The organism is Qipengyuania sp. L-5Y, assembly GCF_056859455.1.
In genome coordinates this window covers 225,401-278,761 of the sequence record NZ_JBSXOM010000028.1, presented here as the reverse complement: position 1 = coordinate 278,761, position 53,361 = coordinate 225,401, and the positions used below count along the sequence as shown (strand labels likewise).

The 53,361-nt window shown below is 63.9% G+C and carries 65 protein-coding genes and 1 pseudogene (2 of these 66 only partly in view); 33 read left to right on the top strand and 33 right to left on the bottom strand.

Features of this window, described 5'->3' with window-relative positions; all coding sequences use genetic code 11:
* The 6 genes from kynB to dksA all read right to left on the bottom strand — a co-directional run.
* Positions 1-576: the 5' portion of an arylformamidase gene (gene kynB, locus AC13F2_RS08885; RefSeq protein WP_103022801.1), read on the bottom strand. Its footprint begins 66 nt before the window's first position; the window shows 576 of its 642 coding nt (coding positions 1-576); it begins with the start codon at positions 574-576; its stop codon lies beyond the left edge, outside the window.
* Positions 573-1,364, bottom strand: coding sequence for a tryptophan 2,3-dioxygenase (locus tag AC13F2_RS08880; protein ID WP_103022800.1), 792 nt, complete (start codon positions 1,362-1,364; stop codon positions 573-575). Before AC13F2_RS08880 ends, kynB begins: the two co-directional genes overlap by 4 nt.
* Positions 1,365-1,400: 36 nt before the next feature.
* Positions 1,401-1,817 (bottom strand): DUF4112 domain-containing protein, encoded by a 417-nt coding sequence (locus AC13F2_RS08875; protein ID WP_196847401.1) that lies wholly within the window; start codon positions 1,815-1,817, stop codon positions 1,401-1,403.
* A gap of 6 nt (positions 1,818-1,823) precedes the next feature.
* Positions 1,824-3,284 (bottom strand): ABC transporter substrate-binding protein, encoded by a 1,461-nt coding sequence (locus AC13F2_RS08870; protein WP_482965145.1) that lies wholly within the window; start codon positions 3,282-3,284, stop codon positions 1,824-1,826.
* Positions 3,285-3,330: 46 nt separating this feature from the next.
* Positions 3,331-3,702, bottom strand: coding sequence for a PilZ domain-containing protein (locus tag AC13F2_RS08865; RefSeq protein ID WP_482965144.1), 372 nt, complete (start codon positions 3,700-3,702; stop codon positions 3,331-3,333).
* 107 nt (positions 3,703-3,809) lie between these two features.
* The gene (gene dksA / locus AC13F2_RS08860) at positions 3,810-4,265 is read right to left on the bottom strand and encodes an RNA polymerase-binding protein DksA (protein WP_103022796.1); all 456 of its coding nucleotides are present in this window, start codon (positions 4,263-4,265) and stop codon (positions 3,810-3,812) included.
* Between the two features lie 288 nt (positions 4,266-4,553).
* Here dksA and AC13F2_RS08855 point away from each other — a divergent pair, with 288 nt between their 5' ends.
* On the top strand, positions 4,554-4,883 hold the full coding sequence (locus AC13F2_RS08855; RefSeq protein ID WP_221597436.1) for an SEL1-like repeat protein: 330 nt from the start codon (positions 4,554-4,556) through the stop codon (positions 4,881-4,883).
* A 3-nt stretch (positions 4,884-4,886) separates the two neighbouring features.
* Here AC13F2_RS08855 and AC13F2_RS08850 read toward each other — a convergent pair whose 3' ends face one another.
* Genes AC13F2_RS08850 through AC13F2_RS08830 form a run of 5 tightly spaced genes read right to left on the bottom strand, consistent with a single transcriptional unit; the run spans position 4,887 to position 8,139 of the window.
* Positions 4,887-6,023, bottom strand: coding sequence for a GNAT family N-acetyltransferase (locus tag AC13F2_RS08850; protein WP_482965143.1), 1,137 nt, complete (start codon positions 6,021-6,023; stop codon positions 4,887-4,889).
* On the bottom strand, positions 6,020-6,790 hold the full coding sequence (locus AC13F2_RS08845; RefSeq protein ID WP_482965142.1) for a glycerophosphodiester phosphodiesterase family protein: 771 nt from the start codon (positions 6,788-6,790) through the stop codon (positions 6,020-6,022). Before AC13F2_RS08845 ends, AC13F2_RS08850 begins: the two co-directional genes overlap by 4 nt.
* Complete coding sequence (locus AC13F2_RS08840; RefSeq protein WP_103022793.1) at positions 6,765-7,220, bottom strand: RidA family protein; 456 nt, start codon at positions 7,218-7,220, stop codon at positions 6,765-6,767. Before AC13F2_RS08840 ends, AC13F2_RS08845 begins: the two co-directional genes overlap by 26 nt.
* On the bottom strand, positions 7,217-7,858 hold the full coding sequence (locus tag AC13F2_RS08835; protein WP_103022792.1) for an HAD family hydrolase: 642 nt from the start codon (positions 7,856-7,858) through the stop codon (positions 7,217-7,219). Before AC13F2_RS08835 ends, AC13F2_RS08840 begins: the two co-directional genes overlap by 4 nt.
* Positions 7,855-8,139 (bottom strand): DUF3572 family protein, encoded by a 285-nt coding sequence (locus AC13F2_RS08830; RefSeq protein WP_103023060.1) that lies wholly within the window; start codon positions 8,137-8,139, stop codon positions 7,855-7,857. Before AC13F2_RS08830 ends, AC13F2_RS08835 begins: the two co-directional genes overlap by 4 nt.
* A 56-nt stretch (positions 8,140-8,195) precedes the next feature.
* Here AC13F2_RS08830 and AC13F2_RS08825 point away from each other — a divergent pair, with 56 nt between their 5' ends.
* The 6 genes from AC13F2_RS08825 (at position 8,196) to AC13F2_RS08800 (ending at position 12,793) form a co-directional block, all read left to right on the top strand.
* Positions 8,196-8,564, top strand: a complete 369-nt coding sequence (locus tag AC13F2_RS08825) for a response regulator (RefSeq protein ID WP_103022791.1) — start codon at positions 8,196-8,198, stop codon at positions 8,562-8,564.
* Positions 8,565-8,661: 97 nt separating this feature from the next.
* Positions 8,662-8,904 (top strand): acyl carrier protein, encoded by a 243-nt coding sequence (locus AC13F2_RS08820; RefSeq protein WP_196847394.1) that lies wholly within the window; start codon positions 8,662-8,664, stop codon positions 8,902-8,904.
* Positions 8,904-10,154, top strand: coding sequence for a serine palmitoyltransferase (gene spt, locus AC13F2_RS08815; RefSeq protein ID WP_103022789.1), 1,251 nt, complete (start codon positions 8,904-8,906; stop codon positions 10,152-10,154). The genes AC13F2_RS08820 and spt overlap by 1 nt, the downstream gene beginning before the upstream one ends.
* A gap of 92 nt (positions 10,155-10,246) precedes the next feature.
* Positions 10,247-11,521 (top strand): metallophosphoesterase, encoded by a 1,275-nt coding sequence (locus AC13F2_RS08810; RefSeq protein ID WP_482965141.1) that lies wholly within the window; start codon positions 10,247-10,249, stop codon positions 11,519-11,521.
* A gap of 107 nt (positions 11,522-11,628) precedes the next feature.
* Entirely contained in the window at positions 11,629-12,291 is a 663-nt protein-coding gene (locus AC13F2_RS08805; RefSeq protein ID WP_482965140.1) for a hypothetical protein, read from the top strand.
* A 70-nt stretch (positions 12,292-12,361) separates the two neighbouring features.
* Positions 12,362-12,793, top strand: a complete 432-nt coding sequence (locus AC13F2_RS08800; RefSeq protein ID WP_482965139.1) for an OsmC family protein — start codon at positions 12,362-12,364, stop codon at positions 12,791-12,793.
* A gap of 21 nt (positions 12,794-12,814) precedes the next feature.
* On the opposite strand, the gene AC13F2_RS08795 is transcribed toward AC13F2_RS08800, so the two are convergent.
* Positions 12,815-13,669 carry a sterol desaturase family protein gene (locus AC13F2_RS08795; RefSeq protein WP_482965138.1) on the bottom strand — a complete coding sequence of 285 codons (855 nt, stop codon included), beginning with the start codon at positions 13,667-13,669 and terminating at the stop codon, positions 12,815-12,817.
* A 66-nt stretch (positions 13,670-13,735) separates the two neighbouring features.
* Here AC13F2_RS08795 and AC13F2_RS08790 point away from each other — a divergent pair.
* Both AC13F2_RS08790 and AC13F2_RS08785 read left to right on the top strand, forming a co-directional pair.
* Positions 13,736-13,990: pseudogene (locus AC13F2_RS08790) on the top strand (cyclic nucleotide-binding domain-containing protein); the annotation flags it as partial.
* A 4-nt stretch (positions 13,991-13,994) separates the two neighbouring features.
* A complete protein-coding gene (locus AC13F2_RS08785) occupies positions 13,995-14,420 on the top strand; it encodes a Crp/Fnr family transcriptional regulator (protein ID WP_482965137.1) in 426 nt (141 codons plus the stop codon).
* Here AC13F2_RS08785 and AC13F2_RS08780 read toward each other — a convergent pair.
* The 3 genes from AC13F2_RS08780 to AC13F2_RS08770 form a co-directional block, all read right to left on the bottom strand.
* On the bottom strand, positions 14,417-14,611 hold the full coding sequence (locus AC13F2_RS08780; protein ID WP_482965136.1) for a helix-turn-helix transcriptional regulator: 195 nt from the start codon (positions 14,609-14,611) through the stop codon (positions 14,417-14,419). The genes AC13F2_RS08785 and AC13F2_RS08780 overlap by 4 nt on opposite strands.
* 7 nt (positions 14,612-14,618) lie before the next feature.
* Positions 14,619-15,059: a hypothetical protein gene (locus tag AC13F2_RS08775; RefSeq protein ID WP_482965135.1), complete on the bottom strand. Its 441-nt coding sequence runs from the start codon at positions 15,057-15,059 to the stop codon at positions 14,619-14,621.
* A 73-nt stretch (positions 15,060-15,132) separates the two neighbouring features.
* The gene (locus AC13F2_RS08770) at positions 15,133-15,771 is read right to left on the bottom strand and encodes a YqaA family protein (protein WP_482965134.1); all 639 of its coding nucleotides are present in this window, start codon (positions 15,769-15,771) and stop codon (positions 15,133-15,135) included.
* 258 nt (positions 15,772-16,029) lie between these two features.
* Between AC13F2_RS08770 and AC13F2_RS08765 the strand changes: the two genes are divergently transcribed.
* Together AC13F2_RS08765 and AC13F2_RS08760 are read left to right on the top strand one after the other, a co-directional pair.
* Entirely contained in the window at positions 16,030-16,704 is a 675-nt protein-coding gene (locus AC13F2_RS08765; RefSeq protein WP_482965133.1) for a hypothetical protein, read from the top strand.
* Positions 16,697-18,049, top strand: a complete 1,353-nt coding sequence (locus AC13F2_RS08760) for a DNA-packaging protein (RefSeq protein ID WP_482965132.1) — start codon at positions 16,697-16,699, stop codon at positions 18,047-18,049. Before AC13F2_RS08765 ends, AC13F2_RS08760 begins: the two co-directional genes overlap by 8 nt.
* A gap of 127 nt (positions 18,050-18,176) precedes the next feature.
* On the opposite strand, the gene AC13F2_RS08755 is transcribed toward AC13F2_RS08760, so the two are convergent.
* Entirely contained in the window at positions 18,177-18,491 is a 315-nt protein-coding gene (locus tag AC13F2_RS08755; protein ID WP_482965131.1) for a GIY-YIG nuclease family protein, read from the bottom strand.
* A 128-nt stretch (positions 18,492-18,619) separates the two neighbouring features.
* Positions 18,620-18,937 carry a hypothetical protein gene (locus tag AC13F2_RS08750; RefSeq protein ID WP_397489633.1) on the bottom strand — a complete coding sequence of 106 codons (318 nt, stop codon included), beginning with the start codon at positions 18,935-18,937 and terminating at the stop codon, positions 18,620-18,622.
* Positions 18,938-19,055: 118 nt separating this feature from the next.
* Between AC13F2_RS08750 and AC13F2_RS08745 the strand changes: the two genes are divergently transcribed.
* The 17 genes from AC13F2_RS08745 to AC13F2_RS08665 all read left to right on the top strand — a co-directional run bounded on the left by AC13F2_RS08745 (position 19,056) and on the right by AC13F2_RS08665 (position 32,982).
* Positions 19,056-20,225 (top strand): phage portal protein, encoded by a 1,170-nt coding sequence (locus AC13F2_RS08745; RefSeq protein WP_482965130.1) that lies wholly within the window; start codon positions 19,056-19,058, stop codon positions 20,223-20,225.
* Positions 20,222-20,530, top strand: coding sequence for a DUF6127 family protein (locus tag AC13F2_RS08740; protein ID WP_103022777.1), 309 nt, complete (start codon positions 20,222-20,224; stop codon positions 20,528-20,530). Before AC13F2_RS08745 ends, AC13F2_RS08740 begins: the two co-directional genes overlap by 4 nt.
* Complete coding sequence (locus AC13F2_RS08735; protein WP_375245418.1) at positions 20,527-21,033, top strand: HK97 family phage prohead protease; 507 nt, start codon at positions 20,527-20,529, stop codon at positions 21,031-21,033. Before AC13F2_RS08740 ends, AC13F2_RS08735 begins: the two co-directional genes overlap by 4 nt.
* Positions 21,034-21,271: 238 nt before the next feature.
* The gene (locus AC13F2_RS08730) at positions 21,272-22,423 is read left to right on the top strand and encodes a phage major capsid protein (RefSeq protein WP_482965129.1); all 1,152 of its coding nucleotides are present in this window, start codon (positions 21,272-21,274) and stop codon (positions 22,421-22,423) included.
* Positions 22,424-22,492: 69 nt separating this feature from the next.
* Positions 22,493-22,780: a head-tail connector protein gene (locus AC13F2_RS08725; protein ID WP_482965128.1), complete on the top strand. Its 288-nt coding sequence runs from the start codon at positions 22,493-22,495 to the stop codon at positions 22,778-22,780.
* Positions 22,781-22,902: 122 nt separating this feature from the next.
* Complete coding sequence (gene gp17 / locus AC13F2_RS08720; RefSeq protein WP_482965127.1) at positions 22,903-23,295, top strand: tail completion protein gp17; 393 nt, start codon at positions 22,903-22,905, stop codon at positions 23,293-23,295.
* A 5-nt stretch (positions 23,296-23,300) separates the two neighbouring features.
* On the top strand, positions 23,301-23,708 hold the full coding sequence (locus AC13F2_RS08715; protein WP_272020064.1) for a phage major tail protein, TP901-1 family: 408 nt from the start codon (positions 23,301-23,303) through the stop codon (positions 23,706-23,708).
* Positions 23,705-24,010 carry a gene transfer agent family protein gene (locus AC13F2_RS08710; RefSeq protein ID WP_482965126.1) on the top strand — a complete coding sequence of 102 codons (306 nt, stop codon included), beginning with the start codon at positions 23,705-23,707 and terminating at the stop codon, positions 24,008-24,010. Before AC13F2_RS08715 ends, AC13F2_RS08710 begins: the two co-directional genes overlap by 4 nt.
* Before the next feature lie 43 nt (positions 24,011-24,053).
* Positions 24,054-24,248 (top strand): phage tail assembly chaperone, encoded by a 195-nt coding sequence (locus AC13F2_RS08705; RefSeq protein ID WP_482965125.1) that lies wholly within the window; start codon positions 24,054-24,056, stop codon positions 24,246-24,248.
* Positions 24,241-24,813 (top strand): tail tape measure protein, encoded by a 573-nt coding sequence (locus tag AC13F2_RS08700; RefSeq protein WP_482965124.1) that lies wholly within the window; start codon positions 24,241-24,243, stop codon positions 24,811-24,813. The genes AC13F2_RS08705 and AC13F2_RS08700 overlap by 8 nt, the downstream gene beginning before the upstream one ends.
* A gap of 89 nt (positions 24,814-24,902) precedes the next feature.
* Positions 24,903-27,218 carry a DUF2460 domain-containing protein gene (locus tag AC13F2_RS08695; RefSeq protein WP_482965123.1) on the top strand — a complete coding sequence of 772 codons (2,316 nt, stop codon included), beginning with the start codon at positions 24,903-24,905 and terminating at the stop codon, positions 27,216-27,218.
* Positions 27,215-28,030 (top strand): DUF2163 domain-containing protein, encoded by an 816-nt coding sequence (locus tag AC13F2_RS08690; protein ID WP_482965122.1) that lies wholly within the window; start codon positions 27,215-27,217, stop codon positions 28,028-28,030. Before AC13F2_RS08695 ends, AC13F2_RS08690 begins: the two co-directional genes overlap by 4 nt.
* On the top strand, positions 28,027-28,458 hold the full coding sequence (locus tag AC13F2_RS08685; RefSeq protein ID WP_482965121.1) for an NlpC/P60 family protein: 432 nt from the start codon (positions 28,027-28,029) through the stop codon (positions 28,456-28,458). The genes AC13F2_RS08690 and AC13F2_RS08685 overlap by 4 nt, the downstream gene beginning before the upstream one ends.
* The gene (locus AC13F2_RS08680) at positions 28,446-30,641 is read left to right on the top strand and encodes a phage tail protein (RefSeq protein ID WP_482965120.1); all 2,196 of its coding nucleotides are present in this window, start codon (positions 28,446-28,448) and stop codon (positions 30,639-30,641) included. Before AC13F2_RS08685 ends, AC13F2_RS08680 begins: the two co-directional genes overlap by 13 nt.
* Positions 30,638-31,096, top strand: a complete 459-nt coding sequence (locus AC13F2_RS08675; RefSeq protein WP_482965119.1) for a DUF2793 domain-containing protein — start codon at positions 30,638-30,640, stop codon at positions 31,094-31,096. The genes AC13F2_RS08680 and AC13F2_RS08675 overlap by 4 nt, the downstream gene beginning before the upstream one ends.
* Positions 31,097-31,288: 192 nt before the next feature.
* Positions 31,289-32,359 (top strand): OmpA family protein, encoded by a 1,071-nt coding sequence (locus AC13F2_RS08670; RefSeq protein ID WP_482965118.1) that lies wholly within the window; start codon positions 31,289-31,291, stop codon positions 32,357-32,359.
* 95 nt (positions 32,360-32,454) lie between these two features.
* Positions 32,455-32,982, top strand: coding sequence for a superoxide dismutase family protein (locus tag AC13F2_RS08665; protein WP_482965117.1), 528 nt, complete (start codon positions 32,455-32,457; stop codon positions 32,980-32,982).
* Here the strand turns inward: AC13F2_RS08665 and AC13F2_RS08660 are convergent.
* The 7 genes from AC13F2_RS08660 to AC13F2_RS08630 all read right to left on the bottom strand — a co-directional run bounded on the left by AC13F2_RS08660 (position 32,979) and on the right by AC13F2_RS08630 (position 39,834).
* Complete coding sequence (locus tag AC13F2_RS08660; protein ID WP_369828384.1) at positions 32,979-34,568, bottom strand: MFS transporter; 1,590 nt, start codon at positions 34,566-34,568, stop codon at positions 32,979-32,981. The two genes, AC13F2_RS08665 and AC13F2_RS08660, sit on opposite strands and share 4 nt — an antisense overlap.
* Before the next feature lie 4 nt (positions 34,569-34,572).
* On the bottom strand, positions 34,573-35,289 hold the full coding sequence (queC, locus tag AC13F2_RS08655) for a 7-cyano-7-deazaguanine synthase QueC (RefSeq protein ID WP_482965116.1): 717 nt from the start codon (positions 35,287-35,289) through the stop codon (positions 34,573-34,575).
* A 44-nt stretch (positions 35,290-35,333) separates the two neighbouring features.
* Positions 35,334-35,735, bottom strand: coding sequence for a hypothetical protein (locus AC13F2_RS08650; protein WP_196847373.1), 402 nt, complete (start codon positions 35,733-35,735; stop codon positions 35,334-35,336).
* Positions 35,736-35,827: 92 nt separating this feature from the next.
* Positions 35,828-36,733 (bottom strand): Hsp33 family molecular chaperone HslO, encoded by a 906-nt coding sequence (hslO, locus tag AC13F2_RS08645; RefSeq protein ID WP_196847372.1) that lies wholly within the window; start codon positions 36,731-36,733, stop codon positions 35,828-35,830.
* Between the two features lie 52 nt (positions 36,734-36,785).
* A complete protein-coding gene (argF, locus tag AC13F2_RS08640) occupies positions 36,786-37,715 on the bottom strand; it encodes an ornithine carbamoyltransferase (protein ID WP_482599885.1) in 930 nt (309 codons plus the stop codon).
* 7 nt (positions 37,716-37,722) lie between these two features.
* The gene (locus tag AC13F2_RS08635) at positions 37,723-38,910 is read right to left on the bottom strand and encodes an acetylornithine transaminase (protein ID WP_482965115.1); all 1,188 of its coding nucleotides are present in this window, start codon (positions 38,908-38,910) and stop codon (positions 37,723-37,725) included.
* 144 nt (positions 38,911-39,054) lie between these two features.
* A complete protein-coding gene (locus AC13F2_RS08630; protein WP_482965114.1) occupies positions 39,055-39,834 on the bottom strand; it encodes a cold-shock protein in 780 nt (259 codons plus the stop codon).
* A gap of 246 nt (positions 39,835-40,080) precedes the next feature.
* Here AC13F2_RS08630 and AC13F2_RS08625 point away from each other — a divergent pair, with 246 nt between their 5' ends.
* Both AC13F2_RS08625 and AC13F2_RS08620 read left to right on the top strand, forming a co-directional pair.
* A complete protein-coding gene (locus AC13F2_RS08625; protein ID WP_103023053.1) occupies positions 40,081-40,881 on the top strand; it encodes a TerC family protein in 801 nt (266 codons plus the stop codon).
* A gap of 10 nt (positions 40,882-40,891) precedes the next feature.
* Positions 40,892-41,332, top strand: a complete 441-nt coding sequence (locus AC13F2_RS08620; protein WP_482965113.1) for a protein tyrosine phosphatase family protein — start codon at positions 40,892-40,894, stop codon at positions 41,330-41,332.
* Here AC13F2_RS08620 and AC13F2_RS08615 read toward each other — a convergent pair whose 3' ends face one another.
* The gene (locus AC13F2_RS08615; protein WP_482965112.1) at positions 41,333-42,754 is read right to left on the bottom strand and encodes an amidohydrolase; all 1,422 of its coding nucleotides are present in this window, start codon (positions 42,752-42,754) and stop codon (positions 41,333-41,335) included.
* Positions 42,755-42,814: 60 nt separating this feature from the next.
* Here AC13F2_RS08615 and AC13F2_RS08610 point away from each other — a divergent pair, with 60 nt between their 5' ends.
* Genes AC13F2_RS08610 through AC13F2_RS08600 form a run of 3 tightly spaced genes read left to right on the top strand, consistent with a single transcriptional unit; the run spans position 42,815 to position 45,774 of the window.
* Positions 42,815-43,219 (top strand): hypothetical protein, encoded by a 405-nt coding sequence (locus AC13F2_RS08610; protein WP_482965111.1) that lies wholly within the window; start codon positions 42,815-42,817, stop codon positions 43,217-43,219.
* 5 nt (positions 43,220-43,224) lie between these two features.
* Positions 43,225-44,163: a sterol desaturase family protein gene (locus AC13F2_RS08605; protein WP_482965110.1), complete on the top strand. Its 939-nt coding sequence runs from the start codon at positions 43,225-43,227 to the stop codon at positions 44,161-44,163.
* A 24-nt stretch (positions 44,164-44,187) separates the two neighbouring features.
* The gene (locus AC13F2_RS08600; RefSeq protein WP_482965109.1) at positions 44,188-45,774 is read left to right on the top strand and encodes a GMC family oxidoreductase; all 1,587 of its coding nucleotides are present in this window, start codon (positions 44,188-44,190) and stop codon (positions 45,772-45,774) included.
* 161 nt (positions 45,775-45,935) lie between these two features.
* On the opposite strand, the gene AC13F2_RS08595 is transcribed toward AC13F2_RS08600, so the two are convergent.
* The 8 genes from AC13F2_RS08595 to pheT form a co-directional block, all read right to left on the bottom strand.
* Positions 45,936-47,258 (bottom strand): ammonium transporter, encoded by a 1,323-nt coding sequence (locus tag AC13F2_RS08595; RefSeq protein WP_234003087.1) that lies wholly within the window; start codon positions 47,256-47,258, stop codon positions 45,936-45,938.
* Positions 47,259-47,278: 20 nt separating this feature from the next.
* Positions 47,279-47,617: a P-II family nitrogen regulator gene (locus tag AC13F2_RS08590; protein WP_103022754.1), complete on the bottom strand. Its 339-nt coding sequence runs from the start codon at positions 47,615-47,617 to the stop codon at positions 47,279-47,281.
* Between the two features lie 145 nt (positions 47,618-47,762).
* Positions 47,763-48,464 (bottom strand): endonuclease/exonuclease/phosphatase family protein, encoded by a 702-nt coding sequence (locus AC13F2_RS08585; protein WP_482965108.1) that lies wholly within the window; start codon positions 48,462-48,464, stop codon positions 47,763-47,765.
* A 4-nt stretch (positions 48,465-48,468) separates the two neighbouring features.
* Entirely contained in the window at positions 48,469-49,341 is an 873-nt protein-coding gene (locus tag AC13F2_RS08580; RefSeq protein WP_482965107.1) for an alpha/beta fold hydrolase, read from the bottom strand.
* Positions 49,342-49,378: 37 nt separating this feature from the next.
* On the bottom strand, positions 49,379-50,902 hold the full coding sequence (locus AC13F2_RS08575) for a peptide chain release factor 3 (RefSeq protein ID WP_482965106.1): 1,524 nt from the start codon (positions 50,900-50,902) through the stop codon (positions 49,379-49,381).
* Positions 50,903-51,003: 101 nt separating this feature from the next.
* Complete coding sequence (locus AC13F2_RS08570) at positions 51,004-51,759, bottom strand: SDR family NAD(P)-dependent oxidoreductase (protein ID WP_482965105.1); 756 nt, start codon at positions 51,757-51,759, stop codon at positions 51,004-51,006.
* Positions 51,756-52,739, bottom strand: coding sequence for a hypothetical protein (locus AC13F2_RS08565; RefSeq protein ID WP_482600995.1), 984 nt, complete (start codon positions 52,737-52,739; stop codon positions 51,756-51,758). Before AC13F2_RS08565 ends, AC13F2_RS08570 begins: the two co-directional genes overlap by 4 nt.
* Positions 52,736-53,361, bottom strand: the 3' portion of a protein-coding gene (pheT, locus tag AC13F2_RS08560; RefSeq protein WP_482965104.1) for a phenylalanine--tRNA ligase subunit beta. Its footprint extends 1,765 nt past the window's final position; only the last 626 of its 2,391 coding nucleotides appear in the window; the start codon falls outside the window, past its right edge; its stop codon occupies positions 52,736-52,738. The genes AC13F2_RS08565 and pheT overlap by 4 nt, the downstream gene beginning before the upstream one ends.

Genomic DNA, 53,361 nt, shown 5'->3' with positions numbered 1-53,361 from the left:
AGCGACAAGTTCGTAGCGCCCTTCGTCCACATCATCGAGCACCAGCCCTTCGAGGATGCGCATGTCATGTTTCAGCACCGCGTGATGCGCATCCATCGTTTTGCTCTCCTGCGGATCGACGCTGGGCGCATCGGTACCGATCAGCTTGACCCCCTGCAGCGCCAGCCATTCGACCGTCTCGGCTGCGATCGGCAGCCAGTCGCTGCGCCATTCGTCGTGCGGGAAACTGTCCCAGGTGCGGAACAGCACGCGATCGGCGCTGTCGATATGCGGCAGGTCGGCGATGTCGATCGCGCCGTTCACGCCGCGCGCGTCGACCACCAGGCAGGTGCCGATATAGGGGTCGATTTCCATGCTGGCGGCATCCAGCGCGCCTTGCGCATAATGCAGCGGTGCATCGGCATGGGTGCCCGAATGCGTGCTCATCGTCATCCGGCCGACATTGACGGGCGAGCCTTCGTCCATCCGCCATGTCCGCTCGAACCCGAACCTTGTATCGCCCGGCCAGACGGGCAGGTCCGGGCGCAGGGTCTGCGAGATGTCCCAGATGCGGCGGGTGCTTTTCCAGCTGCTCATATCGCAGTCCGCACGCTCAGGAGTTCGGGGAAGAAGGCCGCTTTCAACACGTTGGCGAGATAGGGCACGCCGGGCGTTCCGCCGGTGCCCTTCTTGAAGCCGATGATCCGCTCCACCGTCTTGAGATGGCCGAAGCGCCAGCGCTGGAAATGATATTCCAGATCGACCAGCTTTTCAGCCAGTTCGTAGAGGTCCCAGTATTCCTTCGGGTCGCGGTAGATCTGCGCCCAGGCGGCCTCGACCGCGGGCGAATGTTCCCACGGGCTGCCGTGATCGCGCGCGAGGATTTCGTCGGGAATATCGAACCCGCGCCGCGCCAGCAGCGCGATGACTTCGGCGTAGATCGACTTGCGGTCGAGTTCCTCGCGCAGTTCGCGCGCTACCTCGGGCGTCGCCTCGTGCATGGTGACCATGTCGGGATTGCGGCCGCCGAGCAGGAATTCCATCATACGGTACTGCGCGCTCTGGAACCCGCTCGACCCGCCGAGATGCGGGCGGATGGTGGAATAATCGTGCGGGGTCATGGTGCTGAGCACGTCCCAGCTCTGGATCAGTTGCCCCTGGGCGCGCGCCACCCGGGCGAGCATCTTGAACGACGGACGCAGCCGGTCTTCCTGGATGCACATCCGCGCTTCGAACAGTTCGTGCAGGCACAGCTTGAGCCACAGCTCGCTCGCCTGGTGGACGATGATGAACAGCATCTCGTCATGCGCATCGGACGCAGGGTGCTGCGCCGACAGGATGCGGTCGAGATCGAGATAGCCGGAATAGGTGACGTCGGATGCCATGCGCGCAGCCCTAGCGCGCAATCGCCGCCAGCGAAACTACTGGTCGATCACCATGGTGTGCGGGTGATGCTTGTCGAGATGCTTGCGCACGATGCGCAGGTTCTTCGTGTTCGATCGATAGACCACGTCGAAGGCATCGCCGACGAGAGGTACCGCACCGATAGCGCCGTCGATCGCTATGTTGCCTGCCATGCGCCACAGTTTCCATTTCGGCAGACCGAGGTTCTTGGCTTCCCACACGATATAGGCGCCCATGGCAGCCGCCACGAGATCGCCGATGATCGGCACGAGACCGATGATCGCATCGAGCCCGATGGGAAACTTGGTCCCGGGAATGACCAGGCTGCGTTCGAGGAGATGCTCCATCGCCTCGATCCGTTTGCGGATCGACACGGGGTCGCTGCCGATCGGCAATTCAAACCCCATGGGGCGCGGCGGATCCTGATTGTCCATCAAACCCTAAATGGGAGCGCGGGACAGCGGGAACAAGGGATGCACGTTCCACGGGTTCTCGCTGAACCCCTCCAACCCGGCGCGAACCATCGACCAGCGGATCGGCGCGCCAATCGGAATGTAAAGATTGGCCGCGAGAAGCGTATTTTCCGCTTCCAGCAGATAGGATGCTTCTTCCGCAGGATCGCGCGCATCGAGCGCGAGGGAGACGAGATAATCCGCGTCTTCGCTGCATTGCGTTTTGTCGATCGTGCAATTGAACTGGTTGAGGAACCAGCGCGGAGAGGGATAGCGCGCCACCCTGTCGCGCAATGCCAGATCGGCATTGCCCACGGTCTCGCTGCGCGTAGTCGACACGCCGATAGCGGCGAAATCCTCTGCCAAACCATCGAACAGAAGGTCCGAGCCTGGCCCCGGTGGCAGATAGATGCGCACCCTCGGCTCCTGCCCGCTGGCAGCCCGCCATTGAGCTATCCGCTGACGGGCTTCGCTCCGGCGTTCTTCGATCGACTGGATGACCCAGCGTTCCACCGGCAGGCCGCCCGAGCTGGACAGTTCGACCGGAACGATCCGGGTCGAAGGGAACCAGCCGCCGATATTGAACGGCTGCATCAGTCCCTGCCGGTCCAGCGCCATCGCAAGCGCTTCGCGGTTGGCCGTGACACCGAGGAAACCGGCGGGCTTCAGAACATCGAGACCGAACAGGCCGATCGCCGCGTCGAGACGCACATTGCCGCGCGACAGCGGCCCCGTGCTGGCCAGCGGGAGATTAGCCAGCCGCCCACCGAGCACGGCATCGAAATCGCCCTGAGAGAATCCTTCGGTCGCCTGTTCGGCATCGACTGCACGAATGCGCACTTCGCCCACCGTATCTTCCCATCCCGGCTGTTCAGGCAAGCCGCGCAACTGCGGCGGCAGCGGTGCCAGCATCACTCCATCATCACCCACACCGCGCGCCATGAGGGCGGCGCTCTGATCGCCGATGTCGATCCCAAGTTCAGGCTGAGCCAGCAGACGCAGAAAGTCGGGCATCGGACTGGTTAGACGGATTTCGACGACCCGCCCGGTCATTGCGCGAATATCCCGCACCTTCGCCAGATCGAGGCCAAGGGATGTGCCGCGCAATTGGCGCAACCGTTGCTGAAGCGCGTTGCGCACTGCCTGCGCGGTCAGCGGTGTCCCATCGCGCAGGTCGAATTCGTTGATCCGGAAAATATAGCTGGCACCGTCATCGGTGACGATCCAGCGTTCGGCCACGCCGGGAACCACCTCGCCGCGGGGATCGATCCGGACCAGGCCCATCGAAATCGCGGCGCGAACATGTTGTCCGGCAGGGTCGAGCCTGACCCCGTCGGCATCCAGTTCGCCAGAGTCTGCAATAAAGGCGACTTCGACCACGCCATCGTCAGTTCCCGAGCCACACGCAGTCAACAGGACGAAGAAAAAAGCGAGAAAGGAAAGGCGCATGGCTGACGGTTAGCAGCGCATGTGCGCGGCGTCAGCAAGCCATTTGTCAGATACTTCGAACCGGGTGGTCGCTGCTGTAAAGGGGAGCCGAAGTCACCGAGCGGGCATAGCGCCGGGGGGCCGCGTCTGCGGCGGTCGGTCCGCGAACTTCCTTCGGATCGATTGTGCAGTCGAAAGCGATCCCTATCCGCGCGCCCTGCACCCAGGCAACGCTGCCCTTCACGCTCCCTACCGCGCGTAGCTCCACTGAAACGCGATCGCCGCGGGACATCTTCAGCCCGCCTGCATCCGCCATCATCCCGCCGGCGGAAAGGTTGCGCACCTTCACCCGCACGGCGTCCGGCTGGCCTTCCAGCGTCAATTCCGCAAATAGAAACAGGCTGTCGCGCGCAACATCGCGTGTATCGAGCGAGGACATGGCGTGCTTGGTACCCTTTGTGTTCGTCTTCGCGAGAGCGGACAGAAACCGGTCCGCCAGGCGAATGACGCTAAGGCCCAGACGTTAAGAATTTGGAAAGCGGGCGGTCAGTCGTCGCGCGAAATCTTCTCTTTTCGCTCGTGCGCTTCCTGCGCTTCCACTGTCATTGTGGCGACCGGGCGGGCGATGAGGCGTTTCAGCCCGATCGGATCCCCGGAAACTTCGCACCAGCCATATTCCCCCTGATCGATACGGCGCAGAGCGGCGTCGATCTTGGAGATCAGTTTACGCTGGCGATCGCGCGTGCGCAGTTCGATTCCCCAATCGGTTTCGGACGACGCGCGGTCGTTGAGATCGGGTTCGCGCATGGGCCCGTCCTGAAGAGACTGAAGCGTCTGGCCGGCAGCGTCGTGGATCGATTTCTTCCAGTCGAGCAGAAGCATGCGGAAGTATTCCTGCTGCCGCTCGTTCATATATTCTTCGCTGTCGTCGGGAACGTAATCAGCACCGACCGCAGCGCGTGCTCTGGCCAGTTTCTCATTGTCGCTTGCCATAGAGGCCATTGAGGACCCTCTCATCCTGCAAATTCGATCGTGCCGGTCACCACCGTCCCGCGGACCCGAATTTTTTCCGGCACCCCGATGACCCGATGGGCGCGCCTATAGGCAAGCCTCCCGAGGCGCACAAGCGGCAATCCGACGAGCCGTTGATTTGCCCGCAATGGTCCCGGAAGGCGCTGAAATCGTTTGGTCGGCGATAAATCGCGCTACGCGTTAACCCTTTCTTGACCATAATCTTGGCATTCCCGACTCGTCCGGCAGGGGGTGCCGGTCCTTTATGGGGGAATGACCATGCAGCTTTCAGGTATCGAAGGTGGCTACGGCAAGATCATCCAGAGCGAGCAGGCCGATGCACTCATCGCTTCCTGCCTCGGCAGGTACGAACAGGGCAGCCTCGACGCGTTATACGATCTGGGCGTAGCTTTTTCGACCGGCAGCCATGGAACGGTCTGCGACATGATCGAAGCGCATAAATGGTTCAATATCGCTGCCTCGAAGGGGCATGAAGAAGCCAGTTGGTGTCGGGCCGATGTGGCGGACGAAATGACTGCGCGGGAAATCGCCGAAGCGCAGCGACGGGCCCGTGAGTGGCTGGCCGAAGGACAGCGCCACGCCGCCTGACGATCACGCCTGCCTGAAGGGCGTCCGCGTAGCCAGGTAATTGCGATCTGACGCGACGCCGGCGCGCTCGCGTTCGAGAAAATCCTCGATAGCCTCGCGAAATCCGGGATCGGCGATCCAATGTGCGGAGACGGTTTCAACCGGTTCATATCCGCGGGCCAGCTTGTGCCCGCCCTGCGCACCGGCTTCGACCCGAGACAGGCCGAGTTCGATCGCCGCATCGATCGCCTGATAGTAACACAGCTCGAAATGCAGGAAGCGAATGTCGCGCGTGCAGCCCCAATAGCGGCCGTAGAGCGCGTCCCCGCCGATGAAATTCAATGCGCCCGCGACAGGCTCTTCATCCTGAAATGCCAGAACCAAGACTATCTTTTCGCCCATTCGCTGGCCGAACAGGTCGAACGCATCGCGCGTGAGATAGGGTGTTCCCCATTTGCGTGCGCCGGTATCCTGATAAAATTGCCAGAAAGCGTCCCAGTGTTCGGGTCGGATATTGTCGCCGCTTAACCGACGGATTTCGACTTCTGCCTGCGCCGCAGCGCGTTCCTTGCGCAAATCCTTGCGTTTGCGCGAGGCAAGGGTTTCGAGAAACTCGTCGAAACTGGCAAATCCGTGATTGTGCCAGTGGAACTGGATATCGGCGCGCAGCATCCATCCCGCAGCTTCGAACAAGGGCTGCTGCGCAGGTTCGATGAAAGTCGCATGCGCGCCGGAAAAACGGTTCTGGAGGCATAACTGCTCGGCAGCCGCCAGCAGTGGAGCCGCAAAGGCATCGTCCGACAGCAACAGCCGCGGACCGGTTGCAGGAGTGAACGGCGCTGCGATCTGAAGCTTCGGGTAGTAATTGCCGCCAGCCCGCTCGTACGCATCGGCCCAGTTATGGTCGAAAACATATTCGCCCTGGCTATGGCCCTTGAGATAGGCAGGCATGGCCGCGACCAGCGGGCCGTCATCTTCGCTGATCACGAGCGGCGCGGGCTGCCAGCCGGTCCCCGCTCCGACACTTCCCGAATCTTCGAGCGCGGTCAGGAATTCGTAGGATACGAAGGGGTTGTCCGTTCCTGCCAGCGCATTCCACTGGTCACGATCGAAGGCGCCGACCGACCCGCCGACCCGTGCGGCGAGGCCGCCATCGCTCATGGTACACCTGGCCCTTCGGCGATTGGAGCATCGGCGTGTATCTGCGCGCGTGCCAGCAGTTCTGTAGAGTCGACCGTCCAGGTGAGAATAGGCATTCCGGCTTTGCGAAGGCCGGAAATCATCGGATTTGGCAGGGCCTTAACGTGATAACCGACGAAATCGGGCCTCGCGAGCCACAGCGCGAAATGGCGCTGCCAGGCCCTTTGGGTCATCCCTTTCTCGTCCTCTCTGATGACAAGGCCGTGTAAGGTTTGCGGCGAATTCCTGCGAAACCACCGCGATACCCGCGGATCGAAGCTCATCACCGCATGAGCGCCGCGGTAGTCCTTCAGCGCATCGCGAACGGCAATGCAGCTCTCTTCGACATCGTAGCGGCGCCGCGACTTGATTTCGATCAGGAGCGGAACCTTGCCGTCCACCAGGGCAAGAAGGTCGGCCAGCTGTGCCAGCTTGTGTTCGCTGTCGAGAAAGGCGATCTGCGCCAGCTCGTCCGCCGAATAAGAAGCTGTGGGTCCGGTTACCCCGGTCAGCCTGTCCAGCTCCCAGTCGTGTACCAGCATAGCGGCATTGTCGCGGCTGCGCTGGATATCGCATTCGATACCCATGCCGCGCTCTACCGCGCCTGCGTATGCAGCGAGCGAGTTTTCCGGAACCCCATTCCCATGCAATCCGCGATGGGCATAGGTCCACTCGCTCAGCCAGCCGACCCGCCCGGGGACGGGTGGCGGGGCGAAGAAGCGATCAAGCCTTGAGAGCAACGATCGCATCGACCTCGACCGCTGCATCCAGCGGCAGGACAGGAACGCCGACCGCGCTGCGGGCATGCTTGCCAGCATCGCCAAAGACTTCGGCCATCAGGTCGCTACAACCGTTCACTACCTTTGGCTGGTCCGAGAAGGATGGCACACTCGCGACGAAGCCGCCAAGCTTGACCACGCGTTCGACACGTTCGAGCAGGCCTGCCGCCTTAAGCTGGGCAAGAATCATCATACCGCAGGCTCGTGCCGCTTCCTGCCCCTTCTCGAGGCTGACACCGTCGCCGAGCTTGCCGGTTACGAGATTGCCATCGACGAACGGAAGCTGCCCCGACACATACGCGGTATTCCCGCTGACGACGAGCGGCTGATAGCTGGCCACGGGTGCCGCCGCCGCGGGCAGTTCTATGCCAAGTTCGGCGAGTTTTGCTTCGATCGTCATGCAGTTTCCCTTTCGATTTCGTTCATCAGCCACGGTAGCGCGTCATCCCAGCTGTCGATCCGCGCATCGGCATGACCGGAGGTATGCGCGCAGTCGATATGAGGGGCGAGCAGCGGTTCGCCGCAAAGATGCAACGTGGCAATGGGTGTGCCCGACGCGGCCAGAGTTTCCCGGGCCGAGCGATGATGTTGCGCCAGATCGTCAATAAAGATCGCCTTCGACGGCTGATATTCCTTCAGGATCGCTTCCAACGCCGGGCCCTTGGGCCCCTGATTGGTGAACACGCGGGCGTCGAGGCCGTGTCCGAGCAATTGCTCGGTGCGCATGGCCTGTCGCTTGTCCACGAGATTGGTGAGGATCACGACGTCGGCGTGATCGCGCAATGATGCGATCCCCTCGAGAGCACCGGGGATGGGCGTCTGGCGGTGCATTTCGGTATCGAAAAAACCACCCAGCTTCTTCCAGATTTCTTCTGGGGCGAGGATCTCGCCACTGTCCTGCCAACGCAGGGCTTGAGAAAAATCATTCCCTTCCATGCGGAATTCGACGCCCTGCGTTTCGGCCAGCCAGTCGCGGAAGGGCGAGACCATGTAGAGCAGGACTTCATCGCAATCGGAGATGATGAGCGGACGATTCATGCAGACAACTTTCCGGCAGCCGCCACGAGCGCTTCGGGCGTGGTGTTGAGCGCATCGGCGGCGAGGACGAGATCGGGTTCGTGATTGGCGAGGAATTCGAGCACTGCTGCCTGAACGCCGCGATCGCCCAGCCCGTTCCGCAACCGATCCGGCGTAAGCCCGGTCAGCGACAGCAGCCGTTCGGCGCGCCGGTCATCTGCCAGAGCCCAGCCGAGCGCTTCGAGCGCGAGCACTTCGGGGGCCCGTTCCTCGCCTTTACCTGTCGATCCGTCGCGAATAATTGTCAGCGCTCCCGCTTTTGCATAAGGCCCTCGCGCATTCGCGAAGGAGCCGCCAAGTGGCAAAGAGAATCCTCGTTGTCGAGGACAACGATCTCAATCGTAAGCTGTTCTGTGACGTGCTGAAGGCAAACGGATACGAAGTCGTGCCCGTGGCCGACGGACAGAACGTGCTGGGCACGGCCAAGCGCTTCCAGCCGCATCTCGTGATCATGGACATCCAGTTGCCCAATGTCAGCGGCATCGACCTGATCGCCGAACTCAAGGGGGAAGGAGACCTGGCGAAGGTGCCGGTGCTGGCCGTTACCGCCTATGCCGGCAAGGGTGACGAAGAACGGATTCGCGATGCCGGCGCGGCCGATTATCTCGCCAAACCGGTGTCGATCGGCCCCTTCATGGCCGCCGTGCGCGCCCTGCTTCCCGAATAGCTGCGCTTGACAAGCGGCCCAACAAACCGCTTTGCCGGGCGTTTGACACAGGCCCGCATCATGCGAGCCACACCACGATACAGGACTGGACCCCGAAATGGACCGTAGCGCCGTCGACACCAAGATCCGCGAACTGGCCGAGCCCTTCAACAAGAAGGGTGTGACGATCACCGAAGACACCACCTTCGCCAACGACCTCGAATTCGATAGCCTTACGGTCATGGACTTCGTCGCCGAGATCGAAGACGAATTCGACATCATCATTTCGATGAACCAGCAGGCCGAAATCGAGAATTACGGTCAGTTGGTCGATGCCGTCACCAAGCTGCAGGCCGACTGATGAGCGAAGGCATCATCCAGTCGGACCAGCCGCAGGACATCGAAGGAGAAGGCAAGGATCTGTTCTCCAAATTCGATGACATCATCGCCCTGCGCGAAGGATTGCTGTCGAGCGGCCAGGAAGATCCGTTCAATCTGGTGATGGAGAAGGTCCTGTCGCCGACCCGTGCGATCTGCAACGGGCGCGACACGATCCTGCTCGGCACATACAATTACATGGGCATGACCTTCGATCCGGACGTGGTCGAGGCAGGCCGGCAGGCATTGTCCGATTTCGGAGCTGGGACCACCGGTAGCCGCGTGCTGAACGGCACATATCAGGGCCACAAGGAAGTCGAGCAGGCGCTCATGGACTTCTATGCCATGGACCATGCCATGGTCTTTTCGACCGGCTACCAGGCCAATCTCGGGATTATTTCGACCATTGCCGGCAAAGGCGATTACATCGTCCTCGACATCGACAGCCATGCCAGCATCTGGGACGGCTGCGCTCTGGGCAATGCCGAAGTCGTGCCGTTCAAGCACAATGATATCGAAGCGATGGAAAAGCGCCTGAAGCGCATTCCCGAAGGCGCCGGCAAGCTGGTGGTGCTGGAAGGCGTCTATTCGATGCTGGGCGATATCGCTCCGCTGAAGGAAATGGTCTCCGTCGCCAAGAAATACGGCGCCATGGTGCTGGTCGACGAAGCGCATTCGATGGGCTTTATCGGCGAGAACGGTCGCGGCGTGGTGGAACAGGCGGGCGTGATCGACGATGTCGATTTCATTATCGGCACCTTTTCCAAAAGCGTGGGTACGGTCGGCGGCTTCTGCGTCTCCAACCATCCCAAATTCGAAATCATGCGGCTGGTCTGCCGCCCCTATGTGTTCACTGCCAGCCTGCCGCCCAGCGTGGTGGCAACAGCCTGCACGTCCATTCGCAAGCTTATGCAGGGATCGAACAAGCGCGCGCATCTGTGGGAAAATTCCAAGATGCTGCACAAGGGGCTGAAGGACCTCGGCTTCCAGCTTGGCACCGAGGAACCGCAGAGCGCCATCATCGCCGTGATCATGCCCGATCTGGAAAAGGGCGCGGCCATGTGGGAAGCGCTGATCAAGGGCGGCCTCTATGTCAATCTGGCGCGCCCCCCGGCAACGCCTGCCAATATGACCCTGCTGCGCTGCTCGCTTTGCGCGGAGCATAGCGAGGAAGAGGTCGGCGAAATCCTGTCGATATTCGAAACCGCGGGCAAGGACGTCGGGATCATCTGATCGTGCGATAGCGTGTCGCACGGCTGTCTTGATGGCGTAACATGGGATCGCGAACGAACGGCGATCCCGTGACCGCCGCCAAGAGAGACTTCATGCGTTCTGCCCTCGCCGCCCTGACCTCCGCTCTGCTACTGTCTGCCTTAGCGCTCGTGCCTCAGGCCGCAGCCGCGCAAGGCGGTGGTCCGGCGAAGACTCACGAGATTTCCTTCGTGGCGCTTGGCGATACCGGGTACATTCCCGCTTACGATACGCCAGACGACGATGATCCGCGTTTCCGCACGCTGGGGGAGTATCTGGGCAATGAAGCGGCCGACTGGCTGGAGCACAATCGCGACCTGTCCGGTTTTCGCGCCACTCCCTGGCAATTCGAACCCGCCATCGGCGGCTTCGTCCCTGCCAGCGGGATGTACCCGGTCGCCATGGCTGCAGCGGAGGTGTGCAAGCGCGAAGATTGCGATTTCGGCGCGCTGATGGGCGATAATATCTATCCCGACGGGGCGACGCTGGGCGCGGACGGGATCTCGGACGAGCGCCGCTTCCGTGAGATGCTGGATCAGCCCTTCGGCACCTTCGGTGAGGGCAAGGCGGGCTTCACGCTTTACGCCATGATGGGCAATCACGATTGGCACATCTCGCGCGAGGCGACCGAGGCGCAGCTCGAATATCTGAAAGCCCACCCAGCGTTTACCATGCCCGACCTGTTTTACCGTGCGGTGCCGCAGGGTATGGAAGGAAAGCTCGAAATCTTCGTCGTCGATACCGAAATGCTGCTTGCCGGTACGCAGGTCCACAAGGACGATCTGGATGCCGAAGGTAACGAGATCCGGAACACGCCGCTGGAGGAATGGCCCGATTACGTCCGTGCGTCGAACGCGCGTGAGCGCGGCATGATCGAGTGGCTGACTGCAGCGCTGCAATCCTCCACTGCCAAGTGGAAGATCGTGATGGGCCACCACGCGCTGTGGTCTAGCGGAGGCAGCAAGTATGAAAAGGCCCGCGCACTGCGCAAGCTGATGCTCGATCCGATCTGCCGTTACGCCGACGCCTATATCGCCGGAGACGACCATCTGATCGAAGCCTATACCGACGATTGTTCGACTATATCGGGCGCGCCCGCCGAGCCTGTGCCGATGTTCGTTTCCGGCGCGGGATCGAAATACCGGCAGCAGCATGTCCCGTTTGCGGAAAAGCAGATCGCGGCCAATCCGCAGATGACCAATCTGTTCTCACGGGGCTCGACCTGGGGGTTCCTGCATGTCGGGATTGGCGCAGATACTCTCGACGCGACGCTCTATTCGACGCCGGCCGACCAGTCCGGTCGCCCGGTCGAAGAAGCGCGCTTCACCTTTCCCCACCGCAGTAAATAGCACCTTTGGACGGCTCGGTCGGCAGATGAACGGTGGCTGACCAATAATTCAGAGCGAGTTCAATGGCCTATCCCTAGACCTGCTTCCAACGAACAGGAGAACCCGGGATGGGACTTACGAAACGAACAGCATTTGCCCTTGCCGCCACAACCACTCTGCTGGGCGCGTGCAGCACCGGCTATGGCGGCGGATATGGCATGGCGAGCGCCGGATATTACGGCGACTCCTATTACGACGACGGATATTACGGCTGGTACGATAACTTCTATTATCCCGGCACCGGATATTACGTTTACGACCGCCAGCGCCGTGCGCACCGCTGGAACGACCGACAGCGTCAGTACTGGCAGGCCCGTCGCGCCGCGATCCGCGACCAGCGCAATATCCGCGCCAACTGGAACAGGTGGGAACGCCGGGCGGAACGTCGCCGCGATGCTCGTCAGCATCAGCGCGCTGAACGACGCCGCGATTATCGCCAGCGCCAGCGCGCCGAAAGGCGCCGCGAGGTGCGGCAGGAACGCCGAGCGGCTCAACGCCGCGAAGTACGCCGCGACCGCCGTGAAGACGCCCGCCGCGAAGCCCGCAGGGATCGTCGTCAGGATGCGCGCCGCGATGCCCGCAGGGACCGGCGCCAGGATGCCCGGCGTGACGTTCGCCGCGACCGGCGGCAGGATGCGCGGCGCGAAATTCGCCGCGACCGCCGACAGGATGCGCGTCGCGACCAGCGACGGGACAGGCGGGGCGAACGGCGCCGTACTCGGCCCAACTGATCGACGCCTTCGATGATCACAGGAACATTTGCTCCTTTCGGGACGTCTCAATCCCGAAAGGAGTTTTTTTATGGCAATCGTAAAATCAGGCAGCGCGCGTTACGAGGGATTGGGCAAGGACGGCAAAGGCCACGTCAGCACTCAGTCGGGCGCGCTCGACAATCAACCCTATGGCTTTCAGACCCGGTTCGAGGACAAGGCCGGGACCAATCCCGAAGAACTGATCGCCGCGGCGCATGCCAGCTGCTTCACCATGGCCCTGAGCTTCAAGCTGGCCGAAGCGGGACATACGGACGGATCCATTGAAACCCACGCCAAGGTATCGCTCGAGAAAGACGATGGCGGTTTCACCGTGACCAAGTCCGCCCTGTCGACCAAGGCCAAAGTGCCGGGCCTCGACAAGGCCAAGTTCGAGGAACTGGCCGCCGATGCCAAGGCGACCTGCCCGATCTCGAAAATGCTCGACACGGAAATCACGCTGGAAACCAGTTTCGAAGGCTGATCCCGCGCTTAGCAGGAATGCCTACACGGCGCTCCGGACCGTCGCTTCGGCGACCGGTTCGGGCGCCGTTTCTTCGCGCGGGATCCGCCCGAAGATCGGCCAGGCCAGCTGTTCGCCCAGCGACGTTGCCGGCAGATTCTCCACCCCGTAGCTGGTGGGGTACGTTCGCGTAATCCGGGCGGTGCCAAACAGGACATCCCAGAAGAACAGCAGATTGCCGTAATTGCCCTTGTAGTGGACGGCGGGATCGCTGGCGTGGCGGCCGTGATGGGCATGGTGCGTGGCGGGCGTGGAAATGGTCCGTTCGACCAGCCACATGACGGGCGACAGCCACGCGATGCGATAAAGCGGTCGGTCCCAGGCAAGATCCGAATGGGCCCCGGTGATCACCGCAAGCTTGACCACGATATAGCCCGCATAGACCCAGCCCAGACCGAGATAGATCAGGACACCAGACAGCCAGATGCCCGGCATCATCGCGTAGTAGAAGAGGTTATTCCTGTAGACGAGCCGCACGCTCATGTAGCGTGCGTTGTGGTGCGGGCGGTGCAGATTGTAGAGCCACGGGAAGGTGTGCGCTGCGCGGTGCCACCAGTATTGCATCAGATCGTCGAATATCAGGAACAGCGCGATGGCGGCAAAGACGTTCAGCCCGGCCAGCGCCCCTGCATATTGCGGCGCAACCAGCTTTGCGAGGGCGGCGGAAGCGAAGAGGATCGCCGGCTGGGTCAGGCCGAGCAGCGCGACGATGCTGACCGCTTCGACGATCCCGTCGTCGCGGGTCTGTTCGGGCTTTGCGAACAGGTTCGAGCGCCACAGTTCGAGCAGCGCGAAGCCGAGATAGATGGCCAAGATGGCAAGGGTCGATGCGGACATGGGCTCTCTCCCGAGTTTTTTCGCTTTCTTGTCGAATCCGCTTCTAGCGTTTACCCGGATGCAAGAATGTCCAGATCTTTACATTTGGATGCGACTCGCCGGTCGCTGGTCACGCCGATGCTGTTTTCGGCGCTCGACCGCGGGTTGCAGGCGCATCTCGTGCGCATATCGCGTCTGCGCGAATTTGCCGACGGGCAGATCATCCAGCAGCGCGGCGATGCCGCCGATGGCTTCTGGCTGATCGACGAGGGCGCGGTGCGCGTGGGGCAGTTCATGCCCGATGGGGAATTTCGCGCCGTGGCGCTTCTGGGGCCGGGCGATTCCTATGGCGAGCTGGCGGTGTTCGCCGACAAGCCGCGGATCGTCGACGCCGTATCGCGGGGAGAGCCGGTTGCGCCTGATCGGGGCTTGGCCCTTTCTCGATGCGTTGGGGAATTATCCCGCGTCGAGCCGGGCCTTGCTGGGCGCGCTGTCGCAGCAATTGCAGGATACGCTGTCGATCCTGGCGGGGCTGCGCCGCGGGACCAATCCGCAGCGGCTGGCGGGCATGCTCGCCACGATGGCGGGCGAAGCGGCCGGGCCGGCCAGCGTCACGATCACGCAGCAGGAACTGGCGGACCTTCTGGGCGTGACCCGCGCGACTGCCAACGCCGCGCTCCGCGATTTGCAGAATCGCCGGTTGATCGAACGCGGTTACGGCACCATCCGCATTCCGGACCGGGATGCGCTGGCCGCGCATGCCATGCGCTAGTCCCCTGCCCCCGGCACAAGTTCGAAGAGGCGGTCCACCGGCTGGCCGAGGGCGGCGGCGAATTTAAGTGCCACAATCACGGACGGCGAGAAGATGCCGTTCTCGACCGTGTTCACGGTCTTGCGGCTGACGCCCATTTCCTCCGCCAGCTGGGCCTGCGTCCAGCCACGCTCTTCCCGGAACTGGCGCACGTGGTTCTCAAGCGTCTCCGGCATTGGTCACCATTTCCGCCACGCCGTAGGAGACGAAGGCGCAGCCCAGCCCCATGCTGACGATGATGTTCGCCGCGCGCTGGGCGTGGAGTGGTTCGAAGGGCGACACTGCCCAGACCAGGAAGCCGGTGATCATCGCGGCGACGAAGCCGACGGTGATGCCGCGCTGGCGATTGGCCTGCGTGACCTCGTCATTGGCGAGGGTGCGGGCGCGTTTCGGGAGGAACCAGCCGCCGCCGGTAAGCAGCAGGCCGAGCATGATCAGCGCGAAGGCGAGCCAGACAAAAATCTGCACCAGGGAATCGCTGCCCCAGTCCCACGAGAAGAAAATTCCCTGCTGCATCAGCAGTACCAGCAGCCCCAGGAAGGGGGCCATGATGGCGCGGGTCTGCGCGAAATTTTCGGCGGTTTCGTAATCGTCGGCCATGCGGAATTCCTCGATTCGCTTGTAACTCATGGGTTACATGTAACCTGTGGGTTACTTAGCTGTCAAGGCAGGCTTAGCGGGCCGGCTTCACCTCGGTCGCACTGGCGCAGACGCCGCCGTCTTGCTTGCTGCCGCCGAGCTGGGTGAGGACGAGGACGCCGCCGACCACCAGGAGCACGAAGACGGTCGTCACTATGCCGAGATACTTGTCGATCATACGTTTGATCGGCGCGCCGAACACGCGGAACAGTATGCCGACGGTCATGAAGATCAGCGCGCGGGCGAACAGGCTGGAGAGCACGAAGGTGACGAGGTTCATCCCGACGAAGCCGGCGGTTATGGTCAGCAGCTTGAACGGCACGGGCGTGGCGCCCGCGATCAGGATCGCTTCGAAATCATATTCGCGCAAATGGCAGGCCGCGACGGGAAAGGCATCGGTGAGGCCGAGAGCGCCGATGAGCCAGACGCCCACGCTGTCGTAAAGGCCCCAGCCGATCGCATAGCCGAGCAGCGCGCCTGCGACCGAAGCCAGCGTGCAGACGAGCGCGAACTTCACCGCCTTTTTCGGTTCGGCGAGGCACATCAGGCCCAGCAGCGGATGGGGCGGGATCGGGAAGAAGGAGGATTCGACAAAGGCGAACAGCGCCAGCCACCACACCGCATGCGGATGCGAGGCCTTGTCCATCGTCCAGTTGTAGAGCCCGCGCAGCATCGCTTCCCCATCCCGTCCTTGCGAGCGGCGCAGCCGCCCCCTCCACGATGGAGGAGGCCAAGCTCTAAGCGAGCCACCCCCTGTTGGCAATCATCTGCGTAGGAACCTATTTGGTACTTTTTGATTGACATCGTAACGCTGTTTGGGTACATATACAGAACATCGCGATAGTGTGATTCGAACGGGCGGGGCCAGGTTTTGAACCAACCGGGCCACCGCCCTTTGTCGTGCCCGCTATCGCCGCAGATGGAGGGACAGATGAGCAAGGCGATGGACAGTATGGAAGGCCCGGCGTGGGCGGCCCGTTTCCTCGAGGCGCTGAAGGACGGCAATGGCGTGCGCGCCGCGGCCCGCGAAGCCGGTGTGACGGGGTCCACCCCCTATGACAGGAGGCGCAAGAACCAGGCATTCCGCGAGGCATGGGATGCGATCCACCCGGTCGATGGGCGGAAGGCAAAAGCGCGCACGGCCCGCCCGATCGCCCCGCGCGATGCACAGCGGATCGAGCAATTCCTGCACGAACTGGCGGAAACATCGAATGTGGCGGCCGCCGCGGCGGTGGCGGGTCTTCCCGTGAACCGCATCTATCGCCTGCGCCGCACCGACCCGGATTTTGCCCGCCAGTGGTACGCCGCGCTGGCGGAAGGATACGACAATCTGGAAATGGAACTGCTGCATCACCTGCGCAGCGGGGACAGCGCCGGCGACGGCACGCCGCCGCGCAAATTCGACACCGCCATTGCCCTGCGCTGCCTGACTGCGCACCGCGAGAGCGTGGCACGGGAAAAGGGCCGCCGCACGCTGGCCGACGAGGTCGCCACCATCGCATCGATCAATGCCAAGATCGACGATATGCGCGCCCGCAGCAAGGCGGGCGATGCCGCGGTGCGCAAGGCACGCCGGGAAGCGGCAAAGGCCCGCAGCAATGGCTAACCGGCGCAGCCTGTCCCGCGGAGGGTGGCTGCGGCGCCCGGGCGATGAGGCCGATGGCGAACGCGAGGAGCTGGCGCGCCGGCTGAAGCCGCACGAGCTGGCCGCGCTGGGCAGCTATTACTGGGAAGGCTGGGCCCGCGATGCGCAACTGCCGCCGAGCGAGGCCTGGCGTACCTGGCTGATCTGCGCCGGACGCGGTTTCGGCAAGACGCGGGCGGGCGCCGAATGGGTGCGCGACGTGGCCCGGCACGACGGTTCGGCACGCATCGCGCTGGTGGGCGCAAATCTGGCGGAAATCCGCAATGTCATGGTGGAAGGCGACAGCGGCGTACTGGCGGCATCGCCGGGTGCGCTGGCCCCGGAGTTCGAGCCGAGCCTGCGCCGGCTGACGTGGGAAAACGGCGCGATCGCCTGGCTCTATTCCGCCGGGGAGCCGGAAACGCTGCGCGGGCCGCAGCATAGCCATGCCTGGTGCGATGAAATAGCCAAATGGGATAATTCAAGCGAGCGGGCCATGTCTGCCTGGAACAATCTGCAACTGACGATGCGGCTGGGGGACGGCCCGCGCGTGGTCGCCACCACCACCCCGCGCCAGACCGCGTTGATGCGCCGGATCATGGCGGATGCGAAGGCAGGCAAGGTCGCCGTGGCGCGCGGCGGCACGCTGGACAATCGGGAAGTGCTGCCCGCCGATTACCTCGCCGCGATGGTCGAACAGTTCGAACAGAGCAATTTCGGGCGGCAGGAACTGGAGGGCGAAATGATCGCCGCAGTCGAAGGCGCGCTGTGGAGCCGCGCGCTGATCGAACGATACCGGCACAGGGACGCGGTACCGCAGGCCAGGCGCGTCATCGTGGCGGTCGACCCGCCGGCCAGTTCTTCCGGCGATGCCTGCGGGATCGTGGTGGCGATGCTGGGCGTGGACGGCACCGCCTATGTCAGGGCGGACTGTTCCGTGACGAATGCGACGCCCGAACGCTGGGCCCGCGCCGTAGCCGATGCGGCCCATGCCTGGCAGGCCGACCGCGTGGTGGCCGAAGCCAACCAGGGGGGACAGATGGTCGCCAGCGTGCTGCGCGCGGCCGATATCGCACTGCCGGTCAAGCTGGTCCACGCCAGCCGCGGCAAGACGGCGCGCGCCGAGCCGATCGCCGCGCTGTATGAAGCGGGACGCGTGCGCCACACCGGCCTGTTCGCCGCGCTGGAAGACGAGATGTGCGGACTGGTGGCGGGCGGCGGTTACGAAGGGCCGGGACGTTCGCCGGACCGGGCCGATGCGCTGGTATGGGCGCTGACGGAACTGATGCTGGTGAAGCGCCCCGCGCCGCGGGTGCGGTGGATTTAGGGTGGGTGGTGTTTACCGGATAGCTCTGCGGCCTTTTAGGAAAGCACCGCCCCGGAACAGGTCCGGGGTGACTGGTTTGCAAAATCGGTCCTCCTTCCGTCACCCCGGACCTGTTCCGGGGTGGTGCTTATTTGTGGGGCAGCGGCGGGAAACCGTGTTCTTCCGCAAGATCGATCCAGTCGGGGTTGTTCTGTTCGATGACGTTGAACTTCCACTGGCGGGGCCAGCGTTTGATCGTCTTTTCGCGAGCGATGGCATTCTCGATATCGTCATGCGCTTCGAACCAAACGAGGCGTTTGATGTCGCGCTCGCTCGTGTAACCGCCGAAGGTGTCGGCGCGGTGCTGGTGAACCCGCGAAAGGAGATCTGACGTTACGCCGGTATAGAGCCGCCCGCGGTAATGGCTGGCAAGGATGTAGACCGTCGGTTCGAACGTTCGCATCGTGGATTAGTGAAAGAAGCACCGCCCCGGAACAAGTCCGGGGTGACGAGGCCGGAACAAGTCCGGGGTGACGTGGCCGGAACTAGTCCGGGGTGACGGAGCCGGGACGCGTCTGCGTTGCCCCGCCCTTACCCGCGGCCGCGGAGGGTGCGCAGGAGGGCTTTGAGGCCGGCGCCGAGGCGGCTTTCGTCCCTGGTGCGGTCTTCCTGGCGCTTGAGCTGGCGAGCCATGTGTTCGTGGCGGACCGCGCTTTCGCGCAGGCGGCGGGCGACGTCGGGATCGGTATGTTCGGCGGCGAGGCGGCGGGCCTGCCGGGCGAGCTGGAGATAGTAGATTGCATCGCGCGGAGCGCCGGCGGCGCGGTCTTCCCCGCATTTGTCGGCGCGCACGAAAGCCAGGCCCGGACCGGGCTGGTGTGTGCCATCGAATCGAGATCGGTGCGCCATAGCCGTACCTTGTGACCCATTGCGGGGCCGCCCTCCATCGCGGACCCGTCACCGTACCAATTCCGCACAATTGTGGGCTGCGCCCGTGCTGCGCGGCCCCCGCATCCGGAGAACTACCATGAGCTTTCTCACCAGTCTCGTCTCCGCCTTCAAGGGCGGGGGCGGCGCCCGCGTGCCTGTATCGCGCGGGTTCGTTTCGCCCTGGTCGCACTGGGGCGCGACCGCTTTCGATGGCGGGCCGCCGGGACGCGGCCCCTTCGATTATGCCCGCGAAGTCGGCGAGGCCTATCTTGCCAACCCTGTGGCGCAGCGCGCCGTGCGGATCGTGGCGGAAGGGGTCGGCAGCGCGCCGATCGCCTGCGCGGACGAACAGCTGGCGGCGCTGATCCGCTGTTCCTGCGGGGCGCAGCCGCTGCTGGAGGTGCTGGCGGCGCAAGTGAGCCTGCATGGCAATGCCTATGTCCAGATCGTGAAGGACGGCAGCGGCGTGCCGGTGGACCTGTTTCCCCTGCGGCCCGAGCGCGTGCAGGTGGTGGCGGGCGAGGACGGGTGGCCGGCGGCCTATCGCTATATCCTGGCCGATCGCACGATCACCCTGCCGCTGGAGGATGAGGACGGGTGGCCCTGTGTCATCCATCTCAAGGGCTTTCACCCCACCGACGATCATTACGGCGCGGGATGCCTGGCCGCCGCCGCGCCCGCCGTGGCGATCCACAATGCGGCGAGCGAGTGGAACCGCGCGCTGCTGGCCAATGCGGCGCGGCCGAGCGGAGCGCTGGTGTACGACGGCGGCGATACGGGCGGGCTGACGGGCGAGCAGTTCGACCGGCTGAAGGCCGAGCTGCTCGCCGCCTATCAGGGCCACGGCAATGCGGGTCGACCGATGCTGCTGGAAGGCGGGCTGGACTGGAAGGCGATGAGCCTGAGCCCTGCCGACATGGATTTCGCCACGCTGAAGGCAGCGGCGGCGCGCGACATTGCGCTGGCGTTCGGAGTGCCGCCCATGCTGCTCGGCCTGCCGGGCGACAATACCTATGCCAATTACCGCGAGGCCAACCGGGCGCTGTGGCGGCTGACCCTGTTGCCGCTGACGGGCAAGATCCTGGCCGGTCTGCATAGCGGGCTGGCGGACTGGTTTGGCGAAGCGCCGAGTGTCGATCTGGACCGTGTGCCCGCGCTGGCTGAGGATCGCGAGCGGCTGTGGACGCAGGTCAGCGGGGCGAGTTTTTTAACCGATCTGGAAAAACGCGAGCTGTTGGGGCTGGCGAAAATGGAGAGTGACCGATGACGCGGGAAGACATGCTGGCGCGGCTGATCGCGCAGGCGGGCCATGAAGGGGGCGAGCTGATCACGCTGCGCGCCATCGTGGAGGAAGCGAGCGAACTGGGCGCGAACCGCGTGCTCGACCGGCTGGGCCTGGGCGATCCGTCGGCGCAGGAGGACATCGACGAATTGCGCGAATTGCTGGGCGCCTGGCGCGATGCCAAGGCCAGCGCGTGGAAGGCCGCCGTGGACTGGCTGGTCAAGGGCGTGCTGGCGCTGCTGCTGGTCGGCATCGCCGTGCGGCTGGGCGTGGGGGACATGCTGTCGTGACCCCGGAACAGGTCCGGGGTGACATTCCGGAACAGGTCCGGGGTGACAGGGCGGCACCGGTTCTGCGCATTGCCGGTTATGCGGCGCTGTTCGACCGGCCCGACGGCGCGCGCGACACGATCCGGCCCGGGGCCTTCACGCGCACGCTGGCCGAACGCGAAGGGCGCTTTCCCCTATACTGGCAGCACCGGCCCGAGCGCCGCATCGGCTGGGTCGAGATGGCGGGCGAGGATGGGCGCGGGCTGCGGATCATCGCCAGCATTGACAATCCGGACGGGCGCGCTGCCGTGCTGCTGCGTCGGCGCGCGGTGAGCGGCCTGAGCTTCGGCTACCGTGCGCGGGCCTATCGCCACACACCGCAAGGCCGCGAACTGGCCGAGATCGATCTGTTCGAGGTGAGCGTGGTGACGCATCCGCTGCAACACGGGGCGCGCGTGCATTTTTTATCTGCGCCCTCAAACGCCGGGCGCGAGCCGTCCGGCTCGCTTGGCTTCGCGGCATAAGCCGCGGCGGCCAGTCGGCCTTGCCTCGCCGGGGCTCGGAACTTTCTCCATTTTGCCACCTCGCGATTGATCCGGGCCGGAGGAGGTCCGGCAAGCACGGAAGTGCACCTTTGGTGCGCTGCCAAAGGCCACCCGCACGTGCGGCCGCAGCGGGTGCAGCTTGTCGCACGTCCAGCGAGGACGAACCCGGATGCGGGTTCGAAACACCAAGAATTCACCCTGAGAAAAGGAACATCTGATGGACGTAACTACGCCTGACCAACCCACCCCTACCGCCACGCCCCTCGACCCCGCCGAAGCGAGTTTCGACATCGTTGCACGGCAGGAGAGCACCGAAGCCGCGGTGGCAGATCTGCGATCCGACCTCGACCGGGTGAAGGCGCGGATCGGGCGGGCGGCCCGCCCTGCCCTTGGCACCGGCGACGAAGCGGCACCCGAAGTGAAGGGCTTTGTCGATGGCTATCTGCGCCGCGGTGCGACGCAGGAAATCAAGTCGATCACGGCGGGCGTGCCGGGCGATGGCGGCTATGCCGTGCCGCGCCAGATCGATGCGGCGATCGCCCGCCAGCTGACCGAGATCAGCCCGATCCGCGCCATCGCGCAGGTCGTGCAGACCGGCAGCGCGGATTATCGCAAGCTGGTGACGCTGGGCGGGACCGCGAGCGGCTGGGTGAGCGAGAGCGCCGGGCGGCCCGAAACCGCCACGCCCAATTTCAGCGAGATCGCGCCGCCGACGGGCGAGCTCTATGCCAATCCGGCGGCGAGCCAGGCGATGCTGGACGATGCGGGCTTCGACCTCGAAAGCTGGCTGGCGAGCGAGATCGGGCAGGAATTCGCGCGGGCGGAAGGCGCCGCCTTCGTCAACGGCAGCGGCGTGAACCAGCCACGCGGGTTCCTGGCGGCGCCCATGGCGGAGGAATTCGACGAGGATCGCCCCTTCGGCACGCTGCAGTATATCGCCAGCGGGGATGCGGGCGGCTTCGGCGCGGAGCCGGATGCGATGCTGATCGACCTCGTCCACACGCTGAAGGCCGGGCACCGGCAGGGGGCGAGCTTCGTGATGAATTCGGCCACGCTGGCAGAAGTGCGCAAGCTGAAGACGGCGAACGGCGCGTTCCTGTGGCAGCCGGGCATGGTGGACGGCCAGCCCGACCGCCTGCTGGGCTATCCCGTGGTCGAGGCGGAGGACATGCCCGACATCGCGGCGGGCACCTGCCCCATCGCCTTCGGCAATTTCCGCCACGGCTATCTGATCGCCGAACGCAGCGCGACACAGGTGCTGCGCGACCCCTTCACCAACAAGCCCTTCGTCCACTTCTACGCCACCAAGCGCGTGGGCGGGCAGGTGCTGGATAGCAATGCGATCAAGCTGCTGAAGATCGCCGTGTGATCGCCCTTGCCCGCGCCGTGTCCCCTGCGGCGCGGGCACCCTTTCCTGACAATCGGGACGTGTTTTTTCATGACACCAGACCTATCCGGCCAGCCTCTGGCCGACCTCAAGCAGTGGCTGGCGATCGGCGCTGCGGGCGAGGATGCGCTGCTGCTGCGCCTGCTCGATACGGCGTGGCAGATATGTGCGCGCTTTACCGGCCACGGCGCGGCCGAGTGGAGCACGCTGGACGAGGCGCTGCGCCACGGAATCGTGCGCTTTGCCGCGCATCAATATCGCGAGCGGGACGGAGGCACGGCGCCCCTGCCCGCAGCCATCGCGGCGCTGTGGCGCCCGTACCGGCCGGTGCGGCTGTGACCTTCGCCGAGCTGGCCGAGCGGCTGACCCGCCGCGCCGCGGCACATGCACGGCGGCGGGGGCATGACTGGTGGCACCGCGCCGACCTGCTGTGGCCCCTCTTCACCAAGGGAGAACGGTAGATGGAAACCGCCCTGCGCAGCGCGATCGCCGGCTGGCTGGCGAGCGATCCGGTCCTGTCCGAGCACGTGAACGCCATCGCCGAGGAAGCCCCGGCGGCGGCCAGTCCGCCTGCCATCGCCATTGCCGCCAGCGCCAGCACCGACTGGTCGACCAAGACCGCCACGGGGCGCGAGGTGCGCGTGGCGCTGGAGCTGGTCGGGCGCGGGGACGATCCCGCCGAAACCGCAGCGCTTGCCGGCCGCATCGAACAGCGCATCGCCACGCTGGCCCCGCAGCAGGCGGGTTTCCGCGTGGTGGTGACCCGCTTCCTGCGAAGCCGCGTGGAGCGCCGACGGCGCAATGGCCGCGCGGTGCTGCTGGAATTCGCCTTCAAACTCATCGCAACGGAGTAATCGACATGACAGCCCAGAAAGGGGCGGCTTTCCTGCTGAAAATCGGCAGTGGCGGCGCGCCCGTTACATACGAGGCCGTCGCAGGCCTCAGGACCACGCAAATGAGCGTGAACGGCGACACGGTGGTGGTCACCCACAAGGAAAGCGGCGGCTGGCGCGAGCTGCTGTCGGGCGCGGGGACGCGGTCGGTTTCTGTATCCGCCAGCGGGATTTTCCTGGGATCGGATGCCGAGCACGCGATCCGCAATCACGCACTGGCCGGAACCATCGACCAGTACGAGCTGAGTTTCGAGGACGGCGCGAAGATGCGCGGCCGCTTCCTGGTGCAGCGGCTGGACTATGCCGGCGATTTCAACGGCGAGCGGACCTATTCGGTGCAGCTCGAAAGCTCCGGACCGGTGGTGCCGTCATGAGCAATGCGGCGAGAGGCGAAGCGGCGCTGACGATCAACGGGAGGGCCTGTCTGCTGCGGCCGAGTTTCGATGCGCTGGTACAGGCGGAGGAGGAACTGGGTCCGCTGTTCGATCTGGTGGAGCGTGCAGGCGAAGGCAAGCTGCGCCTGACCGATATGGCTGCGCTGTTCTGGCATTGCCTGGCCGAACGCGGGGATCTGGCGCGGGAAGTCGTGGGCGAAGCGGTCGTCGCACAAGGCCTGGCCGCATCCACGAAACCGCTGCGGATATTGCTGGGCGAAATCCTGAAGGGACGGGTGTGACGTCGCCCACCCGCGATCCCACCCACAAGCGGGGGCGAAGTTGGTGAGCACGCCCTTCACCAAGGGGGCGCTTCGGCTGGCGGGGCTGGCGGCTACGCATCTGGGGTGGAGGCCCGGTACGTTCTGGCATGCCACACCATCAGAGCTTGCCGCCTGCCTTTCCGCGCCCGCGCCTGCCGGAAGCCCGCCCACACGCGCCGAGATTGCCGCGCTGATTGAAAGGGATGCCCATGGATGACGAGATCGAGGAAATGATCGTGGCGGTTCGCGCGGATACGCAGGCCTTCGGAGCGGACATGCGCGCCATGCGAAGCACATTCGATGCGACCCTGCTGGACGGCTTCGACCGAGCGGGAACGGTGCTGGAACGAGGGTTGCTGTCCGCGATCCGCAAAGGCAGCGTCGGCTTCGACGATCTGCAACGCGTAGCGGCGCGTGCGCTCGACCAGATTGCCGCGCAGGCGCTGCGGCTGGGGCTGGACGAAGTGTTCGGCGGCGGCGGTAGCGGCGGCGGATTTGCCGGCTTGATCGGTACTGCGGCCGGGGCGCTGTTCGGCCTGCCCGGCCGTGCGACCGGCGGGACCGTTTCGCCGCAACGACCCTATCTGGTCGGCGAGCGGGGGCCCGAACTGTTCGTGCCCGCAAGCGCCGGTCGGGTGGAAGCGAATGCGGGCACCGGCACGAGCCGCGACGTAAAGGTTTCGATCGCCATCGCCGCACCGCGCGGCACCACTGCGCCGGTAGCGATGCAGCGCAGCGCGCGGCAGGTCGCAAGCGCGGTTCGCCGGGCCCTGGGCACTTAGCCTTCGGCAACGGACACCCTCCCCCAAACGAGACGCACTGCCCCGGACCATGCCCGGGATGACGGCACGCTATTCACAGGAGTTTCGCAATGAGTTTCTGGCTTGCCCGCAAACGCAGCGGGCAACAATCCGATCATATCCAGCGGTTCGATCCGCGGTTCTGGACGGTCAATTTCCCACGACCGATGATGGCGAGTGTCGTCACCACCGCAGCCGACGCGCTGCGGGTGGAGTGCAGCTTCCACCATGAGGGCGAACTGGCCGGACTTATCTGGGAGAGTGAGGATACGCTCGACCACCCGCTGCTGGCCTATGAAACGCGGTCCGATTACGCGCATTGCGTGCTGCGTTTTCGCTGGCGCAGCGGCGGGGTGCTGGCACTGGACGTGCCGCATGGTCCGACGCTGACGATCGAGGGCCGCGATGCAGAAGGCAGGAAACGGGCCTGGTATGTGCGCCTGTGGAACTATGCCAGCGGTTCGCCGACCGATGCGCAAATCGAGCTGCGGTTTTCCGAGCTGGAATCGGGTTTTTCCCTGCCTGGCGAGGCGATCCATCCGCATGATATCGAGCGCATGTTCATCAGCCTGGCCCCGCAGGGCTATGTCGAGGGCAGCGGGGCCGTGTTGCCGGCACGCGTGGATGGCTGGGCCGAAATGTCCGCCATACGGTGCGAAGGCGCGGGCGCCATGCTGGCCATGGGCGACGTGCTGATCCCCGCGCATGGCGAACAGATCGCCACCGCCTATGACGACAGTTTCAACCAGACCCCCGCACGACTGCTACGCAGCGCCGAAGGCCTCGGCTACCGCGGACGGATCGTCCATTATGTAGGGATGAGCCATTATTTCCGGCTCGAGCCGCTGGGCGGCGGGCATTACGTGAGCCTTGCCGGCGGGGTGCTGAACGAACCCTGCGCGGCCTGGCACCGATCCTTTGCCGAACACGCGAAGATCCGCGATTTCGACGTGATCTGGTCGCTATCCTACGAATTGTTCGACGCGCATTGCTGGAACGACTGGAAGCAGCGGGCGCATGACGGATCGCCCGCGCTGACCGGGTGGGAACCGCCATCGGCCCTGTTGTCGCCCGCGCATGACGGCGCGATGAGCTATCTGCGGCAGGTCGCAAACGCCTTCGTTGCGATTGCGCAGGCCGCGGGCCTTCCCGTGCTGTTCCAGATCGGCGAGCCGTGGTGGTGGGTCCAGCCTGACAGCGGCGCGCCCTGCCTGTACGATAATGCGACGCGGGCCGCGCTGGGCGGATCGCCTGCGATAATCGCGGATATGCGTTCGCCCATCGACGAAGCGCAGCGCAATGTGCTGGACGCGGCGGGCGCATTGCTGGCCCAGTCGACCGCCGCGCTGGCGCAATCGGTGCACGATGCGGCAGGCGGCGCGGCGGAGATCCTGCTGCTGGCCTTTACGCCGACCGTGCTGAACCCGAGCATGCCGGAACTTTACCGCGCGAACCTGCCGACGGGCTGGGCATGGCCCGCCTTCGACCGGCTGCAGCTGGAAGATTACGACTGGCTGACGGACGGGGCCGATGCCGAACGACGGCGAGGCATCGCCTTCGTTACCCAGCGGCTCGGCTATCCGGTCGCCCGGCAGGATTACATGGCCGGTTTCGTGCTGCTGGCAGAGGATGCTGAAACCTACTGGCCACGGATCGACGCCGCGCTGGACGAGGCGCGCGAGCGCGGCGTTACCCAGCGATTCGTCTGGGCGATGCCGCAGATATCGCGCGACGGTTACACCCGCCTGCCACCACCCGGAGAAGACACAATGATCCCGTTCGACGATGTCGCCTATCCGCTTACGCTGGGCCGCGACGCGGCGGCGTGCCCTGAATTTTCGACCTCTGTAGCGGTGACCGCATCGGGACATGAATATCGCAATGCGCTGTGGTCCGATGCCCGGATGCGATATGATGTCGGTCCGGGGATAAGGTCCGAAGCGGAACTGGGCACACTAATCGCCTTCTTCCGCGCACGATACGGCCCTGCCCGCGGTTTCCGCCTGCGCGATCCTTTCGATTTCAGTTCCGCCGCGATGACCGGCACGCCGTCGGCCAGCGATCAGCGCATAGGAACGGGCGACGGCTTGGCCAGCCGGTTCCGGCTGGTGAAGAATTATGGCGAGCAGCAGCGCCGGATCACCCGCCCGCAACCCGCCAGCATACGCATTGCCGTGGGCGCTGTGGAGACTGCGGCATGGCGATACGAGGCGGGCGGCTGGATCGTGTTCGACAGCGCGCCGACAGCGGGCGCGCCGATCACGGCAGGCTATCTGTTCGATGTGCCGGTGCGCTTTGCCGAGGACCGGCTGGACGTCAGCGGCGTGTCCTTTGCCACCGGCGAGGCGCCTTCCGTTGCGCTGATCGAGATACGCGAGGCCGTATGAGACGCGCGTTCTTTGCAAGCGAGCTCGATACGACGGCAAGCTGGTGGCGCATCTATCGCTGTGACGGCGTTACGCTGGGCTTTACCACGCACGACCGCGATCTGTGGTTCGACGGCATCGTTCACCGCGCCGCGCCTGGCATGCTGCCATCGGCCATTCGCGTGACATCGGGATTCGAAGACGATCCCGGCGATATCGAAGGCGCATTAAGCCATGCGAGCGTGACGGCGGCCGATCTGGCCGGTGGCCGCTTCGATGCAGCGGAAGTCGAATGCGGCGTGGTCGATTGGGAGACGCTGGAGCGCGCATCGCTTTATTCAGGGTCCATCGCGGGCGTCACCAGCGAGGGGGCGGGGTTTCGGGCCGAACTGGAATCGGCGAAGGTGCGACTGGCGCACGACCCGATCCCGGTGACCGGCCCGACTTGCCGGGCACGGTTTTGCGGCCCGGGCTGCGGATTGAACCCGGCAGCGTTCGAAAAGCGTGTGCGCGTGACGGCGATCGACCGCGACACGCAGACCTTGCGCGTCGATCTGGCCGATGCATCAGCCTATCGCTTCGGGAGCCTGCGCTGGATGGATGGCCCCGCCACCGGGCTTTCGACGCGGATCGTCGATACGGACGGGCCGGTGCTGATGCTGGCGGGACGGATCGACCACGACTGGTCGCCGGGCCTGCGGGTACTATTGCGCGAGGGCTGCGACCGGACCGTCGCCACCTGCGCCGCCCGCTTCGGCAATGCCGTGAACTTTCAGGGTGAGCCGTTTCTGCCGGGCAACGACATGCTGGCGCAATATCCGGTTGCCCGATGAGCCTGTGCGGCGACGCGCTCGCCCAGGCGGCGCAAAACCTGATCGGGTCCCCTTTTCGCCTGCACGGGCGCAACCGGGAAACCGGGCTCGATTGTATCGGGGTGGTGGGGGCCGCGCTGGCCGGTTGCGGACGGCAGGTGCGCTGGCCGGAGGGGTACCGGTTGCGCAATAGCGGCATCGCGCGGTGGATGCAGTTTGCCGGGATGAACGGACTGCAAAGCTGCACCGGCAATATCCGGCGCGGCGATGTCCTGCTGACCCGGCCCGGCCCGGCGCAGAACCACCTTCTCATCGCGCTGGGGTCCGACGGCTTCGTCCACGCCCATGCAGGGCTGCGGCGGGTCGTGTGCCAGCAACTTGTCCCCCTCGATCCTCTGCTCGCGCAGTGGCGGATCGATTCCGATCAGGAGCAGACATGGCAACTCTAGTTCTCGGCGCCTTGGGGACGCTGGTGGGCGGCCCGCTGGGCGGCGCCATCGGGGCGACGCTGGGCCGCAGTCTCGACGCAAGCATCATCGGTTCGCCGCCGCGCCGCGAAGGCCCGCGGCTGAAGGAACTGGCGGTGAGCACGTCGAGCTATGGCAGCGCCATCCCCGCGCTGTACGGCAGGGTCCGCGTTCCCGGCACGATTATCTGGGCGAGCGACCTGAGCGAAAGGCGCGAATCCAGCGGGGGCGGCAAGGGCCGGCCTGCAACGACGCGTTACGCCTATTCCGTCTCGCTCGCCGTGGCGCTGTCGAGCCGGCCGATCGACGGCGTGGGCCGTATCTGGGCGGATGGCAATCTGCTGCGCGGTGCGGCAGGCGACCTCAAGACCGGAGGGGTGCTGCGCATTCATACCGGCCATGCCGACCAGTTGCCCGATCCGCTGATGGCTGCCAGCATCGGTGCGCGATGTCCTGCCTATCGCGGCTGCGCCTATGCCGTGTTCGAGGATCTGGCGCTGGAAGATTTCGGCAACCGCATACCGGCGATCAGCTTCGAAGTGTTCGCGGGAACGGCGCAGGCGGTGGTGGAAGACATTGCGCGGCAGGCCAGCATGGAGTGCGAGGGAACCGGGTTTCCCGAACTTGGCGGTTTCGTACACGAGGGCGGCGGGCTGGCAGCGCTACTGTCGCAGGTGAAGGGCCTGCGACCCATACATGCCGCAATGCGCAGCGGGCATGTCATCGTAGCAGGGGTTGTGGCGCCGGATGAGGTGCCGATGCTGCCGCCCGCCGTGGCCGCGCCGGACGGCGAGTTCGGGCGCGCGAGCGGTGCGGCCCTGTCGCGTCGGCAGGCCGCATCGCAAGTGGCCAGCTTGCTGCGCTATTACGATCCGACGCGCGATTACCAGCCTGGACTGCAGCGATCCGAAGGCGCGGATGGGGGCGGAACTATGGAGTTTCCCGGCGTCTTTCAGCCTGAAGCCGCACGATCTCTTCTGGCAGGAGCGGCAAGGCGGGAATGGCTGCGCGGCGAAGGGCTGGCGTGGCGGACGAACCGGATCGACCCGGCGCTGGGCCCCGGCAGCATCGTGCGGGCACCCGGTCATCCGGGACTGTGGCAGATCACCGCCTGGGAATGGCGCGACACGGGAATCGAGCTGGACCTCGCCCGCTACGCACCCACGGCAGGGGCCAGCCAGCCAGCGGATGGCGGCGCGGCCTGGTCGCCGCCCGATCGCTTGCCGGTCGAAACGCGGCTGCGCTCATTCGAACTGCCGTGGGACGGCACGGGACAGAGCAGCGTGCCGCAACGCTATGCCGCGGTGAGCGCGCCAGCGGGCCGCTGGGGCGGCGCGATGCTGTATCGCGAGAGCGCCGACACGCTGGTGCCGATCGGACACAGCGGCCCGCAGCGCGCCGTGGGCGGGATATTGGCGGAAGCCCTGTCGCCCAGCCCCGGCCTGCGGTTCGAAGCAACTGCGCAAGTGAGGGTGCGGCTGGACGATTACGAAGCGGCATTGGAACCGGCCGGGCTCGATGCGATTGCGCGGGGATCGAACCGCCTGCTGATCGGCGGGGAGATCGTGCAGTTCGCGCAGTGCGAGCCCGAAGGTAACGGGATCTGGCAGCTCTGCGGGCTGCTACGGGGCCGCGGCGGAACCGAAATCGAGGCGCTGGCAGGTCATGAGCCGGGTGCAACGGTCACGCTTCTCGACGATCGGCTGGTTCCGCTTCCCGCGAATCCATATCCGGGCGATGGCGACCGAATCGCGGCGATCGGAGCGGGAGACGACGAGCCCGTTCTGGCCGAAATCGAGAACGGCGGCCGGACGTGCCGCCCCCTGCTGCCAGTGCATCCGCGCAGCGAACAGGATGCGCTCGGCAATTTGACCTTGCGCTGGACGCGCCGGGCGCGTGGCGGCTGGAGCTGGCCTGACGGGGTCGAACAGCCGCTGGTCGAGCAGGATGAACTGTATGAAGTGGGGCTGGGCGATCCGGATCGACCCGCGCGGATATGGGCGACGGCCGGACCGCAACTGGTCCTCGAAGCGGGCGAGATCGCCGCGCTCGGCGAATCATACGAGGGCGCGGCACTGTGGGTCCGGCAGAAGGGCAGCTTTGCAGTTTCGCCTCCACTGCATCTCATTTCTCTATCAACTTTGGCTGAAAGGAAGATGCCATGACCACGCCCGTTTCTTTCGACGCGACCACTCCCCGCCATGCGCTCGCCATGCTGGTTCCCGGCCAGGCGCAGAAAGAGTTATCCGTCAACGAGACCTTCGCGCGGATCGATGCGCTACTGCATCCCGCAGTGGAGGGTGAGGCGACAACACCGCCCCAGGATCCCGTCGCGGGCGAATGCTGGATCGTGGCGCAACCAGCCGGCGACGCATGGCAGGGGCATGAGGGAAAACTCGCCTGCTGGGATGGCACCCAATGGACGCTCTGCACGCCGATCGACGGCATGCACGTGTTCGATCGATCGGAAAGTAGCCGGATCGTTTATGCGGGCGGATGGAACCGTGTCGAGCGGCCGACCTCTCCCTCCGGAGGGGCAGTCGTCGATGTCGAGGCGCGGGCTGCGATCGAGGCAATTATCGACATCTTTGCAACACTATCGATCTTTCCACGAGCCTGATGGGAACCCGATCCGGGCATCGCCGTTCGGCACAATACGGAAGGGGTCCAAATTCCCGGAACTCATTCTTACAATAAGGGAAAGCGACAATATTGTCACAGTTCCTACCTATTGTTTACTTGCCACCTAGGGGCCTGAAAGATAGATATGTTCCACTCGGTGGCTCCAATTTCGCAAAAAGGGGAAATTATAATGCGCAAACTCGTCATAGGAATGGCGATGGCCTCTACGGCCTTTGCATCGCCAGCCCTGGCAAAAGATGACACTTGGTACGTTGAACTCAACGCCGGTGGTATGATCGTCGAAGATATCGACAACCTTTCGGGTTCGAACGAAGTCGGCACGCTCAACACCGACATCGGTTACGACGTCGGCGGTATCGTCGGTTATGACTTCGGTCCGTTCCGTCTGGAAGCTGAAGCCAGCTTCCGTCGCTCGGAAGAAGACAGCTACACCGATAACGTCGTTTCGCTTGACGACCCGCTGGTCGGTGGCGGTGCTGAAGCTCTGAGCTTCATGATCAACGGCCTGGTCGACTTCGGCCCCGATGACGGCCTGCAGGGCTTCGTTGGCGGTGGTGCCGGTGTTGGCCGCGTCAAGGTTGGCGTTCTGACCCCGTTCCCGTCGATCGACATCGTCGACAGCGACACGGGCTTCGCATGGCAGGCACTCGCCGGCGTGCGCGCACCGATCAACGACAACGTCGACATCGGTCTGAAGTATCGCTTCTACAACCAGTTCGGCAACGACCTGGTGGCGTTCGACGGCCGCGACGCACGCGTCGGTTTCCGTTCGCACTCGCTGATGGCAACGCTGGCTTACAACTTCGGCGAACCGGCAGCTCCGCCGCCGCCGCCGCCGCCGCCGCCGCCTCCCCCGCCGCCTCCGCCCCCGCCGCCGCCGGCGCCGGTCTGCGAGACGGGTCCGTACATCGTCTTCTTCAACTGGGACAAGTCGGACATCACTCCGGAAGCAGCGACCATCCTCGACAACGCCGTGTCGGCTTACGCAGACTGCGGTACGGCAGCAATCATGCTCGCCGGCTACACCGACCGTTCGGGTTCGGCGACCTACAACATGGGTCTTGCAGAACGTCGTAACGCTTCGGTCCGTGGTTACCTGACCTCGCGCGGTGTGCCTGATGGCCGCATCACCAGCGAAGCATTCGGTGAAGCCAACCCGCGCGTCCCGACTGCTGACGGTGTCCGCGAACTGCAGAACCGCCGCGTCGAAATCACTTACGGTCCGGGTTCGGGCATGTAAGCGACTGGCATTAGCCAAATTCGAGAAGGGCCCGGAGCAATCCGGGCCCTTTTTCGTTGCATGGTAAGATCCCTGTTCGAACCGAGAGGACTTCCATGAATAAACTGTTCCTGCTGCCGCCCATCACAGCCATCGCCCTTGCCGGTTGCACGACGATGGACGACCTTCCCACTGAACGTGTTGGAGAGACGACACTGCTGTTCGCCAACGGTACGCCTGCAGGAACCGTTCAACTGCTGAGCAGCGGCCAGACCGTGACGGTCGCCGTCGCTGCCGTGGGCATGTCACCCGGTGAACATGGCTTTCACCTTCACACCACCGGCACATGTACCGCGCCCGATTTCACGAGCGCAGGCGGCCATCTCAACCCCGGCAATAACTCGCACGGGTCAATGTCCCCCGGCGGTCAGCATCTCGGCGATATGCCCAATCTGACAATTGCAGCGAACGGCACCGGACGCGCAGAAGTGCAACTTGAAGGCAACGCCACCGACGTTCTGGCTGACATCTTCGATGCCGATGGTACTGCCGTTGTCGTCCATGAAGGACCCGATGACTACCGCACCGACCCAGCGGGCGACGCGGGATCGCGGATAGCCTGCGGCGTTATGAAAAGGGTCTAAACCTCTTCGCCAGCGTCACGTGCACGTTCGACCACGGTGGCTGCAGCCTGAGGCACAAGCTTCAGCGCAGCCACCAGCAGGATGAACCCGAATGGCGCGGCGACAAAGGTGGATAGCACCCCTAGAGAAAGATCGTCTCCATTGGTGGCCGATACATAGCCAGCCATGAAGGGGCCCAGGCCTAGGCCGATTAGCGTCGTCGCAAGGAAGAACGTCGCTGTGGCAAGGCCGCGCATGCGCGGAAGCACGAGAGCCTGGCTTGAGGCGGCCGCAGCGCCGAGCGCGGAAGCGCTGAGCAATTGCGCAAGAAAAGCGCCCACGTAGAAGACAGCCACATCCGATGTCGTGTATGCAACCCACATGGCTGGCAGGGGCATCACGAGCCCGAACAAGATCACCCAAACGCGTCCTTCCGGGCGCCGTTCCAGCAGATAGTCCGCCATACGTCCGCCAAGGATGACCCCGAGAAATCCGGCAACGGCCCCAGGGGCCCCGAGAAACCAGCCCAATTCCGTCTTGTCGGCCCCAAGTGCCCGTTCAGCATAAGGCGCGCCCCAATAGGACGCCGCATAGGCCATGAAGGCGACCGTGCCGTATCCCAGAATTACGCAGAGAAATGCCGGTGAACCCCAGGTCAGGCGATAGGTGGGAAGGTCGCGCGCTCGCAGCCCCATCGTCCAGCTGAATACGGCATAATACCCCACGCCGAGGAACAGCCACTGCTCGAAGACGCCGGTCCAAAGCCACAGGGCCCATGCCACTGCCGCAAAAAAGGCAGCGCCGCATAAATTGACGACGAGTGCACCGGTCCCGCGTGCCGCCGCCCCGAATACGGTGAATGGCGGGATGACCTGAAAAAGTTCCCGTACGAAGCCGCGAAAGGGCTCGGGATCTTCCGGAGTTGGGAGGCCATCGATCGCGCCGCGGACCGGCTCTCGCAAGGTCAGAACCCAGAGTGCCAGCACCAGACCGGGAATGCCGACCGCGAGAAACGCGGCCTGCCATCCGACCAGGCCAAGCGGACCGCCGCCCGGATAGGCTGCATTCCAGTTCTCGACGATCAGCCCGCCGATCAGCAGCGAAATGCCCCCGCCGATGTAAAGGCCTGAGGAATATATCGCCAGGGCAGTCGCGCGCAGGCGAGCGGGAAACCAGTCGGAAATCAGCGAATAGGCCGACGGGCTGGCTGTCGCTTCGCCCACCCCGACACCGATACGCGCCACGGTGAGCGTAGTCGCATTTTTCGCAAATCCGGACAGCGCCGTCATGGTGGACCACAGCGCAAGGCCCAGGCTCATCAGGCGGACGCGTTTCCAGCTATCGGCCAGCTTGCCTAGCGGGATTCCGAACAGGGCGTAGAATACCGCAAACGCCGTGCCATAAAGAAAGCCGAGATAATCATCCTCGACCCCGAGATCGGCCTTGATATCGTTGGCAAGGATCGAAAGGATCTGCCGGTCGATGAAGTTCAGAACATAGATGAGAACGAGGACGCCCAAGGCATACCAGCTATAGGCAGGTACCTTGTCCGGGCCGCTGCCTGCCGCCTCTCCCTTGATCGGGGCGGCGTCCTTTAGTTCTGTCAAATCCTCACTCCGTCAAAGCCGGTGCATCCCTCGAATAGGTGGTGGTATCGGCTAGTCCCGCTTCGGCAAAGCCTTTTCGGCGCAGCCGGCACGAATCGCACGCGCCGCATGCCTCGCCCTCTGCCGTCGGATCGTAGCACGACCAGCTCCATGAAGGATCGAGACCGAGCCGATCGCATTCCCGTGCGATATCCGCTTTCGACATATGTTGAAGCGGCGCATGGATCGTGAACGGCCGACCCGCAACACCCTGCTTCGTGCCGAGCCGTGCCGTTTCTGCAAAGCTGGCAATGAATTCGGGCCGGCAATCCGGGTAGCCCGAATAATCGAGCGCATTGACGCCGATGAATATGTCGCGAGAGTTCGAGGTTTCGGCGAACGCCGTCGTCAGTGCCAGGAAGACGAGATTGCGCGCCGGCACATAGGTGACGGGTATATCCTCTCCCTCGCCGACACCGCCCTTGGGTACATCGATGTCGTCCGTCAGGGCCGATCCGCCGAACTGCCGCAGATCCAGCGGCAATTCGACGTGACGTTTCACGCCAAGCTTTTCTGCAATCGAGCGCGCCGATTGCAGTTCGCGGATATGCCGCTGACCATAATCGATCGTCAGCGCGTGCACCGCCATCCCGCGTTCTCGCGCGATTGCAGCAGTGACCATGGAATCGAGCCCGCCGGAAAGCAGGACCACGGCGGGGCCGGATGTGTCTGTTTCATTCATAGGGCTCCGCTATGCGCGAAGCAGCAGACCTGCAAGTGGGCCGCTCAGTTACATCTGCCCGTCTGTCGCGCTTCGGCCGTGAACTGGAACGGCTTCCCGTCGGCAATTCCCTGGCTATCGATCTGCACCAGGCTTGGCGATTCCTTACGGATATGTGTGCGGCCATAGCCATTGCCGCGGCACGTATACTGTACCGTCACATTACGATCTGCATCTTCAACCACGAAGCGGTTGCAATTGCCGCCGCTGTGGCGAAGCCGGATGAATTCGCGCCCCGAGCGGATGCAGACCTTGCGCATGCTGTTATCGTCGCGGAAACGGACTTCCCATCCGCCGCGATCCAGCGTGTCGAGCATGGCAAGCGATGCCTGCGCCAGTGCAGGCGATGCCAGCCCCGCAAACGGGACCAGTAAAGCAGCCATCAGGACAGCCCGGGTACGAGCCATATCATTTCACCTTTCGTCAGACGACGCGTGTTGTCTCTGATCTTTCGTACATCAAGATAGCGATGAACCGTTGTATAGCAACGACACGCCGATCAAATTTCGATGCCGAACTGTTTCGAACAGAATGCACAGTCTACGAGGACGATCCCGTTTTCATCGCGCATCTCGGCGCGCTGGTCTTCGGGAAAGCGCTCCAGAACATCCTTGTAATGTTCGACCGAGCACCTGCATCCGCGACCGATCGCGGCCCCGGGCTGAACGAGAACTTGATCTTCTTCGTGGAACAACCGCCAGGCGATCGCTTCAAGCGAAAGTTCGGGATCGAGCAGTTCTTCGTGCCGTAGCGATCCAGCGAGAATCGCGACATGTTCCCACTCGGGATGATCCAGCTTGGCATGAAGCCGCTCGCGCCCTTCTTCGCCCTCGGGGAGATGCTGCACGAGCAGTCCTGCCGCCTTGACCCCGGCGCCATCTGAACGCACGGCGCATCTGATCAGCGTCGGCACCTGTTCTGATTGGTAGAAGTAGCGCTCGCACGCTTCCGCAAGACTATCGCCTTCGAGGGGAACGATACCCTGATATCGCCCCTGCCCCCCGACGAGATCGAAGGTGATGGCAAGATATCCTTTGCCGAACAGCGCGAAAAGCGAAGGGTTGGCACCGAGTTCCGCAAGTTTACCCTCATCGAACTCGACATAGCCGCGCAGTTCGCCGCCTTTGTAATCGCAGACCAGCAGGCTTACGGCGCCCGCTTCGGTCTGGGCCTGCATCGTAACTTGCGACCCGTCATCCTTCACCAACCCGCCGATCAGCACGGCTAGCACAAGCGCTTCGGCGAGAAGATGAGTAACGGGCGCCGGATAGTCATGCGCGGCAAGGATCTCGTCGAGCACATCGTCGAGCCGCACCAGACGGCCCCGCGCGTGGCGCGCAGGGATCGTGAAGGCCAGCAGACGACCAGTGTAGGTTTCTTCGTTTTTGGAGGAGGTAGCGTTCATGCCCGCCATATGGGGCGGGCTGTGGAAAATGGTAGGGTTCGGAAAATTCGCGTCAGATACGGTCGAAACACCAGAGGAGGACCGACTTTTGCGCGTGAATGCGATTTTCGGCCTCGTCGAAAACGACGGATTGCTCGCCCTCGAAAACCTCTTCGCTCACTTCTTCGCCGACGTGCGCCGGCAGGCAATGAAGGAATTTCGCATCAGGCTTGGCCGCCCCCATGAGGCTTTGCGAAACCTGAAACGGCGCCATCGCCGCCAGCTTGTTGTGGACGTGCTCCTGCCCCATGGAAATCCACGTATCCGTGACCACGATGTCGGCCCCGGCTACCGCTTCTTGAGCATCCTGCGTCAATGTTACCGTGGCACCGCCGCTGCGTGCCATTTCGACGAATTCGGTTTCCGGCTCATACCCCTGCGGAATGCCGACGCGGACGTTGAACTTCATCAGTCCCGCAGCTTCGAGAATGGAATGAAGCACATTGTTGCCGTCACCCAGCCAGGCCAATTCCAACCCGGGCAATGCCTTGCCATGTTCGACCACGGTAAGGAGATCGGCGACGATCTGGCACGGGTGCGAGCGGTCCGTCAGGCCGTTGATCACCGGAACGGTCGCATGGCGCGCCATTTCCAGCGCCTTTTCGTGATCGTCGGTCCGGATCATGATCGCATCGACCATCCGGCTGAGCACGCGCGCCGTGTCGGCGATGCTCTCGCCACGGCCTAGCTGACTGGTACCGGAATCCAGGATAAGCGCCGATCCGCCCAGTTGGCGCATGGCGATATCGAAACTCACCCGCGTCCGGGTGGAGCTCTTTTCAAAGATCATCCCCAACACATGGCCGGCAAGTGGCGCATCGGCATCGGGCCTGCCCTTGGCCCAGCCCAATCGCGCCGCCTTGCGGTCCTGCGCATCGTTGATCATGGCGGCAATCGCGTCCCCGCCTGCATCGGAAAGATCGAGGAAGTGCCGCATTGCCATATCCTTATCAGCCCGCCGGATCGTAGCTTGCGGCGCCAGCCGAAAGTTTGTCGAAGAATTCGTCGAATTCGGCATCACCGGCTACCAGCGGCGGAAGAACGCGGAGCGTGTTGTCGCCTGCGGCCACCGTCAGAAGCTGATGATTGTCGCGCAGGTGCACGAAGAACGGGCGGCTCTCGACCTTCATCTTGAGCCCCAGCATCAGCCCCTTGCCGCGAACCAGTTCGAACAGGTCGGGATAGTTGCCAATGAACTGCTCGAGGCGCGAACGCAGCCGTTCGCCCTTCTCGGTGACTTCGGCGAGGAATTCATCATTCGCCACAGCGTCCATCACCGCGCTGCCTGCGGCCATGGCGAGCGGATTACCGCCATAGGTCGATCCGTGCGTGCCGAAGCCCATGCCCCGCGCGGCCTTTTCGGTCGCAAGGCAGGCCCCGAGCGGGAACCCGCCACCGATACCCTTGGCGGTCGCCATGATATCCGGCTCTATCCCGTAGTGCTCGTAAGCGTACAGCTTGCCGGTGCGCGCCACGCCGCACTGAACCTCGTCGAAGATGAGCATCAGATCGTTCTCATCGGCGAGCGCGCGCAGGCAGCGCATGAATTCATCGCTGGCAGGGCGGATACCGCCTTCGCCCTGGATCGGTTCGACAAGGAAGCCGGCCGTTTTGTCGCTCATAAGCGACTTGGCATGTTCGAGATTGTCGAACTCGGCATACTGGAAACCTGCGAGCAAGGGCATGAAACCCTTGTGCATCTTTTCCTGATTTGACGCGCTGATTGTCGCCATGGTGCGGCCATGGAAAGCATTCGTGAAAGTGATCAGTTCGGTACGATTGTCATCGCCATCTTCATGTTGGTGGTAGGCACGCGCCGTCTTGATCGCGGCCTCGACCGCTTCGGCGCCGGAATTGGTGAAGAAGACCGTATCGGCAAAGGTCTTGTCGACCAGACGCTGGGCCAGCGCCTCGCCCTGCGGGCTGCCGTAAAGGTTGGAGACGTGCATCAGCGTCTCTGCCTGCTGCTGGATTGCGCCGATCAGACCCGCATGGCTGTGGCCGAGCAGATTGACCGCAATGCCGCTGGCGAAATCGAGGTAACGCGTGCCGTCTTCGTCGATCAGATGGCAATGCTCACCCTTGACCGGACGAACGCCACAGCGGGGATAGACGGGCATTAGCGGTGAAATCGACATAGGGCCTCCTGCTGCACCTCTTGGCGGGTGCGTTTCAACTTCAAAGACAAATGGCGGTCCCTTGAGGAACCGCCATCTGCGTGTTTGCCAGCGATCTATTGCGTCGCGCCTTGCGGGTCAAACCCCCAAGACGGCCTGCTCTTCTCAGTCCTGTGCGGGGACGAGGTTGACCGCCGAATATTTGCCGCGTCGGTCGACTTCGAGATCGAATTCGAACCGTTCGCCTTCGTTGATACCGGCAAGACCCGAACGTTCGACTGCGCTGATGTGAACAAACGCATCCGGCTGGCCATCGTCGCGGGTCAGGAAGCCGAAGCCCTTCATCGAATTGAAGAACTTGACCGTGCCCGTTGCCTTTTCGCCGGTCAGTTCGCGCCGAGGTGCCGCCTCGCGTTCACCGCCACGCTCGCCGCGGTCACCGCCGCGCGACTGCACGGGAATGACGTCGCCAACGACCTGAAGATCCTGTGCGGATACCTTCCCGCCGCGATCCACGAGGTTGAACTCCAGTTCCTGCCCTTCGGCCAGGCCTTCGAGCCCTGCACGTTCGACTGCGCTGATGTGCACGAACACATCTTCGCCGCCGCTATCCTGCTGGATGAAGCCAAAGCCCTTCTGGCCGTTGAAGAATTTCACCGTACCCTTGCCGGTGCCGACGACCTGTGCCGGCATGCGGTTGAAGCCGCCGCCACCACCGCCGCCGCCACCACCGCCGCCGCCGCCGCCGCCGCGATTGCCGCCACCGAAACCGCCACCGCGATTCCCGCCGCCAAAGCCGCCGCGATCACCGCCGCCGAACCGATCGCCCTGGAACGCCTCGTGCGGAGTGAAATCGCCCGGGGGGCCACCGAAACTATCGAAATTGTCTTCCCCGAAACCGTCGCGTTTGTCCTTTCCGCGGCGGCGTCCTCTGTCGTAACCCATAACTCGAACAATACCTTGTCGTGCAGCCGCAAATCAGAAGCCACCGATACGAGGACTGCATGCCGTATCGACGCGGGCGGGCACGTAACCCTCCCTTTATGGAGCCATCATAGCGCGAAAGATCGTCAGGTGCGAATGATTTACGTGCAACAGTGAGCAAACCCTACAATTGTGACATTTTCGCATAGGAGATATTGCGCAAAACACATCTTGAACGAAGCGAAGGGCGCAGGCAGAGGCGGCTCGATGGAATTTTTGACCCTTCTTTCGGACCCGTCAGCATGGCTGGCGCTCCTGACCCTGATCGCGCTCGAGGTCGTGCTGGGCGTCGACAACCTGATCTTCATCGCGATCCTTTCGAACAAGTTGCCCGAGCACCAGCAGCAGCGCGCTCGCCGCATCGGGCTGACACTTGCGCTCGTCATGCGGATCGGCCTGCTGATGCTCATCGGCTGGCTCGTCACATTGCAGACGCCGATCTTCGATCTCGGGCTGGTCGGTGCGCCGAACGAATATGGCAAGCCGAGTTTCGAAACCGCCTTTTCCGGGCGCGACCTTATCCTGCTGGTGGGCGGCCTTTTCCTGTTGTGGAAGGCGACCAAGGAAATCCATCACTCGATGGAACCGGAAGACAATTCCGGCGAGTTGCTGGACAAGACGCCCGGCGCGGGCGACGCGGCCAAGGCGACGTTCGGCACCGTCATCGCGCAGATCGTCGCTATCGATATCGTATTCTCGGTCGATTCGATCCTCACGGCCGTCGGCATGACGGACCAGATTCCGATTATGGTCACCGCGGTCGTAATCACGGTCGGCATAATGCTGGTGGCAGCCGACCCGCTGGCCAAATTCATCGAAAAGAACCCGACGCTGGTCATGCTCGCCCTTGCATTCCTGGTCATGATCGGGCTCGTGCTGATCGCCGATGGCTTCGGCTTCCATGTGCCCAAGGGTTATATCTATGCCGCCATGGGCTTTTCGGTCGGAGTCGAAATTCTCAACATCGTTCAGCGCAAGCGCCGGGCGGCGAAATCAAATCCTGTCTAGGAACCCCCTCATGAGCGAATTCCGCAAACTGTCCGACAGCTTCTATGCCAGCCCCCAGGTAACGCCGCAGGAAATCTCCGAAGCGGCAGCGATGGGCATCACGCTGGTGGTGAACAATCGTCCCGACGGCGAAGCGCCGGACCAGCCCGAGGGCACGGCTATCGAGGCGGCAACCCGTGCAGCCGGGATGGATTACCTCGCCATCCCGATCGGTAGCGCCGGCTTCAGCGAACCGCAGGTCGAGCAATTGCAGGATGCGCTTGCCGCTGCGAGCGGGCCGGTGCTCGGCTTTTGCCGTTCGGGCACACGCTCGACCCTGCTCTGGTCGCTCGCACGCGCACGCACGGGCGAGGACCCGGAAGAAATCAGCGAAGCTGCAGCCTCGGCCGGTTACGACGTCAGCCCGGTTCGCCCGGCCATGGACATGTTCGCCGCCCGCGCCCGCACCTGATTATTTGCGATAATCGAGCGGCGGGGCGCGATCGCCGAGCAGCGATTCGTAGACGTAATCCTCGCCCCGCGCCGCGATGAATTCCGCCTTGGCGGTCTCGCGCAATTGCGGGTTGGTATAAAGTTCTTTCGCAGCGAGCATCATCGCCTTCGCCGCATGCTGGGTGCCTTTGGCACCATAGCTGTGGCCGCTTGCGGCGACTGCCTGCCAGCTATGCGCCGCCGTTCCCGGAACCCAGGTGGCGGTGCGCACGCTGACAGTCGGCACGGCCCGGCTGACATCGCCGACGTCGGTCGATCCGTATCCCGTAAGTACCGCGTAATCTTCGATCTGCGCCGCTTCCGCCAGCTCTGGCGCGTCGTCGCCCAGGCTTTCGCGAATCGTGGCGGCCCAGGCCAATTCATCTGCAGTGTATTTGAGCGGCTCGAGCTGACGCAGCTTGGCATCCATCATTTTCTGCAGCGATTCGACCGGCAGCGTGGGGTTGTTGCCGTGGATGATCTCCCAGTCCACTTCGGTCCCCGTGCCCATCGCGGCACCCTTGGCCGCCGCCTCCAGGCGAGGCCACAAGGCCCGCACTTCGTCCGCATCGGAATGGCGCACGTAATAGAACACCTCGGCGAAATCGGGGACGACGTTGGGCGCCTTGCCCCCATCGGTAATGACATAATGGATGCGCGTATCCATCGATGTGTGTTCGCGCATCATATTGACCATCATGTTCATCGCCTCGACCCCGTCGAGTGCGCTTCGCCCACGCTCCGGTGCACCGGCGGCATGGGCCGAAACACCGCGGAACCGGAACTTGCCCGACCGGTTGGCGAGGCTCATCCGCGATGCGGCGGAATTGCGGTCCGCCGGATGCCAGTCGATTACGAAATCGGCATCGTCGAACAGGCCGGCCCGCGCCATATAGACCTTGCCCGATCCACCTTCTTCGGCAGGCGTCCCGTATAGGCGTACGCGTCCCGGTGTGCCGGTCGCCTCCAGCCAGTTGCGGATGGCGATTGCCGCACTGAGAGAGCCGGCGCCGAACAGATTGTGCCCGCAGGCATGGCCGGCATGCTTGTCCGCAACCGGATCACGCGTCGGCTCGGCGGACTGGGTGATTCCGGGCAGGGCGTCGAATTCCGCCAGCAGCCCGATGACAGGACCGCCTTCGCCCCATTCCGCGATGAAGGCGGTCGGAATGTCTGCAACGCCCGGCCGGATCGTGAACCCTTCCTTCTGCAGTTCGTCGACCAGCAGCCCGCTGGAGCGCGTTTCGAGATAACCCAGTTCCGCAAATTGCCATATCTGCTGGGCCACGCGCTCGGTGCGCTCTGCCTCCGCTTCCACCTGCGCGATGGGGTCGGCGGTTTGCGCACACACGGGCGCTGCGATGAGCGCCGCGCCGGCTGCGAGGATGGCGATTGGTTTCATGTTTTTCTCCCTGTTGCGGCCTGCTTGCCGCAAAGCGCGGCGCGTGCCAACGTCTGCCACATGGAATTGCCACCGGCCCTGCTCCAGTTCCTCGGATCCCTGGCGGCGATCTTCGCGCTGGCCGGCGTGGCCGTGTGGCTGAAACTGGGCCCCGCCCCTCGCCTCGCCGATGAAACGGAAGCCCGGATTGCTGCCGAAGAGGCCGTCAGCGGTTTCGAACCGGTCGCGATCGGGCTGGATCGCGATGGCCGCGGCGCCCTGCTGCGCGACGCTGCCGGGCGCGTACTGCTCCTGCGCCCGCATGGCGTGCATTTCGCGGGCCGGATCCTGTCGGGAGCCGCCAGTGTTCGGCGCGATGGCGACATGCTCGTCATCGACACTGCGGAAAGGCGTTACGGCGCGGCGCGGTTGGCGCTCGATGACGCTTCCGCTTGGGTCGAGACAATAGAAGCGGTAAAGAGCTGATCGCCATGCCCGATTTCTCGCCTACCGAACTGGCAGTTCCCGGCTTCATCGCTCTCGTGCTGATGGAGATGATCTGGGCCTGGCGCAAACGCCCCGACGCCTATGAACCAAGGGATACGCTCACCAGCCTTGCCTTCGGTCTCGGCAGTACGGTCGCTGGCCTGCTGTCCGGCGGGGTGTTTCTCGCGCTGTTCATCTGGCTTTGGCAGTTTCGCCTGTTCGATGTGCCGTGGACCTGGTGGGCCTTTGTCTTGTGCTTCGTGCTCGACGACCTGAAATATTACTGGGTGCACCGTTTCGGCCACCGCGTCCGCTGGTTCTGGGCGAGCCATGTGAATCACCACTCAAGCCAGCACTACAATCTCTCAACCGCACTGCGGCAGACGTGGACCGGCTTCCTCACGCTGGGCTTCGCCTTCGCGCTCCCGCTGGTCCTTCTCGGCTTTCATCCCATCATGATAGCCATCTGCGGCGGGTTCAACCTGATCTACCAGTTCTGGATTCACACCGAAGCGATCGATCGCATGCCACGCTGGTTCGAAGCAGTGATGAACACGCCCAGCCATCACCGCGTCCACCATGCGACCAATCCGCGCTATCTCGATCGCAACTATGCCGGCGTCTTCATCGTGTGGGACAAGATGTTCGGCACCTTCGAGCCGGAGGTGAAGGGCGAAAAGATCCGGTACGGCATCGTCAAACAGCTCGGCAGCTTCAATCTGGTCTGGGCGGTGTTCCATGAATGGGTGGGCATTGTGCAGGATATGTGGCGAGCGCCATGGAAGCACAAATTGTCCTATCTCTTGCGCGAACCCGGCTGGACCCATGACGCAAGCCGCGAAACGTCCGACCAGATAAGGGCGCGCTGGCTGGAACGGCAGGGCATGCAGGAAAATTCCGTTTCATCGGAAAACCCGATTGCGGGCGAGGCGGAGCCTGCCTAACCTCTCCGGTGGAGAGGAGTACCCATGGACGAATTCGATGTCATCGTGATTGGCGGCGGCAGCGGCGGGAGTGCCGTTGCGGGGCGGTTGGCGCAAGCCGGCAAGAACGTCTGCCTGCTGGAGGCCGGAGGCCGGAACAACGGCATGCTGGTCAAGACGCCCGGCTTCATGCCCTTCCTGCGCGACGCGCAGAATTACCGGTTCGAAACCGTTCCGCAGAAAGGCCTGAACGGACGGGTCGGCTACCAGCCGCGCGGGCGGGGCCTGGGCGGATCCTCGGCGATCAATGCCATGATCTATATCCGCGGCAATCGCTGGGATTACGACAATTGGGCTGCGCTCGGCTGCCGCGGCTGGGCTTATGACGACGTGCTCCCCTATTTCAAACAGGCCGAACACAATGTGCGCGGTGCTGATGAATTTCACGGCGCCTCGGGCCCCTTGTGGGTGAGCGACCAGAAATGGGCCAATCCGGGCAGCCTTGCCTTTGTCGAGGCAGCGACCGAACTGCAATTGCCCCGCAACGCCGATTTCAACAATGACCGGCAGGAAGGTTTCGGCCTTTATCAGGTCACCCAGAAGGACGGGGAACGCTGGTCGGCCGCGCGAGCCTATGTGGAGCCGTTAAGGGGCTCGCGGAATCTGGACGTCCGCATCGGCGTCAGCGTGCAGAAGCTCGATATCGAGGGAGGTCGTGTCACCGGCGTGACCTATACGGTCGGCGACAGGCAGCGACAGGTGAAGGCCCGCGGCGCCGTGGTGCTGTCGGCTGGCGCCTTCAATTCGCCGCAGATCTTGATGCTTTCCGGGATCGGGCCCGCCGCCCATCTGAAAGATCACGGCATCGACGTGGTGATCGACAAGCCGGCCGTGGGCAGCGACCTGCAGGATCATGTCGACTACGTCTCCAGCTGGCAGACCGAAAGCCGGGACTTCATCGGTGACAGTCTGGCCGGCACCATCCGCATGGCCAAGGCCATTCTCGAACATCGGCGCAAGCGGACGGGTATCATGACCACGCCCTATGCCGAGGCAGGCGGTTTCTGGAAGGTCATGCCCGATGCCCCCGCCCCGGACGTGCAGTGGCACTTCGTCCCTGCCATGCTGGAAGACCATGGCCGAACCAAGGTGAAGGGGCACGGCTTCTCGCTGCACGCCTGTGTGCTGCGTCCCGAAAGTCGCGGGACCGTTCGCCTTGCCGGGCGAGATGCGCAGCACGCTCCGCTGATCGATCCCAATTTCCTCGACGATGATCGCGACATGGCCATTCTGCGCGAAGGTGTGCGGCTGTCCCATCGGATCGTCGCTTCGCCCAGCATGGCGCAGTACGCGCCGCAGGACCGCTATCCCATCGATCTCGACGATGATGCGCAGCTCGACGATCTCATCCGCAATCGTGCCGATACCGTCTATCACCCGGTCGGCACCTGCCGGATGGGGGCGGATGCCGATGCCGTGGTCGATCCGACGCTGAAGGCTCGCGGGGTGGATGGGCTTTATGTGGCCGATGCCAGCGTCATGCCGCGGCTGGTCAGCGGAAACACGAATGCGCCCAGCATCATGATCGGGGAACGCTGCGCCGATTTCGTGAAGGCAGCCCTCGCCGCTTAGGACGCCCCCGCCCTCCTCTATCGGCAAGCCCGGCGGATACGAAAAAAGGGGCCGGAGACTAATCTCCGGCCCGGTAAAGTCGGTGTTCGCAGGAGGAACACGGTTAGACGGGGGCACCCGAGGAGAGGAGAGAGAGTAGGCGCCCCCGCCAAGCTTCGAATTCAGTTGTAGGCACGTTCCCCATGCTCGCCGATGTCGAGGCCGTCGCTTTCGACTTCCGGGGTGACCCGCAGACCGGTGATGACCTTGGTGATGAGCGTCGCGATCACGGTTCCAACCGTTGCCCAAACGATGGCGACGACCACGGCGACGATCTGCGTCGTTACCTGAGCCCCCATCGCATATTCTGCTGCATCGCCGGGTCCGCCAAGCGCGGGCGAATAGACGATACCCGTGCCGATCGCGCCGACGATGCCCGCAATGCCGTGGATCCCGAACACGTCCAGCGCATCGTCGTAACCCAGCTTCGGCTTGAGCTTGGCAACTGCGAAATACGCGATCACCGAAGCCACGATACCAAGGACCAGCGCTCCGAACGGGCCGCTGTTACCGGCCGCCGGAGTGACGGCGACGAGACCTGCAATGATGCCCGAGGCAAAGCCCAGGGCCGATCCCTTGTGCCCGGCAAAGCGTTCCATCAGCATCCAGGCCAGGGCACCTGCGGCGGTGGCGACGAAGGTGTTGATCATGGCGAGACCGGCGGTTCCGTCCGCTTCGAGTTCCGAGCCGGCATTGAAACCGAACCAGCCGACCCACAGCAGGCCTGCGCCCACCAGCGTCAGCGTCAGGCTGTGCGGCGGCATCGGTTCTCCGGGATAGCCCTTGCGCTTGCCAAGGAACATGGCGAGCACCAGTGCCGAGACACCGGCATTGATATGCACCACTGTACCGCCGGCGAAGTCGAGCGCGCCCATTTCGAACAACAGGCCGCCGCCCGCCCACACCATGTGCGCGATCGGGAAATAGACGATCGTCAGCCAGATGGCGGTAAACAGCATGGCGGCAGAGAACTTCAGCCGCTCTACCGTCGCGCCCAGCACCAGCGCAGCGGTAATCGCGGCGAAAGTCATCTGGAAGCTGACGAAGACATATTCGCTGATGACTTCATCGCTGAAAGTCGCTGCAGTGCTGTCGGTCGTCACCTGGCTCAGGAACAGATTGCCCCAGCTGAAGAAGGCATTGCCTTCCGGCCCGAAGGCGGTCGAATAGCCCCACATCACCCAGATCAGCATCGCAAGGCACGCTGCCCCGCCGACCTGCGTAATGGTGGAAAGCATGTTCTTGGAGCGGGTGAGACCGCCATAGAACAGCGCGAGCCCCGGCAGGATCATCAGCAGCACCAGGATTGTGGCCGTCATCATCCAGGCATTGTTGCCGGGATTGGGCACGGCAGCGGCAGCTTCGGCAGCCTCCTGGGCGAAAGCCGCGACCGGCGTAAGCAGCGCGATGCCGGTGGCAACGCTGCGAGAAAGTGTTCGAAACATCATGGGTCCCATCCTGTCCGTCAGAGCGCGGTGTCGCCGGTTTCGCCGGTGCGAATGCGGGTGGCGCTGGCGAGGTCGAAAACGAAGATCTTGCCGTCGCCGATCGCATCGGTGGTGGCAGTCTGCTGGATCGTCTCGACCACTTGCGGGGCGAGGTCGTCGCTCGCGGCGATCTCGAGTTTCACCTTCGGCAGCATATTGGTCGAATATTCCGCGCCGCGGTAAATCTCGGTCTGGCCCTTCTGGCGGCCGAAGCCCTTGACCTCGGTAACGGTCATTCCAGCCACCCCGATGCCCCCCAGGGCCTCGCGGACCTCGTCGAGCTTGAACGGCTTGATGACGGCGATGATGAATTTCACGCGCTCACCCCCTCGTGTGATCTACCGGCCCAAGCACCGGCATTCGCAGACGCAGCAAAGTGCGTGCCAAAAACGTTTTCGGTAAGATTTGGACGCTAAGCGCGGGACCGACGCAACATTCGCTGCCCGATAATTAGGCATGTGCCTATTTTTTGATCAGGGAAAGTACGGCCTTCACCGGCAAATGGTCGGACGCAACCGTCGAAAGCGCCGTGTGATGAACATCCGAAGAAACGACGTCCCAATGGGTGCTGGCCACGATCCGGTCGAGCGTCGCCACCGGCTGCCTGCTCGGATAGCTGCGCCCGGGCGTGACGATGTGCCAGCCTTGCGCAAATTCACGCATGGCGCCTGTCTGCCGGCCCCACTGGTTGAAATCGCCCATGATCACCGTCGGCAAATTGCGGTCGCAGGCGTTGCAGAACCCCAGCAATGAACGGATCTGGTCGCGTCGCCGAAGACCCGACAGGTCGAGATGCGTTCCGATCACCCGCAGGCTGCGCCCCTCGACAACGATTTCTCCGCAGGCCGCGCCGCGTGGTTCGATGGTCGGCAGATCCAGCGCCTCGCCCGATACGATGTCGATCCCGCGGCGGACGAGCAGGGCATTGCCATGCCAGCCGATGCTGCGCGGCCGCCGCGCCACCTCGATCACGCGCCAGCGCGTATCGTCGATATCGGCACGCGGCAGCACGCTGGCGCGCTCGCCGATGCGCCGGTCTGCTTCCTGCAGCGCAATGATGTCGGCATCGATCTCGTGCAGGACGGACAGGATGCGTTCGGGGTCGCGCCTGCGGTCGAGCCCGACGCCCTTGTGGATGTTGTAGCTGGCGAAAGTAAGCTGCACCGTATCAGAGGAACTCGCGGATCGTCTTCATGAAACGGTCGAACTGATCGTGATGCAGCCAGTGACCCGCATTCTCGAATTCGATCACCTCGGCATTGTTGAAATGGTCCAGCCGGCCATCCCCTTCCGGGTTGGAGGCCCAGCTGTCCGCACCATAAAGCAGCAATGTCGGCGCCGTGATGGCGGCCCAGGTCTGGTGCTGGAATTCGTCCGCCACATCTTCGACGCCCCATACATTCAGATGCGGATCGAACTTCCAGCTGTAGGTGCCGTCCTCGTTCTTGTTCACGCCGTGCAGCGTCAAATGGCGCGCCTGGTCTTCGGTGAGGAACTTGTTCTCCTCGATCATCCGGCGAAAGGCCGCCGCGATACTTTCGTACTTGCGCGGCGAGCGGCCCGATGCGGCGCGCTTCTTGCCGATCCATTCGGCCATTCGCTCGGGGTAAGGCGTTTCGCGCTGCTCGGCCTGCCGCGCCGGGCTAGGGCCGAGCCCTTCGATCGCCACGATCTTGCGTACCATGTCGGGAAAGGTCCCGGCATAACGCAGGGCGACGTTTCCGCCCATCGAATGGCTGACGATCGTCACCGGCCCCCGGTCGAGCTGGTGGATGAACTGGGCAAGGTCATAGACCATGTCGTTGGCCATGTAATTGCCGTCGCTGACCCAGTCGGAATCGCCGTGCCCGCGGTGATCGAAAGCGGTGACGTGCCAGTCCCTGCACAGCTCTTCCGCGACCCAGTCCCAGCTGCGCGCATGATCGCGCCCGCCATGCACCAGCACCAGCGGCGGCGCGTCGCGATTGCCCCAATCGACGTAATTGAGGCGCAGGCGCTGCGATATGAAGGTCTGCGATGTCGGTCCGGCGTGTAACGTCATGCCATGGCTTTGCCGCGAAGGCGCCTGCCGTGCAACCTCAACGCTCCTTCGTGGCGGAGAAGGTAAGGTCCGGGTTCTTTTCCTGCTGATAGTTCACGTCCCACGGGCTCTTGGCCATGAAGACGAGGTCCCCGTCGCGATCCTTGGCGAGGTTGGACACGTTGAACTTCTCGAAGTCGTTCATCGCCTTGTCCTCGCCCCTGATCCAGCGCGCAGTGGCAAAGGGCGATGCTTCCAGCCTGGCTTCCACCTTGTATTCGGCCAACAGCCGGCTGATCAGCACGTCGAGCTGCAACTGGCCGACCACGCCGACGATCCACTGCCCGCCCAGCTCGGGATAGAACACCTGGATCACGCCTTCTTCGGAAAGATCGTCGAGCGCTTTGCGCAACTGCTTGGTCTTGGTCGGATCGACCAGCGCGACACGGCGCAGGATTTCCGGCGCGAAATTGGGCAGGCCGGTAAAGCGGATCGCATTCTTCTCGCTCAGCGTATCGCCCACGCGCAGCGTGCCGTGGTTCGGGATGCCGATGATGTCGCCCGGCTCCGCCGTGTCGGCCACCTCGCGGTCCTGCGCGAAGAACAGGATCGGCGAATGGATTGCCACCGGCTTGCCGAGGCCCGACGGCGTCAGCTTCATGCCGCGTTTGAACGTGCCCGATACCTGCCTCATGAAGGCGATGCGGTCGCGGTGGTTGGGGTCCATATTGGCCTGCACCTTGAAGATGAAGCCGGTCACCTCGTCGCGCTCCGGGCTTATCTGTTCTTCGCCCGCGGGCTGCGGACGCGGCGGCGGGGCGTATTTCGCGATTGCCTCGATCAGCTCGGTCACGCCGAAATTCTTCAGCGCCGATCCGAAATAGACCGGTGTCAGATCGCCATTGCGATAGGCTTCCAGATCGAATTCGGGATAGCCGATCTGCGCCAGTTCGATGTTCTCGGCAAAGCGTTCGGGGATTTCGGCGTCGCAATCGCGCGTGCCCCTGAACTCCTTGCTCGGCCCCCCGGGCCGCGCGATGCAGCCGGTCTCGAAATCGAGCACGCCTTCGAACTCGCCGCCCATGCCCACCGGATAGGCCTGCGGGCTGACGTCCAGCGCCAGCATGTCGGCGATCTCGTCGAGCAGTTCGAACACCGGCCGCCCTTCACGGTCGACCTTGTTGACGAAAGTGATGATCGGCACGCTGCGCAGGCGGCAGACTTCGAACAGCTTGCGCGTCTGCGGTTCGATGCCCTTAGCCGCGTCGATCACCATGATCGCCGAATCGACCGCCGTCAGCGTGCGATAGGTGTCTTCGGAAAAATCCTCGTGCCCCGGCGTGTCGAGCAGGTTGAAGGTGATCCCCTCGCGCTCGAACGTCATGACCGAACTGGTTACCGAAATGCCGCGCTGCTGTTCGATCTTCATCCAGTCGGACCGCGCCCGCCGCGCCTGCCCGCGCGCCTTGACCTCGCCGGCAAGATGGATGGCGCCGCCGGTCAGCAACAGCTTCTCGGTCAGCGTGGTCTTGCCCGCGTCGGGGTGGGAAATGATGGCGAAAGTACGGCGATTGGAAGTCATGACATGTCTCTGCTGTGGTCATCTCCGCGCAGGCGGGGATCCAGGGTCGGGCAAGCGTGGCGCTCGACGGGATTCCCGCCTTCGCGGGACCGACGCGCTCGCTAGGGCTCCCTGGCCACCCGGAACCCTGCGAAATCCTGGTTCACCGGCATCAGTTCCAGGCGGTTGATGTTGAGATGCGGGGGCAATTGCGCGATCCACAGGATCGTATCGGCGATGTCCTGCCCGGTCATCGGATTGGCACCGCGATACAGATCGTCGCTCGCTTCCTGGCTGCCGGTGCGCACCAGCGTGAATTCGGTTTCGACCATGCCCGGCTCGATGCTGGTCACCCGCACGCCGGTGCCGTGCAGATCGGCCCGCAGCGCCAGGGTGAAATGGTTCGCGAAGGCCTTCGACCCGGCATAGACGTTGCCGCCCGGATAGATGTAACTGCCCGCAACCGAACCGATGGCGATGATCGCGCCCTTGCGCTCGATCAGCACGGGCAGCAGCTTGCGGGTCAGCACCACCATGGCCGTCACATTGGTGTCGATCATCGTCTGCCAGTCGTCGAGATTGGATTCCTGCGCGGGCGACAGGCCCTGCGCCAGCCCGGCATTGTTGACCAGCAGGTCGATCCCGCCGAAGTCCTCGGGTAACGCTGAGATCGCGGCGTCCATCGCAGCGGCATCGCGCACGTCGAAACAGGCCGGGTGGACCTTGTCCTCGCCCAGATCCGCCACCAGCGCATCGAGCCGTTCCTGCCGCCGCCCGGTCGCGACACAGCGCCAGCCGTTCGCCACCAGCGTACGGACGGTGGCTTCGCCGATTCCGGCGGTGGCGCCGGTTACGAATGCGGTACGTGTCTGTGTCATCTTCGAACTCCTGTAGCGGCTGCCAGCAGCGCCTCGGCCCGCCACTGCGGATCCCGGAAAGCGCGCGTCTGCCAGTTCGGCAGCAACCGGTCGACCAGCAGCATCAGCGCCAGTCCTTCATCCTGCGACCACTGGCTACCGTCGCGGCGGACTTCCCGCAGCGCCGTTTCCGCATCCAGCGATCCGCCGCGCGCACTCATATAGTGACGATAGGCGAGCCATTGACCCATGCCTTCCATCGTCAGGAAAATATCGTCGAACGCGCGATAGAACCGGCGCTTCCCGGTGAAGAAGCGCGCACGCCGGTCGCGCATCGCCGCCAGCGCTTCGCGCCCGATACGGCGTGCTTCCGCATCGCTGGGCGCAGCAGCGGCGGCGAACAGCAGATCGCGCTCGCGCTCATAGGCCGCGCGATAGGCTGCATCATCGCCGAACCGGTTCTGCACCATGTCGTCGTTGAGGTCGTCTTCCGAAACGCCGTTCGCCCGCCCCAGCCGGTCAAGCAGCGGTCCGGCCAGTCCGCCCTGCCGCGTATGCATGATCTCGTGCAGCAGGACCCCGTCCATCAGCCCTTCCACGCCAAGCCCGCTCTGCACATTGGCGGCGCGCCATACGCTGGGCAGGCTCATCACGAAATAATCCGTCGCACTGCCGGTCGCAAAGGATACGGGCCCCAGCGGCAACTCGCGCCCGTCGGGCAGGCTGGGGTGCCCCTCATGCGGGGTGCCGACCATGCGATCGAACCGCCCCGCCGGCATGATGTAAAGGCAGCGGTCGTCCAGCGTCACCACGTCGGGCAGCGGGTCCGGATCGATGCCCAGATCGCGCCGCGCCGACACCTGCCAATTGTCCAGCGCGCCTTTCAGCCACGTCCGGTCGCCCTGCGTCATGACACAGCCATCCTCTTGCGCCGCGGCGCCGGTGCAGGCCGTGGAAAGCAGCAGGCCAAGCGCAAGGATCGGGCTGCGCGTGCGTGTCACCCCCGCAGCTCCGCGCCCTGCTTCGCAGCAGCAGCCACGATCTTGTCGGAAATCGCCTTGATCTCCGCATCGGTGAAGCTCTTCTCGCCGGGTTTCAGCAGCACTTCCACCGCTACCGACTTTTTGCCTTCCGGCACGCCCTGCCCGGCAAACACGTCGAACACGCGCGCGGAAACGATCGCCTGCTTGTCCGCGCCCTTTACCGCGCGGACCAGATCGGCGGCGGCAAGTTCGCCCGGTACGAGGAAGGCGAAGTCGCGGCTGATCGTCTGCAAGGCGGGCGGTGCATAGGCAGCGCGCGCAAAACTCCCGCCGCCTTTCTTCGCGGGCAGCGCGTCGAGGAATATCTCGACCGCCATCACCGGACCGTCCGCGTCGAATGCCTTCAGCGTGCGCGGATGCAGCGCGCCGAACCGGGCCAGCACGTTCTTGGGGCCCAGCCGCAGCGTGGCGGACTGGCCCGGATGGAACTGGTCGCCCGCTTCACCCATCACCATCAGATTGTCGATCGGCGCGCCGGCCGCTTCGAGCAGCGCCATGGCTTCGGCCTTGGCGTCATAGGCGTCGACCGGCACGGCTTTGCCCGTGCTCCAGCCGCGCGCGGTCTTTTCGCCCGCCAGCA

Excerpts from the sequence above, each read along its gene's own strand:
- AC13F2_RS08880 (WP_103022800.1), bottom strand. The coding sequence starts at position 1,364 with ATGGCATCCGACGTCACCTATTCCGGCTATCTCGATCTCGACCGCATC.
- AC13F2_RS08875 (WP_196847401.1), bottom strand. The coding sequence starts at position 1,817 with ATGGACAATCAGGATCCGCCGCGCCCCATGGGGTTTGAATTGCCGATC.
- AC13F2_RS08870 (WP_482965145.1), bottom strand. The coding sequence starts at position 3,284 with ATGCGCCTTTCCTTTCTCGCTTTTTTCTTCGTCCTGTTGACTGCGTGT.
- AC13F2_RS08865 (WP_482965144.1), bottom strand. The coding sequence starts at position 3,702 with ATGTCCTCGCTCGATACACGCGATGTTGCGCGCGACAGCCTGTTTCTA.
- dksA (WP_103022796.1), bottom strand. The coding sequence starts at position 4,265 with ATGGCCTCTATGGCAAGCGACAATGAGAAACTGGCCAGAGCACGCGCT.
- AC13F2_RS08855 (WP_221597436.1), top strand. The coding sequence starts at position 4,554 with ATGCAGCTTTCAGGTATCGAAGGTGGCTACGGCAAGATCATCCAGAGC.
- AC13F2_RS08850 (WP_482965143.1), bottom strand. The coding sequence starts at position 6,023 with ATGAGCGATGGCGGCCTCGCCGCACGGGTCGGCGGGTCGGTCGGCGCC.
- AC13F2_RS08845 (WP_482965142.1), bottom strand. The coding sequence starts at position 6,790 with ATGCGATCGTTGCTCTCAAGGCTTGATCGCTTCTTCGCCCCGCCACCC.
- AC13F2_RS08840 (WP_103022793.1), bottom strand. The coding sequence starts at position 7,220 with ATGACGATCGAAGCAAAACTCGCCGAACTTGGCATAGAACTGCCCGCG.
- AC13F2_RS08835 (WP_103022792.1), bottom strand. The coding sequence starts at position 7,858 with ATGAATCGTCCGCTCATCATCTCCGATTGCGATGAAGTCCTGCTCTAC.
- AC13F2_RS08820 (WP_196847394.1), top strand. The coding sequence starts at position 8,662 with ATGGACCGTAGCGCCGTCGACACCAAGATCCGCGAACTGGCCGAGCCC.
- spt (WP_103022789.1), top strand. The coding sequence starts at position 8,904 with ATGAGCGAAGGCATCATCCAGTCGGACCAGCCGCAGGACATCGAAGGA.
- AC13F2_RS08810 (WP_482965141.1), top strand. The coding sequence starts at position 10,247 with ATGCGTTCTGCCCTCGCCGCCCTGACCTCCGCTCTGCTACTGTCTGCC.
- AC13F2_RS08805 (WP_482965140.1), top strand. The coding sequence starts at position 11,629 with ATGGGACTTACGAAACGAACAGCATTTGCCCTTGCCGCCACAACCACT.
- AC13F2_RS08800 (WP_482965139.1), top strand. The coding sequence starts at position 12,362 with ATGGCAATCGTAAAATCAGGCAGCGCGCGTTACGAGGGATTGGGCAAG.
- AC13F2_RS08795 (WP_482965138.1), bottom strand. The coding sequence starts at position 13,669 with ATGTCCGCATCGACCCTTGCCATCTTGGCCATCTATCTCGGCTTCGCG.
- AC13F2_RS08785 (WP_482965137.1), top strand. The coding sequence starts at position 13,995 with ATGGCGAGCTGGCGGTGTTCGCCGACAAGCCGCGGATCGTCGACGCCG.
- AC13F2_RS08775 (WP_482965135.1), bottom strand. The coding sequence starts at position 15,059 with ATGGCCGACGATTACGAAACCGCCGAAAATTTCGCGCAGACCCGCGCC.
- AC13F2_RS08770 (WP_482965134.1), bottom strand. The coding sequence starts at position 15,771 with ATGCTGCGCGGGCTCTACAACTGGACGATGGACAAGGCCTCGCATCCG.
- AC13F2_RS08765 (WP_482965133.1), top strand. The coding sequence starts at position 16,030 with ATGAGCAAGGCGATGGACAGTATGGAAGGCCCGGCGTGGGCGGCCCGT.
- AC13F2_RS08760 (WP_482965132.1), top strand. The coding sequence starts at position 16,697 with ATGGCTAACCGGCGCAGCCTGTCCCGCGGAGGGTGGCTGCGGCGCCCG.
- AC13F2_RS08755 (WP_482965131.1), bottom strand. The coding sequence starts at position 18,491 with ATGCGAACGTTCGAACCGACGGTCTACATCCTTGCCAGCCATTACCGC.
- AC13F2_RS08750 (WP_397489633.1), bottom strand. The coding sequence starts at position 18,937 with ATGGCGCACCGATCTCGATTCGATGGCACACACCAGCCCGGTCCGGGC.
- AC13F2_RS08745 (WP_482965130.1), top strand. The coding sequence starts at position 19,056 with ATGAGCTTTCTCACCAGTCTCGTCTCCGCCTTCAAGGGCGGGGGCGGC.
- AC13F2_RS08740 (WP_103022777.1), top strand. The coding sequence starts at position 20,222 with ATGACGCGGGAAGACATGCTGGCGCGGCTGATCGCGCAGGCGGGCCAT.
- AC13F2_RS08730 (WP_482965129.1), top strand. The coding sequence starts at position 21,272 with ATGGACGTAACTACGCCTGACCAACCCACCCCTACCGCCACGCCCCTC.
- AC13F2_RS08725 (WP_482965128.1), top strand. The coding sequence starts at position 22,493 with ATGACACCAGACCTATCCGGCCAGCCTCTGGCCGACCTCAAGCAGTGG.
- gp17 (WP_482965127.1), top strand. The coding sequence starts at position 22,903 with ATGGAAACCGCCCTGCGCAGCGCGATCGCCGGCTGGCTGGCGAGCGAT.
- AC13F2_RS08715 (WP_272020064.1), top strand. The coding sequence starts at position 23,301 with ATGACAGCCCAGAAAGGGGCGGCTTTCCTGCTGAAAATCGGCAGTGGC.
- AC13F2_RS08710 (WP_482965126.1), top strand. The coding sequence starts at position 23,705 with ATGAGCAATGCGGCGAGAGGCGAAGCGGCGCTGACGATCAACGGGAGG.
- AC13F2_RS08700 (WP_482965124.1), top strand. The coding sequence starts at position 24,241 with ATGGATGACGAGATCGAGGAAATGATCGTGGCGGTTCGCGCGGATACG.
- AC13F2_RS08695 (WP_482965123.1), top strand. The coding sequence starts at position 24,903 with ATGAGTTTCTGGCTTGCCCGCAAACGCAGCGGGCAACAATCCGATCAT.
- AC13F2_RS08690 (WP_482965122.1), top strand. The coding sequence starts at position 27,215 with ATGAGACGCGCGTTCTTTGCAAGCGAGCTCGATACGACGGCAAGCTGG.
- AC13F2_RS08685 (WP_482965121.1), top strand. The coding sequence starts at position 28,027 with ATGAGCCTGTGCGGCGACGCGCTCGCCCAGGCGGCGCAAAACCTGATC.
- AC13F2_RS08680 (WP_482965120.1), top strand. The coding sequence starts at position 28,446 with ATGGCAACTCTAGTTCTCGGCGCCTTGGGGACGCTGGTGGGCGGCCCG.
- AC13F2_RS08675 (WP_482965119.1), top strand. The coding sequence starts at position 30,638 with ATGACCACGCCCGTTTCTTTCGACGCGACCACTCCCCGCCATGCGCTC.
- AC13F2_RS08670 (WP_482965118.1), top strand. The coding sequence starts at position 31,289 with ATGCGCAAACTCGTCATAGGAATGGCGATGGCCTCTACGGCCTTTGCA.
- AC13F2_RS08665 (WP_482965117.1), top strand. The coding sequence starts at position 32,455 with ATGAATAAACTGTTCCTGCTGCCGCCCATCACAGCCATCGCCCTTGCC.
- queC (WP_482965116.1), bottom strand. The coding sequence starts at position 35,289 with ATGAATGAAACAGACACATCCGGCCCCGCCGTGGTCCTGCTTTCCGGC.
- AC13F2_RS08650 (WP_196847373.1), bottom strand. The coding sequence starts at position 35,735 with ATGGCTCGTACCCGGGCTGTCCTGATGGCTGCTTTACTGGTCCCGTTT.
- hslO (WP_196847372.1), bottom strand. The coding sequence starts at position 36,733 with ATGAACGCTACCTCCTCCAAAAACGAAGAAACCTACACTGGTCGTCTG.
- argF (WP_482599885.1), bottom strand. The coding sequence starts at position 37,715 with ATGGCAATGCGGCACTTCCTCGATCTTTCCGATGCAGGCGGGGACGCG.
- AC13F2_RS08635 (WP_482965115.1), bottom strand. The coding sequence starts at position 38,910 with ATGTCGATTTCACCGCTAATGCCCGTCTATCCCCGCTGTGGCGTTCGT.
- AC13F2_RS08630 (WP_482965114.1), bottom strand. The coding sequence starts at position 39,834 with ATGGGTTACGACAGAGGACGCCGCCGCGGAAAGGACAAACGCGACGGT.
- AC13F2_RS08625 (WP_103023053.1), top strand. The coding sequence starts at position 40,081 with ATGGAATTTTTGACCCTTCTTTCGGACCCGTCAGCATGGCTGGCGCTC.
- AC13F2_RS08620 (WP_482965113.1), top strand. The coding sequence starts at position 40,892 with ATGAGCGAATTCCGCAAACTGTCCGACAGCTTCTATGCCAGCCCCCAG.
- AC13F2_RS08615 (WP_482965112.1), bottom strand. The coding sequence starts at position 42,754 with ATGAAACCAATCGCCATCCTCGCAGCCGGCGCGGCGCTCATCGCAGCG.
- AC13F2_RS08610 (WP_482965111.1), top strand. The coding sequence starts at position 42,815 with ATGGAATTGCCACCGGCCCTGCTCCAGTTCCTCGGATCCCTGGCGGCG.
- AC13F2_RS08605 (WP_482965110.1), top strand. The coding sequence starts at position 43,225 with ATGCCCGATTTCTCGCCTACCGAACTGGCAGTTCCCGGCTTCATCGCT.
- AC13F2_RS08600 (WP_482965109.1), top strand. The coding sequence starts at position 44,188 with ATGGACGAATTCGATGTCATCGTGATTGGCGGCGGCAGCGGCGGGAGT.
- AC13F2_RS08595 (WP_234003087.1), bottom strand. The coding sequence starts at position 47,258 with ATGTTTCGAACACTTTCTCGCAGCGTTGCCACCGGCATCGCGCTGCTT.
- AC13F2_RS08580 (WP_482965107.1), bottom strand. The coding sequence starts at position 49,341 with ATGACGTTACACGCCGGACCGACATCGCAGACCTTCATATCGCAGCGC.
- AC13F2_RS08575 (WP_482965106.1), bottom strand. The coding sequence starts at position 50,902 with ATGACTTCCAATCGCCGTACTTTCGCCATCATTTCCCACCCCGACGCG.
- AC13F2_RS08570 (WP_482965105.1), bottom strand. The coding sequence starts at position 51,759 with ATGACACAGACACGTACCGCATTCGTAACCGGCGCCACCGCCGGAATC.